Source organism: Corynebacterium sp. HMSC056F09 (assembly GCF_001815785.1).
In the GTDB taxonomy this organism is placed as follows: Bacteria; Actinomycetota; Actinomycetes; order Mycobacteriales; family Mycobacteriaceae; genus Corynebacterium; species Corynebacterium hiratae.
Genome location: NZ_KV821899.1, coordinates 1 through 45576 on the forward strand (window position 1 = coordinate 1; position 45576 = coordinate 45576).

Here is a 45576-nt window from a genome sequence, read left to right on the forward strand (position 1 = left end):
AATCAACGCACTCTAAAACCGGAAGGGCCCTATTACCTCGTGATGCGAAGGTGTCTGCTATCTGAACCTAAAGTGTTCGCTAGACGGATTCTCCCAAACGAATAAGGGTCGGATTGTCGGTAGCGCCTGAAACTGAAGGATCTGCGTAGACAAAGTACCCCAATTCGTGGTTGTCAGGCACTTCATAGACGTAAGATGCTTTCCCCGAGAAACCAGGAGCGATTGAATCGGAACAGTCAGGGTTTCCTTCGAGATGGTACAGATTTTTAACAGTGGTATATTCTTGTCCTTGGCTATTCATGAGCACCGTAAAGCCGTCAAAGCCGCATGACAAATGAAGGGCTTTGATGCTCTCATTAGTAATAGAAGCGTTTACTCGGACAAACTTAGCTCCGTCGTTATCTGGGGTTAAAGCTTCTGAATCAGTGAGGTACTCGAGAGCTTCTTTTTTAATCCCTAGCTCACTGACTATCTCAACTGATTCTACTGTTAGATGGATCCCGTGGTTGGTAGATAATTCTCCCACCGAAAAAATGTTTTGACCTTCGTCTGTCGAAGACGGGGAATCATCCTGTCCGGTTGAAGTCGAACTTGGTGCAGTTGAGTGTAAGTTGGCTGGAACCGCCGAGGAATTCTCGTCGGTGTTTACCCGAGCGTCAGTCGTTCCATCATCCGCGAGTGTGATGGCGCCGAAGGTTAGCAGTGGACCTGCGATTAGCGCGGCGCCCAATGACCAAAGGGGCACTGGTTTCTTGAAGAAGCTCTGCTTCCTAACTTCGGGAACGTTGAACGGGTTTGAGTTGTCAATTACCATATTTTATCGAACTTTTCATTGGTCGTTTGTCGAAGGAGAGAGGGCTACCGATGCAAGCCTTAATAAGGTGGTCGGTGGGGAAACAATCCGAAGCTATGGTGCCATTCGTGTAGATAGTCAGGCTGCGCTTGTTGGCTCCTGTTGTAGACGAGAGAACGTCGTGATATAAATATCGCTTATTCGTCTTTCAAGTCAAAATCAATAACGTTAATTCCTTGGATGCTTGCACCCCCAACATGCCTCTACCAGGGCTTGAACTGGTGGGTTGCATCTGACTCTGGAACTGCAAAGCGACTATGTGTGGTGATGCTCAGGGAGAAAGTCCTGTGGGATCGATGCTGGGGGCCGCACAACCTAGGAGACGGCAGTTCTTGCTGCAGCATTTTCTGCCTTCATTTTCTCGAACTCCTGAGCCACAATCAGCCCAATAAGGTCCATCCCCGCTGATACCTTGGACTCCATGAGTCTCTCCGATTTCTCCCAGCTCGCTCCCGGCGTGACCATCTCCTGCCGCGACGAGCACTGGCTGGTCAGTAACGTCGCGCGCACCACCGATGGCTTCCGTATTCGGGCTCGAGGCGTGAGCGACTACGTGCGCGATACCACCGCCACTTTCTTTACTGCGCTCGATGATATCGAGGTCTTCGATCCAGCCAACGTCACGGTCCGCCCGGATGAGTCACCGCAGTTTCGGCATACCCGCCTGTGGCTGGAGTCCACGCTTCGCCGCACGCCGGTGCCGCTGTACCAAAAGCAGCTGGAAGTAGCCACGCAGATGCTAGCGGACCCGCTAGATTATCAGCTCTCCGCTGTGAAGTCGGCGCTCTCCGATGAGCGTATCCGCCCGCGCGTGCTGCTCGCGGATGCTGTCGGCTTGGGCAAGACGTTGGAGATCGGCATGATTTTGGCGGAGCTTATCCGCCGCGGCAGGGGAGAGCGCATCCTCGTCGTCACGCCCAAGCACGTCATGGAGCAATTCCAGCAGGAGCTTTGGACGCGCTTTGCCATCCCGCTGGTTCGCCTGGACAGTCAGGGTATCCAGAAGGTCCGCCAGAAGCTGCCGGCATCGAAGAACCCCTTTACTTACTTCCCGCGCGTCATTGTGTCCATGGATACGCTTAAAGCACCGAAGTACCGCGCGCAGCTGGAGAAGGTTCGCTGGGATGCCGTCGTCATCGATGAGATTCATAACGCCACGAACGCCGGCTCCCAGAACAATGAATTGGCCCGTACGCTGGCACCGACCACCGAGTCCCTCATTCTGGCCTCGGCCACCCCACACAACGGCCGCGAGGAATCTTTCAAGGAAATCCTGCGCTTGCTCGACCCACTCTCTGTCCTCCCGGACGGCTCTATCGACATGGAAGCAGCAAAGAAGCTGATTATCCGCCGCCACCGCAATTCACCGGAGGTGGCCTCCGTGGTGGGGGAGAAGTGGGCTAAGCGCAGCGAGCCCCGCAACATCCTGGTGGATGCCTCCCCGGAGGAAAACGCTGTGGCGCGCGCTATCGTCGAGGATTGGATCAATACCCCAGCCACCACGGCGAATGACCGCCTCTTCCCCTGGACCTTGGTCAAGGCTTTCCTGTCTTCACCAGCGGCGTTAAAGGATTCCATTGATCGACGGAAATCGCGAAGTGTTGTTTTGGAAAGAGAGAAACTTGTTCGTCTGGCAGAGTTAAACGAACAAGTCAATGAGCAGAACTCAAATAAGTTCGCCGCACTGATCGATTACCTCATGGAGATCGGCGTCAAGAAGGGATCTGATCGCCGCGTGGTTATCTTTTCTGAGAGGGTTCAGACCCTTTACTGGCTGCAAGAGAATATCGCTAAACACCTCAAGCTCCCGAAGGGGGCAGTACGAGTTCTGCATGGCGAGCTTTCTGATTCAGAAGTGTTTTCAATTATCGACGAATTCAAGCGCTCCGACACCCCTCTTCGCGTGCTGATTACCGGCGACGTCGCCTCCGAGGGCGTCAACCTGCACGCCCAGTGCCACCACCTGGTGCACTATGACATCCCGTGGTCGCTCATCCGCATCCAGCAGCGCAACGGCCGCATCGACCGCTACGGCCAGGAGCACGAGCCAGAGATTACCTCCCTGCTGCTGGACCCGAAGGATGCGGATGTGGCCGAATCCATCGGTGAGCTGCGCGTGCTCACTCGCCTCATTGACCGCGAGTATTCCGCCAACCAGCTCCTCGGTGATGCCGCCCCACTCATGGGCAAGCACAACCCCAAGGCGGAGGAGGATGAGATCCGCGCGGTGCTCATGCACGAGCGCGACTTCGATGAGGTCGTGGCCTCCCCGGAGGAGATCCTCACCGGTGCGCACGCCAAGCCGGCGCCTAACGCTGAACCCGACGAGGCTGCTCCTGCCTCCGGCCTGGGCGATGACATCTGGGCGCTACTTGCCGCCGCTGCCACCAACGGCCCCGACGACGCCGAGAGCACAGATAACCCCGAGAGCACCAAAGACGACGAGAACAGAGAATTCTCAACGCTTGACGGCGCCACCCCCGCGCCGTCACGCCGCACAGCGCGCCACAGCCTCTACCGCGCGGAGAAGGACTACCTCGGTGATGCCCTGGCGGAGGCCTACCAAGACTCCGCGGATAAGCCCTTGAGCGCTGGTGGTGTGGACTATGTGCAGCACGATAATGACATCGTGGAGCTGACCCCTCCGCGTGATCTGTGCCGGCGTTTTGATTATCTGCCGCAGGACTACGTGTCCTACCGCAAGGTCACCGAGCGCCTCATGCTCGCCACCTCTGAGCGCCGCGGCAACCAGCACCTTAAAGCCGCGCGCGAAGGTGATTCGGAGAAGTCCTGGCCGCGCGCCCATTTCCTCGGACCACTGCACCCTGTCTCCGAATGGGCCGCCGATCGCGCCCTGACGAACATGGCACAGAGCGAGATCCCCGCCGTCCTCGGCGCGGTGGATACGCCGACGCTGCTGCTCATGGGAACCCTGACAAACTCCCGTGGACAGGTGCTCTCCCGCACCTTCCTCACCGCCACGGAAGGCCCCTTCGGCTTCGACGTTCCCGCTGGCATGCAGGCCGTGGACATTGAGGTTCACGAAGATGTCTATGCCTGGCTGGGCCGCATCGGCCTGACAGACAACGCCATCAACCCCGGCGAGTTTGCCGTCCCCGAAACCGCAGCACAGCTTATCGCCGCCGCCGTGGAGGCAGCGCAGAGCCATCTCACCGTGGTCAAGAACACCAACCTAGACCACGCGCAGGACCGCATCGCCGGCTGGCAGCAGCGCGCCGCTATCTGGCAGCAGGCCAACTCCGGCCAGCAGACCCTCAAGATCAAGGACACCAAGCGGCTTATCCACCAGGACGAGGAGCTGCTGAAATCCATGGCCCCGGAGCGCTCCCTCGTGCGCCCCCTGGCACTTATCCTCCCAGACAACACCGACGCTGCACGCACCAGCGCCGCACACACCCACACCAACGAAGCAGAGGCACGCTAATGGCAGACTTCGATTCCATCATCAACGTCGAGGAATGGATCTCGGATTACTACTTCACCACCGATGACAAAGGCAGCTCCTTTGGCAAGCGCGTGGAGGAGGCCGTCAAAGAGTGGAAAGCAACGGACAAAGATGCCAAAAGCGCCGGCCACGAGCACGCCCAATCCCCGCTGTTGCGCCTGACCTCCCGCAGGGAAGCACTGCACACCAAGCTCTCCGCACTCTCCATGGAGGCAGCCGACGATGCGCTGCATGAGGTCTACGACCTGATCGCCGAGGCATTCGGCTACCCGCAGCCACAGCGTCTCGAGTTTTCCCGCAACGGCCAGCCCCTCACGCTTACTGCCGCCGCGGACAAGAACCACTCCCTGGTCATCCTGCGCGCCGGGCAGATGGACTCCGTGGAGGATCTCACCACTGTCCCGCTTCTTGGCGTCGACCCGGAGCTGGGTAACCAGAACTCCAACGGTGATGCCAAGGCCCTCGACATCACCGCCTCCAAGCTCGTTGGCGAGCTGTTCCTCACCGAGCAAGCCCCCGACCTCATCCTGGTGCTTGCCGGCCGCTGGGCAATCCTGGCGGAGCGCGAAACCTGGCCGCTGGGCCGCTACCTCGCCGTGGACCTGGGCCTGGCCGTCGAGCGCAACGACCAGAAAGCCAAAGGCGAGCTTCCCCGAGTAGTCTCCATCCTTGCCGCCGAGCACACCATGCGTGGTGCTGATGGCACCACCTGGTGGCTCGACACCCTAGCCCAAGCCCGCGAGCACTCCGTCAAAGTCTCCGAGGAACTGCGCGGTGCCATCAAGGCTTCGATTGAGATCATCGGCAACGACGTCCTGCAGCGCCGAGCCCAAAACAATGCCACCACCGACATCGACGGCAACGAACTGGCCAACCAAGCCCTGCGCTACCTTTACCGCATCCTCTTCCTCCTCTTCGCCGAATCCTCCCCAGAGCTACAAATCCTGCCCACCGGGGACAACGACTATGACGAAGGCTATGGCCTTTCCCGCCTGCGCGACCTCATCCTCACCGAGCCCACCACGCACCGCACCCAGAACGGCACGCACCTCTACGACAGCCTGCAGCTGCTTTTTGAACGCGTCAACCACGGCCACGATCCGCACGATGAGAACGCTGAGCTCTTCGACGCCAACGCCACCGAGGACGGCCTGGAGTTCCGCAACCTCGATGCAGACCTGTTCAAATCTGAAGCCACCTCTTACATCGATGAGGTCAAGCTCTCCAACCTGGCGCTGCACCGCGTTCTGCAGAACCTCCTGCTCACCAAAGAAAAGCGGGGTAGTGACCGCGGCTTCATCTCCTACGCCACCCTCGGCGTGACCGAACTGGGCCAGGTCTACGAGGGCCTGATGTCCTATACCGGTTTCATCGCCCAAGAAGACCTCGTGGAAGTAGCCAAACACGGCGATACCTCCAAGGGCTCCTGGGTGGTACCCGAACCACAAGCGCGCACGCTTCCGCAGGATTCCATCGTCTACGAGGACCGCGAAAGCGAACACGGCGGCGTGGAGCGCGTCCAGCGCACCCACGCCCGCGGCAGCTTTGTCTACCGACAATCCTCCCGTGACCGCGAGCGCTCCGCATCCTTCTACTCACCACCCGTCATCACCGAGTTCACCGTGGGCCAGGCCATCGAGGAGCTCAAAGCAACCGGCCGCATCGACAACGCCGACGACATTCTCACCCTCACCATCTGTGAGCCCGCCATGGGATCCGGCGCCTTCGCCGTGGAAGCCGTCAACCAGCTCGCGGAGCTTTACCTGACCAAGAAGCAAGCCGAACTGGGCAAGGAAGTCCCCGGTGAGGACCGCACCCAGGAGCTGCAAAAGGTCAAGGCCTCCATCGCTCTTCACCAGGTCTACGGCGTGGACCTCAACAAGACCGCGGTGGAGCTTGCCGAAATATCCCTGTGGCTCAACACCATGACCAAGGAGCTCAAGGCTCCCTGGTTCGGCCTGCACCTGCGCCACGGCAACTCCCTGGTGGGTGCCACCCGCTCCACCTTCAGCACCAAAGAGGTGTCCACCACCGCGGTGAAAAAGAAGGGAGTTCAGAACTACCTCACGCTGACCCCGCAGCACCACCCGCTCAAACAACTAGCGGAGGCTATCGACGCCAACGAGACGGATCAGCACCCAGCTGGCCGCATCCATCACTTCCTCGTTCCTAGCCGTGGGTGGGGGAGTGCCGTGGACGCCGAGGACCTCGAGAACCTTGTTGCTGAAGAAATCGAGGCCATGGAGGCCTGGCAGAAGTCCATCTGCAAGCCACTGAACAAAACGCAGACCAAGCTCGCTACCGCACTGTCCAACCAAGTTGAGCGCCTCTGGGAGCTGTCCCTTATCCGCCTGCGCATCGCCGAAGACCAAGTTCGCCGTGACCTGGACCTGTGGGGTCAGGAACCCAACACTGACAAGCGCGCGGATGTGGTCACCCGCGCCCAGGTGGAGGAAGAACTCCTCGACAACAATGAAGGTGCGTACCTTCGCCTGCGCACCGCCATGAACGCCTGGAACGCACTCTGGTACTGGCCGGTTACCGCCACTGATGAGCTTCCGGATATCACAGAGTACCTCGCCACCATGCAGGACCTCCTCGGCATCCCCAACGAAGGCCAGAAGCGCTACCGCAAGGACAACCAGTATGCCTTCGGCTTCGACATGACCTGGGACGAGCTGGACTACGTCGAATCACTCGACCGTTCCACCTCCGGCCGCCTGCGCTACGAGGACGTCCTCGAAGCACACCCCTGGCTGAAGACCGCCAACACCATCGCCCAGGAGCAAGCCTTCTTCCACTGGGACCTGGACTTCGCCACCGTCATGGCCAAGGGTGGCTTCGACTTCCAGGTGGGCAACCCGCCGTGGGTGCGCCCGCGCACCGACATGGATGCGCTGCTGTCTGAACACGACCCGTGGTTCAGCCTTGCCAACAAGCCCACCCAGGCAGAGAAGAAACAGCGCCGCGAACTCCTCGCCGGCAACGACGCCGTACTGGAGACGCTTTCTAAGGGCCTTGCGGAAGCAGTAGTCACCTCCGCAGTGCTTGGCGACGCCACCCGCTACCCCCACCTACAAAACCAACAGCCCGATCTCTACCGCGGCTTCATGGAACGCACGTGGGCAAATGCTGCCGAGAATGGCATCATCTCACTCATTCACCCCGAGTCCCACTTCACGGAGAAGAAAGCAGCGGCACTAAGAGCTGGTGCTTATCGACGCCTGCGTAGGCATTGGCAATTCATTAATGAGCTGTCGCTTTTTGATGTTCACCATCTTGTGAGCTACGGAATCCATGTTTATGGGCAGCGCCGAGAAGAACCAAGTTTCCTTTCTGCAGCGTCGCTCTATCACCCGCGAACGGTGGTCGATTCCTTCAGCCATGATGGCTCCGGAAACCTTCCGGGCTTCAAAGACGACGACGGCAAATGGGACCTGCGTCCACACCGCGACCGCATCATCACGGTCGATGAAGAAACGCTCAAGGTTTGGAATTCAATTGTTGAGGAGCCAGGTACGCCTTTACTTGAAACTTGCATGGTCTACAGCGTCAATAAGGCCGCTGACATAGTGCTTGCGAAAATGGCTACGCTGCCAAGGATCTCCACAGAGAAGCTCTGGTATTCCCGAGGATGGCACGAGTCCAATGCCAGGCGTGACGGTTTCATTGAATCAAAGTGGACTGTGCCGGCTAGTTGGGATGAAACTGTCCTAAAGGGCCCCCATGTTGACGTGAATGTACCATTCTCGAAAGTTCCACGATCTACGATGAGACACAATCAGGATTGGGATTTAGTCGATTTGGAATCCATAGATTCAAATTATGTCCCACCTTGCGAATTTGAGAGGCTAGAGTATAGCGATAAATTCGCGAGTGCCTATGGTTTGTGGAATGACGACGACCGAATCGTTGAAGTTGCTTCAACTTATCGGGTGGCCTGGAGAGAGTACGTCGGTAATACGACCGGAAAGCGTACTTTGAAGTCAGCAGTAGTGCCGCCCGGTGCGACTCACGTCAATGCCGTCAACTCTTTTTGGTCGAGTAACTTCAGCTACTTGAATCTCGGGATGCTTTGTTCGAGTTTGTTGGCTGACTTCCTAGTTCGTTCGCTAGGCGCAGGACATATTTATGTCTCCTCGATTGGTCTCGTTCCTTCGGTGGTTAGCGACTCTCTGAAAGACGAGGCATTGGAAATCTTCTTGCGTCTCAATTGCTTGACAAGCGCCTACAGTCCTTTGTTGGAGAAGCTAGGGTACGGGGTATGGTCGAATGAATTTCCTTATCGCAACGCACTTGAAAGGTGGAAAGCGCAAAACGCGCTTGACGTTATAGCTGCAATATCGTGGGGAGTTACCAGCGAGGAGCTTCGAGAAATCTATCAAACTCAATTCCCAGTTCTGCGATCCGCAGATAGAGAAGACTTCTATGACGCTAACGGACGTCTAGTGCCGAAGGAAGTCCTCAAGCTGGAGAAGAAGCTCAAGGATGGGCAGCAGCTTTCGGAGTCGGACCGTACGTGGACGCATCCGCAGTCCGGTGTGGAGTACGTCTTTGAATATCCGTTTGCGCCATTGGACCGTGAAGCGGACTTGGCGGCAGCGTATGAAAAGTATGCTGCGATGATGGACCAGCAGTAGTTCGGAAAGTCAGAAGCGAAGCAGAAGACCGAAAGTATTGAAGTAACACCTAATGTCGAGTCTCATCCCTACCTACGCCTCAAACCACATCGTTGATGGGTTGTCAGAGTACCTCACCACCACGTTTTCGCTGGCAGAGGATCTGACCTCCCAGCAACTGCGCGAGTTCCTCAACGATCCGCAGGGTGGCATGTTCTACGGGCCATATGTGCGCACGCGTTTGCCGTATGCGCCGGCAAGGTCGTGGGATGGGATTTTGGGTTGGTTGCCGTCAGGCTTTAAACCTTATCGCCACCAGGCAGAGGCGTTTTCGCGGTTATCGTCTTTTGATTACGACACGGGCAAGTCACGTCGGCCGTCGCCCACGTTGGTGGTAACCGGCACCGGTTCCGGTAAGACAGAGTCCTTCCTTTATCCGATTCTGGATCATTGTCGCCGTTCTAACGGCAGCGGAATCAAGGCGTTGATTCTGTACCCGATGAACGCGCTGGCGTCCGATCAGGAACGCCGTTTGGCCAAGTTGCTACATGCGGAGGCTGAGCTCGCCGGGGTGACGGCGGGTATCTACACCGGCGAGGTGGTGTCGGGTGGCCGTAGGAAGGCATCGAAGGATGGTTTGATTTCTGACCGTTCGGTGCTGCGCGATACCCCGCCGGACATCCTGTTGACCAACTACAAGATGCTGGACCAGTTGCTGCTGCGTGATCAGGACCGTGAGCTGTGGGAGAAGTCCGCGCGGTCTTTGCAGTACTTGGTGCTCGATGAGTTCCACACCTATGACGCGGCCCAGGGCACTGACGTGGCGATGTTGCTGCGCCGCCTCGGGTTGATGCTCAAGAAGTATCAGCCCGAAGGTTTCCTTTCGCCTGAGGATGAACAGCGTCCTTTGGGCAAGGTAACGCCGGTGGCGACCTCCGCAACGTTGGGGGGCAAGAGTGCCGAAGACACCCGAAGCGAAGGCGCGACCGAGAGTGGTTCCTCCGGTGCTGAGCCTGAAGCACCACAGGGCGATATGTTGTCGTTTGCTTACACGGTCTTCGGCGAGCAGATGCCTCCGGACGCTGTGGTCGGGGAGACGCTCATGACCGTGGAGGAGTGGCAGGCCACGGTCAGGCCATTGGTGGCGAAGCTGCGGGCCGTCGTTTCACACGACGAAGACTCGTCGGGCTCCGATTCTGCTGAAGTTATTCCGCCATCGACGCCGACACCTTCGGTGGAGGTGATGCAGAAAGTCGTTGATGAGGTTACGACTGCGGTTGCTGCTTCCAGCTCTGCTTCCGGTTCTCCTTCTGCTGATAGTGAAGACGCTGACGGGTCATCGTCATTTGATGTGGCGGTGTTTGAAGCGATGAGCCGGCACGTCTTCGGTTCTTCTTCGGACTTGGCTGATTCAGTTCTGGCGATGGCGGGCAATGAGTTGGTGTGCGCGATACTGCGTGAGGCAGCTACACCGGTGCCGTTGGAGCACGGTGAAGCCGGTGTGCCGGGTACCGATATTGCTGCGGTGGAACCGTTGGTATCCCGAGTATTCCCTGCCAGTGTGCTGCGCAGCCACCGTGAGTTGGCCGTGGAATTCTTATCCCTGATGTTGTCCTTCATCGCGTATGTGCGCGCGGAGCTCGGTGCAACGCTGGGCTGGGATGGAAAGAAGTTCCCCGGCGTGGAGCTGCACCTGTGGGTGCGCGAGATCTCCCGCATCGACAGGGCAGTGGCGTCATCATCACGCACCTCGGTGTTTAGGTGGTCTGATGATGGAGGCATGGGCGCGCACACGGTGCAGACTGCTGGCGATGCACCCAAGGCATGGTTGCCGGCGATCTACTGCCGTCATTGCGGGCGTTCCGGGTGGATGTTGGCGGAGCAGCCCGGTGGGGATACGTATGTCACCGCACCGCAGGAGATTCGCCGCATTGCCATCAGCGCACCGGAGCGTCAGCGCCCGCTCATTGATGCCATGAGTGAGGTAGCGCAAGGGGTTACGCGCGCAGACGGCGAGAGCTCCCGCGTGGCGTGGTTGAACCTGGATTTGCCGGGCCTGACGCCTCAGGCGCCGGATGCGGAAACCATGGAGGAGTCCCCCGTGGTGCCGGTGCTGGTCTATTCCGGCGAGGATACAGAGGAGCGCGCGAAAGCGCAGCAGTGTCCGTCTTGTGGTGAAGACGATGCGATGCGCTTCTTAGGCTCCTCAGTGGCCACGTTGCTCTCAGTGGCATTGAGCAATCTCTTCGGTATGGATGATTTGGATTCCTCAGAGAAGAAGACTTTGGTCTTCGCTGACTCTGTGCAAGATGCCGCGCACCGTGCGGGTTTCGTGCAAAGCCGTGCGCGGGCCTTCGCGCTGCGTGCGCGTATTTGGCGAGCTGTTCGTTCTTTTGCTGACCCTGTCGCGTCTGCTGAATCAGATTCAACAGACGCGGATTCGTCGTCAAGCGCGGCGCTGTCCTCGCAGTGCTCACAGTCCTCACAATCTCCACAGGCCACCCTGTCCGCAGGCGTCCCGTTGTCTTCGGTGGCTTCGCGCATGGTGGAGCATGCGCGCGCGGAATCAGACCCGGCAGTAAGGTCGCGCGCACTCTATGAGTTGTTGCCACCGCAGCTGAAGGAGTCACCGCGCTACCGGGCGGTATGGGAAAAAGGCGCGGGTGCTGCGGAGCAGCGGCGAGCGTTGTCGGCGTTGCAGTCGCGCTTGGACTTGGACTTGGCGTTGCAGTTCGGTGACCGGGTGGATCTGCCGCGCTCGTTGGTGACGACGGGGACGTTGTCGGTGTCTGTGGACGTGGATGATGCGGTGCTGCTGTCGGCGGCTCGTGCGGTGGCGGGGACTCTCGCCACGGATGCGGAGCTCTTGGCCTGGGCGCGCGGCGTGGTGGAGTACATGCGCATTGCCGGTGGCATCGCGCACCCGTGGCTCAAGGAGTACCTGCGCCAGGACTGCAACCCGTGGTTGCTTAACCGCCGTCAGGCGCGTGCCAAGGGAATACCTGCGTTCGTGCGCGGTGGTGCGCCGAAATTCCCGCGTGCGGGGGCGGCGCTCAAGGGGGCGTTGGGCAAGCGCGATAACAACGCCACGATGCCGTTGGACTCCCAGAAGGGCTGGTACGCACGGTGGACGAAGGCGGCGCTGGGGGCTTCGACAAGCAGTGTCTTCGATGCCGCCAACCAAGTAGCGGAGTTGTTCAAGCAGCTCGAATTTGAAGAAGTGGTCTCCTCCGTCCCCACCGCAACGGGCGGGCGCGTGTATATGCTATCTCCGGAGAACATCGTCGTGCGCGAAGAAGCTGAGCCCGGGCTGCTGGAGTGCCCGGTGTGCCACCTACGCGTGGGTGTGGATGCCGCGGCGCGTGAGGCAATGTCCTCGGTGGCGTGCTTTACGTTGTCCTGTACCGGGCACTTCGTGCCCGTGGGTGTGGAGGATAACTACTACCAGCAGCTCTACCGCACCACGAATACCCGCACAGTGGTGGCGGAAGAACACACAGGCCTGGTGCCCACGCCTAGGCGCAAGGAGCTGGAAGATGAGTTCAAGCGGCCCTTTGCTGAGCAGTCAGCCTCCGCGCCGAACGTGCTGGTGGCCACGCCGACGCTGGAGATGGGTATCGACATCGGTGACCTGTCCACGGTGATGCTCTCCTCCATGCCGCACACGGTGGCCAGTTACGTGCAGCGCGTGGGCCGCGCCGGGCGTTTGACGGGTAACTCGCTCATCGTGGCGCTGGTGCGCGGGCGCGGGCGCGCACTGACCACGCTGGAGCACCCGCTGGAGACCATCGCTGGTTCGGTGACAGCACCTGCGGCGTATCTGTCCGCGCGCGATATCATGCATCGCCAGTTCGTGGCCTACCTGCTGGATAGCACTGATGTGGCGAGCTCAGTAGAGCAGCTGCGTAGCGCGCGCGATGTGTTCACGCATGCCAGCTACTCCGTGGTGGATGCGCTGGTTGAGCTCTCACCCGCGGTGGTGTTGGCGGCCTATGAGCGTTTTGCTTCCACGGTGGCGCAGCATGCTTCGGCGGAAGTGTTAGAAGAGCTGCGCGGCTGGTGCCTGCCGGGTGAGGACGGTGCTTCGTCCGGCATGGTGGTGGACCTGCAATCCGCGCGTGAGCGCTGGGGTGCAACACAGAAGCTGCTGTTGTCCCGCCGAGAAGTGCTGAGCAAGCGCGTGACGGAGTTGAAGGCACGCGTGGAGGCCTCCGCGGTGGAGGATGAGGAGATGAAGAACCAGTATGACGCCACGGTGGCTTCCCAGAGGTTTGTGCGCAAGCAGCTGGAGGACCACGCTGATGAGTACTGGATCAGCGCTTTGGAGCGCTTTGGGCTGCTGCCGAACTTTACGTTGTTGGATGATGCCGTGGAGTTCAACCTGGCTGTCTCCTCCTTCAATGAGGAGGTGCAGAAGTTTGAGACGGAGACCTATAGCTATAGCCGTGGAGTCTCTTCCGCGCTGACGGAGCTAGCCCCCGGCAATACCTTCTACGTGCAGGGCGTGGGCGCGAAGGTGGACTCGGTGGAGCTGGGCGAGCACCACTCGGCGCTGACGCAATGGCGCCTGTGCCCGGAGTGCTCATATTCGGAGGCCACGGGTGCGGTGCTCTCGAGCGATGAGGATGTGGCCGTGGCCGCTCCGCGCGTCGGTGCCTGCCCGGAGTGTGGGTCCAAGGGCTTTGCGGATAGGAACCAGCTCATTGATGTAGTGGAGATGACCAAGGTCTATGCCACCGTGGACGCGGCGCGCTCCGCCATCAATGACATCACCGATGACCGCACCTCGCTGCGCTTCCAAACGCAGCTGAGTTTTGATGTGCCCGAGGGCGGGCGCGGTAAAGCCTGGTATCTGTCTGACTCCGGCTTCGGCATGGAGTACCTGGCGCACGTGGAGATGCGTTGGCTGAACCTGGGCCGTATGGGAGGTGGCAGCCCGCGCACCTTTGCGGCAGTAGAACGCGAGGCGCCGCTGTTCCGCGTGTGCGAGCGCTGCGGGCACCTGGATTCTGATGTGGGGGCTAACCGCTGGCAGGACCACGCGCCATGGTGCGAGTACCGCAACGCCGCTGAAGAGCACTCCATTAGCTTTGCTCTGGGGCGCAGCCTAGGCACGCAGGCGGTCCTGGTGCACCTGCCGGCGTTGTTGGGCATGGTGGAGTCCACCACGCTGCCTTCGTTGGTGGCCGCGTTGAAGCTCGGCTTCAAGGAGTACCTGGGCGGCAACCCGGATCACTTGGACGTCGAGCCCGTGCGCGTGGATTCCGATGGCAGTCCGGTAGACATGTTGCTTATTCATGACACCGTGCCGGGTGGTACTGGTTACCTGGCGCAGTTCACGGAACCGGCGCATGTGCGCCAGATGCTGCTCGTGGCCTATCGCCGCTTGGCCTCCTGCCATTGCGCTGAGGAAGTGCGGCAGTGCTGCCCGTCGTGTTTGCTGCCCTTTGCACGCAGTAGTCAGATCCCGCAGACCTCCCGTGAGGCTGCGGTGGTGGCGCTTCGTAAGATTCTGGCCGATGACCTCCATGTCTCCATTGATGCTGATCCGGCGTCCTTTAGCTGGGAAGGCCACCTGACGGAGGAGCGACCGGAGCGGAGCGAGCAGTCCAAGCTGGAGCAGCGCTTTGTGGAGCAGCTTCGCGCGGACTTGAAGGAATGCGGTGCCACGGTGGTGGAATCCATGAAGGGAAACCACGCGCAGTGGGACATCAGCTTTGAAGGCTCGCGCCATGATTGGGTCATGGAGGAGCAGAAGCAGATTGGCGGCACCATCCCGGACTTCGTCTTCTCCACTCGCGATAACGCCATCCGTGACATCGCCGTTTACCTGGACGGTGCTGCCTTCCACGCCAGTGCGGTGCACAACCGCGTGAAGGACGATTTTGATAAGCGCAATGGTTTGTACGAGTTGGGATACTTGCCGTGGTCGCTGACGTGGCAGGATATCGATGCCCGTCAGGCAACTGTGCGCAACGAGCCGGTGGATCCGCCGGTGTGGGTGAAGCCAGACCTACGACCACCCATGGCAAAGAAGTACAACGCATCCCAAGACCTGTTGAATCGCGTGGACATGGATCCGACGGGGCTGCTGCTTGCTCTATTAATGGAGCCAGTCAACGATTGGACCACGCTGAGCAAGACTGCGCTGCTCGAGGCATCCTTTGGCGGCAGGCAGGTCCCGGATGGATTTGAGAAGAACTACCTGGGAACTGTTACCGCGGGTGTGGGGGATGCCCACCGTCGCGTGCGGTTCGATGCCAGCAACGTCTCCGAGGACTTGGAAGCCTGGCGGCTGTTCTTGGGCTTGAGCAACATGGCCTACCTGGACCCTGACCTCGCACAGGTCGAGGTGAAGGAGTCCGTGGTGGAGGAAGTGGTGGCGCGTGGCGTGCCGTCGGTTGTCCCGCCGTCTGCTGAAGAAACAAACGAGCGTGTGCTGCGGGCTGTGGATGAGCCTGCGGATTCTGGAGCGGACGCCGTGATGACGCCTGGCTGGGCCGAGGCACTGGATGCCTTTGCGGACGAGCCGGAGGTGCATGCAGCATTGCGGGCGATGGCGAAGGCAGGCTTGCCCGAGCCGGATGTTGATTCCGTCGGTGGTGAGGTCTCCGGTATCCCGGTGGTGGCGCAGTGGCCGCAGCAAAAGGTGCTGTTGCTCTTTGCTGAGGATGTTGAAGACCTGAGCGAAGACTTCGAGGCTGAGGGTTATGCAGTCTTCGGCGCTGACTTCGAATCCGTTCCGAATTCCCTGACCGCGGCGCTAAGCGCCTCCTGATCCGCTGACTTTTAAAGAGAGGAAAGCAATGGCAACGAGCCTGTCCTTCTACCGCCGCATTGAGGACCGCTACAACCTGGGCAACCAGATCTTTGAGTTCTGCAATAAGTTGGTGGAGGATCCCACGAACCCTTCGCTGCACGTGGAGCCCATTAAGGATGCGGCGGATAAGCGCGTGCGGACCGCGCGGGTTAACCGCAAGTACCGTGCGGTGCTCTTCGAGCTGCACGATGGCAACGACACCATGTTCGTGCTCATTGACATCCTCAACCACGATGATGCTTATGCGCTCGCCACGTCGAAGACGCTGGTGGTCAATGAGGTCTCCGGTGTGCCGGCACTGGTGGATGCCACCGCGCCGGAAGCTTCGGTGGCGATGTCGCAGGCGGAGATTGAATCACGTGCCAAGCGCTTGGCAGCCGAGCAACTCGCCGCCGAGGCAGCAGCTGCAGAGGCAGATTCTGCAGCTGGCTCTGCAGCAGAGTCTTCGGCTGCGGCGGCGGGGGATGCTTCGGCTTCTTCGGAAGCGGAGTCATTGGGAGAGCCTTCGGCGGATACCACTGATGACGGTGATGGTCTGCGGCCGTGGGATGTGGTGGGCGTCGCCAAGCATGAGCTCACCGATGACCTGGGCTTGTCACCGCAGACGGTAGCGGTGCTGGAACAGGCCGCCACAGTCGATGAGGCCCTCGAGAAGTCGGAGAGCGCGCCGGATTGGGAACATCATGCGGTGGTTGGCCTGCTGTCAGGGATGAGCATTGCTGAGGTGCGCGAGGAACTGGGCTTGGACCTGGTGGAGCCCGCGACGGTGGCTGATGCGAGTTCCGACAAGGCGCTGGTGGAAGGCATCAAGTCCCCGGCTGCCCGGATGGACTTTGCCATCGACCCAGGCGAAGAAGAGCTGGCAGCGATCCTTAAGGGCTCTTTTGCCGAATGGCGCGTCTTCCTTCACCCGAGCCAGCGCCGCGCGGTGGAAGCGGAGCACACTGGCTCCGCGCGCATCACTGGTGGTGCTGGTACCGGCAAGACCGTCGTGGTCGTGCACCGCACGAAGTACCTGCTGCAGAAGAACCCGAAGGCGCGCGTCTTTTTGACCACCTACACGCGTGAGCTGGCCAATGCACTGAAGACACAGATGAACGAGCTGTACCCGGCCTTCCCGGAGGCCTCCGTGCATGGCGCGCCGGGGCTGTGGATTAGTGGCGTTGATGCGCTCGTCTTCGACGTGCTGGCGAACGCACAGGCAACGGAGCGCGCTGCCGCGATGGCTGCGGTACTTAATATCGATGCGGACTTTGTACCCCGCGGCTTGGACGGGGTGGAGGAAAAGCGGCAATGGCAGGAGGCCGCGGAGCTAAAAGGCAGCTCCCTGCCGCGGGAGAAATCCCACCCGACGTTCTTGGCGCAGGAGTACTCGGCGGTGATCCTCACGCAGGGGATTACCGATGAGAAGACCTATCTCCGCGCGCGGCGTACCGGGCGCGGCACGCCGCTGACTCGTGCTGAGCGCAAGGCGGTGTGGGCGATTGTGGAGTACTTCCACGCGGCGTGCGCGTCCATTGGGAAGCTGACCTACGCGGCCGCGGCGGCGGTGGCCGCGCACATCGTGGAGCACCGCACCGGTACGGAGGGCATGTTTGACCACGTGCTCATTGATGAGGCCCAAGACTTCCACGCCGGCCACTGGAAGTTCCTGCGGGCGGTGGCCAAGCGCGGGCCGAATGACATCTTCATTGCGGAGGATTCGCACCAACGCATTTATGGTCAGCGTTTGGTGCTGCGTGATTACGGGATTGAAACGCGTGGACGTGCCACCACGAAGCTGCGCGTGAATTACCGCACGACCCGGCAGAACCTGGGCTATGCCACGGCGATTTTGGAGGGCACCGAGTGGATTGACTCGGAAGAGGATATCGATGATCTGCACGGCTATCGTTCGGTGCGCCAGGGCCCGGCACCGGTGGTGCTGAGTTCTGCCAGCAAGGCGGAGGAAGCCGAGGCTTTGGCCGCGCATATCCGGGACTGGACCTCCGGGGAGGAAGACGTCTCCATTGGTGTGCTGACCCGCACCAATCCCCGTAAGGATGAGATTGCCACGCAGCTCGGTGAGTTGGGCGTGGCCGTGAGTACTGGGCGGCGCACCTCCCGGGAGCGCCCGGTGGCGGTGATGACGATGCACAACGCCAAGGGCCTGGAGTTCACACACGTCATCTTGCTGGATGTAAGCCGCGAGGCGCTGCCGCAGCGCTACCTCATGAAGGGCCTAGCGCCGGCCGAGGCTGATGAGGCTCTGCAGCGGGAACGCGCGTTGCTTTACGTGGCGGCCTCCCGTGCCCGCGATGTGCTCGTGGTGAGCGTGGTGGGGGAGGCCTCGGAGTTGTTGCCGGGGTAGGTTAGTCGGCGTTTTGCTCCGCTTCTTTTCGCTAGAAGGAACTGCATCACAATCCTAGGGGACGTATGATGTCTTATGACTCCAATACAAAGGCGAATGGAAGGTTCCTGAACATGACTGCAAATACACAGCTTTTGCGCGGCGTGGTGCCACCGCTGCTGACCCCGTTTAATGAGGACTACTCCGTCGACACCGATACCCTCAAGCGCCAGGCTGAGCGGCTTATCAAAGCTGGCGTTCATGGACTGTTCGTTCTCGGCTCCTCAGGTGAGGTTGCTTTCCTCACTCGAGAGCAGCGCAAGGAAGTCATCGCAACGGTGGTGGAACAGGCTCAAGGGCGCGTTCCGGTCATCGCCGGCGTGATTGATATGACGGCTCCGCGAGTAATCGAGCACATTGAAGATGCTGTCGCGCTCGGGGTGCAAGGGCTAGTTGCCACTGCGCCTTTTTATGTTCGTACTCACGATGTAGAAATCGCAGAGCACTTCCGGCTTCTTCATGAAGCCGCGCCAGAGACTCCTATCTACGCGTACAACATTCCGGTCAGCGTTCACTCCGTGCTGGATATCGCTACTCTTATTTCTCTGGCCAAGGAAGGCGTGATTGCCGGTGTCAAGGATTCTGGCGGCAATGATGGATACACGCGTGCTCTGGTTAGTGCCCGCAACAAGGCTGGGGTGAAAGACTTTGTGGTGTTGACTGGCTCGGAAACTACGGTCGACTTTGCTTACCTGGCAGGTGCCGATGGCGTCGTACCTGGTCTGGGCAACGTGGATCCGGTTTCCTACGTGAAGTTGCATGAGCTCCTGGTTGACGGCGCGTATGCAGAGGCTGCGGAATTGCAGTCTAAGATTTGTGACCTTTTCACCATCGTTGGTGTTGGTGATGGCACGCGCATGGGCGGAAGCTCGCAAGGCCTCGGCAGCTTCAAGGCAGCGCTTCACCATCTGGGCGTATTCCCGTCGGGGCTGATGTCCCGTCCGCATGTCGCTCTGAATGATGAGGAGCTGGCTAAGATTCATGAGATCGTCGATGCCGCTCAGGTGATCGAGCCCTAATTTCGCTGAACTACGACGAAACGAGTGAAGAGTGACTAGTACCCTTGCGCTTGATGTCGGTGCAACAAAGATTGGTTGGGGCTTCGTGTCTGATGAAGACCCAACGCAGGCAGTTGCGTTGGGAAAGATTCCTACCCAGCCGGCCGGGGCTTCGCCACAGGAGCAGATTAAGAAAGCCGTTCAGCTGGCGTTGGAGGAATTGGGCATTGCCCCGGCGCGAATCGGCATTGGCTCGCCAGGAGTGATTCAGGCACCTGAGGGACTCGTCACCTACAACGGGGACACCATTAAGAACTGGGCTGGTACCAACCTTCGTGAAGTCGCGAAAGAGGTTGTTGACCTCCCGTGTGCCGTTCATAACGATGTGCGAGTCTGGGCGTACGGAGAGCTGATGCTCGGAGCCGCGAGGGAGTTCCAGTCCGGCAGAGTCCTGTACCTTTCGTTGGGAACTGGTGTCGGTGGTGCGGTAAGCGATAACGGGAGTCTGCTCAGCGGACCTACTGGATCAGCCGGAGAGTTTTCGGAGCTCTTGTGCGCTGATTTCCGGGGCTTTGCGGACCGCGCCGAAAACACTATGAGTGGCAATAGCTTGGCTGCGTATTATGAAGAATTTTCTACGAACCCGGCGAGCGAGCGAGTGCAGTGGAAGGAACGGGCCCAGTTAGCGCTTCCCCTCGAAAAGGTCGTAGAAAGAATGAACCAGGGAGATGAACTCGCTTCCCGGATTATTCGAGGGAATTCTTATGGCCTTGGCCGTGCGGTGGCGGGTCTTGTTTCAGGGCTCGATCTCGATGCCGTTGTCTTGGGCGGCGGTGTGTGCCAGATTGGGGCCGCTGTGGAAGAACCATTCCGTCAGGCCATTGAGGATTTCGCGTTGAAGCCGAATCGCTCCGTTGCAATTCGGGTTACTGAATCCCCGGCGACAGCACCGTTAGTAGGCGCAGCGGCTTTTGCTCGAGACAACGCTTTTTAGCACCAAGTATCTGCGATATTTCTAGAAGAAGGCTCAGGTAAATGTTTAGGTTTAAGAGCAGTGAACTGGCGGACCGCCGAGAAGAAGTACAAGGGTTAATTCGAAACTCGGTGATTGTCTCGGTGCAAGCGCCAGATGGTCACCCGATGCGCGATACCCATACCTTGACGCATGTCGCTCGTGCGTGTGTTGAGGGCGGAAGCCGCGCAATCCGGTGTGGCGGGTATGGCGGCATCGAGGATGTCGAGGCAATCGCAGCCGCAGTAGATGTACCAGTTTTCGGCCTAACAAAGGAGGGGAGTGAGGGGGTTTATATCACCCCTACTGTTGAGTCCGTGCGCCGATTGGCTGAGGCAGGGGCCGCTGTTATCTGTGCGGATGCTACGGATCGCCCTCGGTCCGATGGATCGAGCTTCTCCGATCTTGTCGCCGAGTGCCACCGGCTGAATGTTTTGTCGATGGCTGACTGTTCTACCCCGGAAGAAATGCAGCGGGCGCACCAAGCAGGTGCAGATATCATTTCAACGACGCTGGCTGGCTATACAGAGTTCCGGAGCAAGACCGAAGGCCCAGATCTTGAATGCTTGGCAGAGGGGCGACGGCTCTGCGGTGAGGATGCCTTTGTAATCGGCGAAGGAAGGTTTGCCTCGCGCGATGATGTGGCTGCAGGAAAGCGCGCCGGCGCCGACGCAATCATCATTGGCACTGCCATTACAGACCCTGCGTGGATTACGCGGAGCTTTAATAGCTGACACGGACTGTCACAGCGAAGTCAGCAGGGGTTCGTAATGCCTGAGCACAGACTCTTGATACTTCTTCAGGTCATTATTCTGTAGAGCATCGACGATGTCTTGGTGCGCGCGAACCGTTCTGCTGAAGTCCTGTGGTTCTTCTATTTTGCGAAGTGGAATGACGTTCATGTGCACTTGCCAGAAAGCATCATTGAGCTCACGGATAATCGGGTTATCTATTTCGGAAAGCAGAACCTGATGGAATTCCCGATCCTCCTCGGCAAAGTTGAGACCTTGCTCCCGCTTGGCCGACATCTTCTCAACGATGGCGCTCAACTGATCTAGCTTGGAGGGATCGGGTTTGGTAGTGATTTCTTGCCCGATAGCAAGATCAATTGCCTGCCGAATCTCCACCACATTGCGAAGCGTTTCAAGGTTGTCATCGGCGTCGAGAGTCGCGCGAAAAATGAGGCCTTGAACTAGGGCTTTGAGTGACGTGCCGGAGACAAACGTTCCGGTTCCGTGCCTGACTTCGACGATATCTAACGTCGCTAGGATTCTGATGGCTTCTCGGACGGAGGAGCGAGAGAAGCCGAGTTCCGCACAGAGCTCTGATTCGGTTGGCAAAGTGTCCCCAGGCTTAAGCGCATTGTCCTGAATGAATTTCTTGATGCCTTCTACAGCCTGCTGTGTGGTTGAGGCAGGGCGATGTGCGGCTTCGCTGAATCCCCATGTTCCGGTGTGCACTGGTTAATCCCTCTTTTCTTTCCGATCCATCTTAAGCCTCCCACGTTGGCGGGGTTCTCAAAGGATGAGCGCTGCTGGGGGAGGAGCACTTCGCTCTGATGAGTAGGGGTAGACGGCTTTATCTTAAATCCCCTCACACATCAGACGTCTGATGTATTGTATCTTTCAACATGCTTTGTTGCACAGACGAATCGGAGAGTGATTTAGCTCTCTGCACTGAAAGCCCTGAAGGGAAGGTCAAATGCAATCGTTCGGAACACTCAACTGGATAGTTCTGATCCTCTATCTCCTGGGAATGCTTCTTGTCGGCGCTTATTTTGCGCGTAGGGCCGGCAGTGATCAGGACGAATTCTTCAAAGCGGGTGGCAGGATTCCTGGCTGGGCGGCAGGATTCTCAATCTATGCCACGACGCTGTCTGCCATCACGTTTATGTCCACTCCGGAAAAGGCGTATCTGACTGACTGGGCCTACTCGGCTGGTAACCTCGCTATTTTTGCCATTGTTCCAATTTTGATTGGTTATTATGTTCCGTTCTTTAGGAAGCTGGATGTCACGACGGCCTACGAGTACCTTGAGGAGAGATTCTCCGTAGCCCTCCGAGTTCTAGGCTCGCTCCTCTTCGTTCTGTATCACGTTGGGCGCATCGCCATCGTTATCTATTTGCCTACGTTGGCAATCACGTCGGTGGCAGATATCAACCCGCTGGTCGTCGCCGCGTTTGTAGGCGCTCTTTGTATTGTGTACACCTTCCTGGGAGGCATGGAAGGCGTGATTTGGTCTGATGTGATTCAGGGAATCCTGCTGCTGGCTGGCGCTGCAGCGGTAGTGCTGACGGCCATGGCCATGACTCCCGATGGATTTAGCGGTGCGGTGGTTAACGCCGCTGAAGAAGGAAAGTTCTACTCAGCGGACAACTTCACCACGAATGCAGTCTTCTCCTCAATACCATTCATCTTTATCGGAAATGTACTGAACAGCTTGCACCAGTACACCTCTTCTCAGGACGTCGTTCAGCGCTACCAAACGACTCCTACAATTCAAGCAACGAAGAAGTCCCTCATCGTCAACGGAATACTGGCGCTGATAACAATTCCGCTGTTCTACGGGATGGGAACGGCTTTGTATAACTTCTACGAAGCGAAGGGTGGTCTGCCTGAAGGAGTCAACACTTCTGCTGTAGTGCCGTATTTCATTCTTTCGGAGCTGCCTGCAGGCATTGCTGGACTCTTGATTGCTGCCATCTTGGCGGCTGCGCAATCGACAATTTCTTCTTCGCTCAACTCGATTTCCGCGTGCGTTGCCGTGGATATCTATAACCGCTTCTCCCCGAAGGAAGCGTCGGTTACTTTCTCTCGCCTGGTCATCATCGTTGCCGGAACCTTCGGATTGGCCGTTGCACTGTATCTCATCATTACCAACCAGTCGGACCTGTGGGACCTGTTCCTCGCGATTACTGGTCTTTTTGGAGTTCCGCTCACTGCGGTATTTGTCTTGGGTATCTTTACGAAGTCCGCAAATTCCAATGGTGTTCTCATCGGGCTCCTGTGCGGTGCGATTGCTGCGTATTTCGCTGGAAAGCTGGACCAAGGCCCATTCTTGGTCTCGATTGTCGCCTTCGTAGGAACTCTCGTTATCGGCTACCTGGCATCCTTCATCTTCCGGAAATCTGACCATCACGACATCACGGGCTTGACTATTTACGGAAAGGACCTTGAATACACGCGGCGCAGTGTCAATCAAATACCCGTTGCGCAACGTGAGTAAGCAATACGAATAGGCTGCCGCTAGGCTTGGTTCGTGTGTACACCGAAAGCAACTGAAGGAAACACAATGACCACACCCGATATCGAGGTTGACTACGACTCCGTCGATTCGATTCTGGATGTAATCGGCCGATGCCTACGCGTGGACCGCAAACTCAATCAGCGTACACCGTGGGATGGCTTTGTGGTCGTGTCCGGTTACGAGCAGGGGCACGCGGCGCGCCAGGCATGGCGGTTTGTCGGTGATAAGACTCTGATCACCACGGTGTCCTCACTCAACCCAGCGTTCAACCGTACGCTGATCGCACGGTTGCGAGAGCTCACCGCCGATCCGGAACGTGGTGAGTGGCAAACCTGGATCGCGCGGTACGATCTTGCCTCCGATAGCTTCGACCACACATTCCTGTGGCCCGGAGAGGACGAAGGCTTTAACGTTCTCGCCTATGACACTCCGATGTCCACGATCGAAACCCTGAACCCAGCCCATCACGCTGAATAAACCCATGGCGCAACTGGAGGGAACGCAATGACTATATCTGATTTCACCGTCGACATGGACTCCGCCGATTCGGTCCTTGAAGCAATGAGCGAGTGTCTGCGTTTAGATAAGGAGCTCAATGAGGAGAAACCGTGGGACGGCTTTGTGGTCGTGACCGGCCTCAACGAGGTGCAAGGTGCATCACAAGCATGGCGCTTTGTCGGCAAGGAGACCCTGCCCACGCCGGTGGGCATACGCAATCCGGCACTCGACCCCGACCTGCTGGACTGGTTGCGACAGCTCACCGCCGATCCGGAACGCGGTAAGTGGCAGACCTGGATCGCGCGCTATGATCTCGCCTCCGATAGCTTCGACCACACATTCTTGTGGCCCGGAGAGGACGCAGGCTTTAACGTCCTCGGCTATGACACCCCGATGGCCACGATCGAAACCCTGAACCCGGCCTTTCACGCCGAATAACCGCGACTACAGGACCCGTTTCAGCATTGGTATCGCCCCGGCAACGCCGACCCATCTCGTATGCTTGCCCGATTGGAAGTAACGCGTGAGCATCACTAAGGGGCCCGTATGAAGCGCTGCACCCTGCCGCTTCTTGGTTTCGTGCCCGTGGGTGTCTTGGTCGGTTGGGGCCGAAACCAAACAAGCGGGAGCCGCGGTAGAGGGTTTAAGATCCAAATAGAAATAGGCTTATCCGTGGACTTGTGTTGCCCGTGAAGAAGCCAGTGGATTGATTTGGTGCTTTCGACCTTTCAAGACCCGAATGCTCCGTGGAGGAGGACGAAGGCGGAAGACTAATTGGAGATTGGTGCCCTTGTTTCGATCTGCGTAGATGTGGAAATGCCGGAATCATGTAAATCCACCGAGAACGATAGTGTCCCTTAATATGTGATTCCCCGCGAGCGGAGGAAGTCTAAGTAGGTGGAGCACTGAACTCCTAATGCAGCAGCGGCGTCGGGGAGCTTGACTCTGTTGATTCTGCGCGGTTGGGATTTCTCATCGGTGATGATTGACATGTTCCGTGCATGAGCTGAGGCGACTAGCCATGAGTCGGCAGCATCATCGAGAAACTCTCGTACCGCCGCTTCATCAAAGCGAGGCACACGATCGAAGGCTACCCATGTGGAAAGGCGACGGTATGACTCAATTTCGTCGTTGTCCACGTGCAGAATTTGGTCTTGAGGTACGAAGCTCCGGAACCACGCTGAGACGGAGTCCTTTCTGCGCTCTAGTTCCTCTTGAACAGAATAATGGAAGAAAAACGTTTTGGCGGTCACGAAGTTCTCCAGAGAGGTCCAATAGCTTGGGAACACGTCACGAGGATAGAGCCGAACCGCATTGATGATGATGTTGGAATCGAGCAGATACCGAGTCATGGTAGTCCCTGATACTGGTCAACCAAAGCTTCAATAGCGCTGATCTTCTTGACACCGAGCTGACGGGATGCCTCGCGCTCGTCAATTCTTCCTTCGACGAGTGCTCCGGTCACGGCCTCTAGGAAAAGCCCACCCAAACGGGAACGCAGTCCGACTGTGAAGTCGCCACCTCGATTGCGCTGTGCCGTCGGAGGGGAAGGGGCCTCTTGGAGGAAGCGCTGACCAGCTTCTCGGGGGAGTACACCGTTATCTACGAGGAGCCATACAGTGACGTCGCGGCTTACGCCGAAAGTTTTGAATGACCATTGGCAAACTGACTCTAGATCTCTAGTTTCGGACCAACGGTTGAGGATGTCCTTGGTGGAAACAAGTAGCGCAGTAGCGAACTGATTGCACCAGCGTTCAACGGTGCGCTGGTTGAGCGGGCCACCGGAAATCCCTTGCTCGCCGATGAGAATGTGTCCGAACTCGTGGGCCAAGCTGAATAGCTTTCCCACTCCAGAATCAGCACTGTTTATGAAGATAAGACCGAAAGAATGCCGAATCAACGTAAAACCTCGGAATTCATCAGGGTCAAGCTTGTTTTGAGTGTTATTGCCCACGACGGAGCTACGCATGACCAGAATTCCTGTGTGCTCAATGGCATCGGCGAGGGTTGCCACGCGGTCTCGGCTACGTTCTCGCTTACCAGGAACCCAGTCCAATAAGGCGCATGCCCAGTCAGTAGCTTTTCCCACGGACGTATCCGTAGAGAACCGGCCGATAAAACTAGGCCCTGCAATACCGCTAGCTAGTGCATCTTCGGCATACCACTCTAAGCGCCGTTCACAGGCATAAATCGTCTGCTCGAGCGCAGGGCTGTAGTCGGATAACGGGGTGCTTCCCGGAGTCCTGAAATCAGGAAGGTGAGGGGTTCGTTGTACGGGCTCTTCGAGGAGCAGGTATCCAAAAGGTATTCCAGCCAGCTTGGCCAGCTTCTGAGCTTGTCGGAACGTTGGCGTGCTTTCGCCGCCTAACCAAGAGCGCAAACAATGGAAGTCAGACTTCTTCTCCAATTCGTCGACAGGCAGCCGGGTCCTCTTAACCGCCCATTCGAGGACAGGAGGGGACATCGGGACACGTACGGTCATAGCCTTTCCTATCGTTGCGCTCCATGTTGGTTATCGAATGCTAAAGGCAATTTTAGAGGACCAGATACGAGTACGTACAGCATGGTTTTGATCTGCTCAACGATGAGTGGTTCCTAAAGGTTTGGTCGCTCCTTTGATTGGTTCTTGGGCTAAGCGGACATGCAAAGAATGCCCTTGGGACTCACAACGGTAGATGCGCCCGTGAGAAGGAGTAGCAACCTCACAGACGCATCTTAATGGCAGAAAGCGCGACGCTTAGCGTCCAAAATTCTGGACGGCATATAGCTTGCCGTTTGCGCCGATGGCCATGCCAATACCCACGGACTTGGCGCGCGGGTCAAGCAGGTTCTTGCGGTGCCCGGGGGAGTCCATCCATAGCTGCACGATGCGAGCATCGGAGTAGTCGCTCCATGCCTGGAGGACGTTCTCGCCACCCGCTGGCAGGCCGGCGGGGTAGTGCGTCCAGTAGTTCGGGCGGTGACGGGTGTTGCCATCGCGGCTCAAGGTGTTGGCCCAGTCCTGCGCCAGGTTGGTCAGGTTCGGGTCAACGCGCAGCGGTGCGAGGCCATTAGCCACGCGCTGGGCATTGGTTTGATTAATGATCCCCTGGACGCTGGCGGAGGTCTGCGGTGCCGGGGTAACCGGACCTGCGGCTGCGGGGACGGTGAAGCCGAACGCGGCTGGGTTGAACGTGCCGAAGGAACTTACAGCCTGAGCAGGGGCGTTGACGGAGCCAGCGAAGAGCGCTGCGGCGGCAGCAATCGGGGCGACAATCTTAGTGGCGGTATGTCCAAACTGGAGGCGGAACATGGCGGGCACCTCTTTCTGCTTCAGGGGTTAAGTGGCGGCTTTCCTGCCGCGTACCGAGCGGTACTTTCACTTAAAATTAAAGCTCTCTTCGGTATGGAAAGGCCAGCTGACCAGCAGTTTTAAGCTTTGCCCTTATGTTTGTCGCCTTTTACGGCTCGTCCCTTAGGCTTCTTTAGATTTCCCCTACTTTTGGCTCGACTTTGTAAAGGTTGAGCTGATAGTTTCGGACAGTGGGGGTAACGCGTGGGGGTGGTCGTTCAGGATTGCATTCCTATATCCAGGGCTTTTAGGGGAAAGGGGGGCTAAACATAGCTGAAACCTTGGCTATTTCTTGGCAAAAGCATGGGTAGCTTCTGTGAATGTATAGCTTGTGCTAATGGGCGCTGTTGTGGCGCGGTGCATGGAAATGGTGATGACGAGCGTGAATAGATCCCGGGGAGAACGATCGGACCGCCTAAAGATTAAGAAAACTAATACGGCTATTGGGGTGGCTTATCGTGATGGTGCGGGGTGACTGCGGAAGCCATTGCTAAGCTCATGCGCATGGTCCTTCATGCCGCGCCGCTGCTTCTCGATGGCGGCCTGGGAACCTACCTCGAAGCCCAAGGACACGATATCTCCGGCCCGTTGTGGTCGGCGCGAGTACTGCGTGAGAACCCAGCGCTCATCGAATCTGCCCACGCTGACTTCTTCGCCGCTGGTGCCCAAGTGGCCACCACGGCGTCCTACCAAGTCACCTTCGACGTCCTTGGCGAGGAGGCGGAAACACTTCTGCGCCGCAGCGTTGCGGTGGCACGTGATGCGGCGGGCGGGGCCGTCGACAAGCACGGCGCCCTGGAGGAATACTTGGTTGCCGCATCCATCGGCCCTTATGGCGCAGGCCCAGGTGAGGGCACCGACTACGACGGGGCCTACGGCCTTAGCCGCGAGGAGCTGTACCGCTGGCATGCCCGCAGGGTAGCGGTGCTCGCGGATACGGACGCTGACTTTTTGCTTGCTGAGACCATCCCCAACGTCGACGAGGCTGCGGTACTGCTGGAACTCCTGTCGGCTCAGCCCAAGCCCTTTGCGCTGAGCATTACCGGGGCCATTGCCGCTGACCCGGTCAAGCTCATGCGTGTTATCGACCTGGTCAACCAGGCACCACGGCTGGGTGCCGTGGGCGTGAACTGCGTGAGCGCGCCCCACGCGCTTGGTGTGGTGAAGACGCTGCGCGCAGCCACCGATAAGCGGCTGCTGGCTTGCCCCAACAGCGGCGAACTCTGGGACCACGGCGCCCATGAGTGGCGGCCGGCCCCCGCTGGCGCGGTGAGTTTGGCTGAGGCCGCAACGGATCTCGTGGCCGCCGGCGCGAGCCTGCTGGGCGGGTGCTGCCGCGTGGGGCCTACTGAGATACGCCAGCTGCGCGCTTCCATCCTTCGCGCAACAAGCGACTCATCTGGGCAATAACGAAGGAATACCAGGACAACCCCACGGCACGGGGGATACAGTATTGCTATGAAAAAATCTTCTTTCCTCGCAGCATGCGCTGCGCTCCTCGTCGCATCACTGTCCGTCCCCGCCGCCAACGCCGAACTGACCCAAACTGAGCGGGATCAATTCCGTACCGACCCCGTTGGCGCGATTGCCTGGCAGGCCATCAAAGGCTCTTCGGAATATGTTCGCGCTGATGGCAACACCATGATGGCCGCGTCCTTCTTCTCTATGACTATGCCGGGGCAGAGCATCGGCATGCCCGCACTGGAGAACTGCGCAGAGCGCGTCGGCTCCTCCGCGCCGGAGGGCGGCGTTCGCTACGTGGCGGCCGCCCTGTGCGCCACCTTCGATCCGAATGCCCGCGGCGAGGTGCAGCGCGGGGACTTTGGCTACGGGCCGTTGCGCTAAGCCTCACTGTGGTCAGTCGCGCTACGCCACGTAGTGCGTAGCGCGTAGGATCGGGTGCTGTCTTAAGGAGGATTGATGCGCAAGCACGTGGTGATCATGGGAGTCTCGAGCTGCGGTAAGTCCACGGTGGGGGAGTTGCTGGCGCAGCGCACCGGCCTGCCTTTTCGGGATGGGGACGATATGCATCCGAAGACGAACATCGAGAAGATGTCCTCGGGGCAGGCGCTTGACGACGACGACCGCAAGCCCTGGCTCGAGTCCATCGGCCGCTTTCTCGCGGACCAGGACGCCGGGGCCATCGTGGGCTGCTCCGCGCTCAAGCGCTCCTACCGCGACATCATCCGCGCCGCGGCACCGGATACGGTCTTCGTGCACCTGCACGGCTCCTACGATTTGCTCAAGGAGCGCATGAGCCAGCGCTCTGGGCACTTCATGCCGATCTCCCTGCTGGATTCACAGTTCGAGACGCTCGAGGAACTGCAGCCGGGGGAAGCAGGCATCGTGCTGGATGTCAGCGCCGCCCCGGAGGAACTTGCCGCCGCGGCGGCCGAGTACCTGCAGGTCTAGAGCAGCGCGGCGGCGCCGTAGAAGATAAGGACGACGCCGAAGCCGATCGCGGAAATCAGTGCCTGGTTGACGGTCCACGTCCGAAGCGTGGTGGCTACGTCCATGCCCATGAGCCGGCCGACCAACCAGAAGCCGGAGTCATTGACGTGGCTGCCAAAGACGGAACCTGCCGCGGTGGCAAGCGTGATGAGGACCAGCTGGATTTCCGTGAAGCCGCCTGCCTCCACGGCGGGCACCATGAGGGCTGCGGCAGTGGTGAGGGCAACGGTGGCTGAGCCCTGTGCCAGGCGCAGAGCTACCGCGATGAGGTAGCAGGCCAGGATAACGGGGATGCCGAGTCCGGACATGGAATCCGCCAGCGCGTCACCGATGCCGCTGGTGCGCAGCACCCCGCCAAACATGCCGCCGGCACCGGTGATGAGGATGACGGAACAAATCGGACCAAGCGAAGACTCCACGGTCTTTTCGATGGCGCTCTTGCTTTCCCCGCGGCGCAGGCCCAGCACGGCCATCGCCGCAAGAGTGGTGATCAGCAGGGCGATCGGGGTCTGGCCTAAGAAAATGAAGAAGCGCACCCATGAGGCAGCGGGGTCGACGAGGCCAGCGGTGCCCAGCGTGGTCAGCCCGGTATTGCCAAAGATAAGCACCATGGGGATGAACAGGATGCTGAGAACCGCGAACGGGGAGGCTGGGCGCGCCGGCAGTTCCGCTTCGCTCACCAGCGCGCCGGTGACCGCTTCCTCGAGGCGGTAGGGGTACTTCTTTCCTAGGTGGAGCCCGAAGCGGTAGCCGGAGAGATACCACGTGGGCAGCGCGACGAGGAGACCGAAGATAAGGATGAGGCCGATGTTCGCGCCGAAGAACTCACCAGCTGCGACAGGTCCCGGGTGCGGTGGGACAAAGACGTGCATGACGGAAAAGGCGCCGGCGGCGGGGATGCCGTAGGCCAACACTGGGCCATCGAGGCGCCGGGCGACGGCGAAGATGACCGGCAGCATCACCATGAGACCCGCGTCGAAGAAGATGGGAAAACCCATGATGAGGGAGGCCACGCCCAGAGCCAGGGGCGCTTTGTCCTCGCCGAAGAGTTTCACGAGGGCGTCGGCAAGCGTCTTGGCACCGCCGGAGGTCTCCGCCAACCGCCCGATCATGGCGCCCAGGCCCACCAGCAAGGCCACGGAACCCAACGTCGATCCGAAGCCGCTCGTCATGGTGGGCACCACGCCATCCAGTGGGATGCCGGCGGCCAACGCAGTCAGCGCGGAGACCGTGACGAGGGTGACGAAGGCGTGCACCTTGAAGTAGATGACAAGGACCAAGATGACCGCAATTGCAGCCGCGGCGATGCCGAGAAGTGGTCCTGTCGTAAGTGTGGGTTCCCACGTATCCATGACATTCATGGATGCTGATTTTACTAATGCAACGTGCGGTGATCTAGGGACTACACCCCGAGGGCCGGGCCCACCGTGGCCCAACTGATGGCCAGCTCACGTCGGAACAGCCCCCACGTGTGGCGTCCTTCCGGAAGCTCGTAGTAATCGAGATCCACGCCAGCTGCGGTGGCTTGCTTGGCGTAGTAGGAACTGCACCAATAATCCAAGCGCTCATTGAGGCCTAGTGCCGGCAGCGGTGAGTCCTCAATGTCGACATCAAAGTCCGCCGGGCCACCGCGTGAGACGATGACAAACGTCTTCCTGCCGTGCTGCTTATCGAGGTTGAGAACCGGCGAATGCCGAGCCCACGCCGGATCCCACGGCGCACCAAAGGAGCGCGCCGGGTCCGTGCCGTAGAACGCCGCGCTGACCCACGCGAAGCCTTGCGCGACAACTCCCGTGGTCGAGGGGCAACCGGAGATGGAACCGGCTACCTTGAACCGCGGATCATAGGTGGCAAGTTCGAGTGCTGGGCCGCCAGAGTTGCTCACGCCCGCGATGCCGTCGGTACCGTTGCCGTGAAACTCGGCGTCGATAAGCTGCGGGAGCTCCTTGGTCAGGTAGGTGGCCCACTTGTACTTTCCGTGCATGTCGTGCGGCTGGGCCCAATCGGACATCATTGAGCCATAAGCACCGCGCGGCGAGACAACATTGACCTGCTTGTCCTGGAAAAACTCGGAGGCTCCTCCGCCGTCCCACCACAGTGCGTCCTCGCCTCCTCCGGCGCCACCGAGCAAGTAATAGGTCGGGCGGGGCTGAGTATTCTCCAATCCACCCGGCGGGAGAATGATGTCGTTGGTGATGACGCGGTCCATGGATGGTGAGTAGGCCTTGAACTGCCACACGTTGTCCTGGATGTGCTGCAGCTCGCGCAGCTGTGCCGGCGCGGCGGTGGCCGGTGGGCGCGTGGCTTCCGGCGCCACGACGGGAATCTTTAACAGCTGGAGTAGCGGTCCCCATACGGCAAAGATATTCTCCGCGAAGAGCACAGGCGCCAACGGGCCCAGCGCAATGGGATCGAGAGCAGAAGAGTGCTGATCAATGTCTGCGACCTCGCTGCTCAGCGAGTCTGCTGAGTGTGCGGATTCAACTGAAGACTGCGCATGTGCGAGATGAGTGTGGGGAGGAGAAAGAATCAGCCCCACCGAAAGAATGCCCGCGAGCGCGGTGCGAGAGGAAAGCATTATCTCAGAATATCCAACGAGCATCGCATCGCCTGCATTAGTGCATTAGTACATAACAGCGCTAGTGGGGCTGGGCGGGAAAACCGGAGAAACGTAAACCCCCGACCGCATGGGGGCGGTCGGGGGTTTACGCACTCTCTCGCAGCCGGACTAAGCGCCGGCGGGCTGCACACTCGTTATGTAGAGGAGGGGGCTGTTACTTAGAACAGACCATCAGCCTTCTTGCCGGTGTCCTTGACGGTGATCTCGCGGGAATCAACGTTCTGGTCGTTGTGGGTGGACTTGTCACCGTCGAGGCGGGAAATCTGGGTGACCTCGATGTAGTTCTTCAGGCGGCCTTCCTTGGTGTTGCCGTCGCCGAAGTCCAGGTTGGCAACGCGAGCGGACTCGCCAGCGTTAATCGGGTTGGCCAGGGTGACCTCGAAGGAGCGGGTGGAGGTCTTCTCGTCGAAGCCCAGGTCGCGGATGTGCGCACCGTTGGAGGAACGCGGGGTGATCAGGCGGTCAACACCCTTCGGGCCCTCAGCGGTCTTGACGTCAACGCGGTACTGAACCGCCGGGTAGTTGCCGTAGTAGCGCTCGGTGCCGACGTTCTCCAGGCGGAGAGCAACGGTGCCTGCGAAACCTGCGTGCTTAGCGCCAGAGGTGGACAGAACCGGCTTCAGGTCCAGCTTCTGCTTAGCCTCATCGGTCTTGCCGTTCTCGACGTCCTCCTGGACCTTCTTGTCGGCTTCCTCTTCCTTCTTGCCTTCGGCCTCGGAGACAACCTTCTCCTCCGGAGCAACCTCGTTGTCCTTGATGACCTCAGCGTCAGCCTCCGGGGACTTCTTCTCCTCAACAACCTTCGGGTCGTTGACGTCGGTGGTGTTCTGAGCGTCCTTGTTCGGAGCGTAGGAATCCGCGATGTCGTCGTACAGCTTGACGCGAACCTCGTTCTTCATCGGCTGCATTGCGGACCAGAAGGTCGGGGTGGACCAGGTGCCGTTCGGCTTGCAGTACTGCTGGGTACCGGTCATGTTCAGAACGCGGAAGCCGTAGGTGGCCTCACCGGTGTGGTTCGGCGGAACATCGTACGGGCCGATGGACTGGCCAGCCTCCCAGGACAGGGAGTAGGACGCGGAAGCGCCGAGCTTGGTGGCGATCTGGTGGGAGATGCCGAAGGAGCCCTCAGAGTTCTTGCCGGAGCCCTTGCCGCCCGCGTTCATGGAGGTGGTCTCAGTGCGGTCACCGTTGACGGACAGGGTGATGGACTGGGACTTGGACAGGTCCTGCTGCAGCGGGATGTCCTTCTTGGTCTGGTTGGTGGTGGAAATGGTGCCGGCCGGCATGAAGTTATCGGTCACCTTGTAGACCACGGTGCGGTGGTCCTCCCACGGGTTGCAGACCGGACGCGGGTTGAGCACGTTGGCCTTCATGTGGTCGGAGCCGTGGCTGGTGTGGACGATGGGGAGCTTGGCGTTGACGGCCGGGGTCTCCGGGTAGGACTCGGTGTGGGTTGCTGCGGATGCAGCCGGTGCGATGAGGGCGGTGCCTGCAATCGCGAGGCCGGCGATGAGGCCGGCGGTACGACGACGCTTGGTCATGGTTGTTCTCCTGGATGAAAAAGTTTGGGGCAATGTGGTGACGCACTGTGGTGGCGCTGCGTATGCGCTGTAGTGCTCAGTGCGTGACGTGAAGCAACGATAAGGTGACTTTCAGGATCGTGCACCCTAAGGATTGTTTATATTTTTGGATAGCGAAGTATATTTCGCTAGGGTGACGTGAAGGTGAACAATTGGCTAAGAAATTTGCGCCGACCTTGGTTTTGTTCAACTAGACCGTATTCTGGGAAAACGTCTCTTTGACCGTTCGGTCACAAACTAAAGAATGACCCCATACGGGGTAGAAAAAGGTTGCGCGCAGCGCTTTTTGCCAGGCCATTTTCAGCCCCAGGGGTGCGCGCGGGATTGCGCGCAGGCCCGCGGGTTACTTAAAAAATTCTTAAGGATGGCGCGTTAATCTTCTTCAATTTCCGGATCTTCGGCGCGCGCTTGCTCGAACACCTCAGCCGCTGCGCGCAGGTTAATGGTGCCGATGATGAGGCCTACCACGATGTCCGGCCACGGGCTTGCCCACACCAGCATGAGTAGGCCGGCGCCGAGAATGAGGATACTGGCGGCGACATCATTGCGTGCCGCCAGCCATGCGCCGCGCGTGAGCGCGCTGCCGTGGCGAAGTTGTATGAGCAGTACCGCGCAGAGCAGGTTGATGAGCATCGCTGCCACGGCCGTGCCTGACAACGTAAGTGGCTCAGGTACGGCGCCGGTGATGATCTTCCATATTGCCATGCCATAGGACGCCAACGCCGGAATCAGGATCAGCCCGGCTAGGCCATAGCTTGCTTTGCGACGCCCCTCCGCCGACCAGCGCAGCGCGAGCAGGACGAGCGCATTGATGAGAAAATCCTCGAGGAAGTCGGCGGCGTCAGCAAACAGTGCGGCCGAGCCGATGAAGGCGGCGATGATGAACTCGCCGAAGAATCCGAGGAGGTTCAGTGCGGCAACCCAGGCGACGATGCGCCGGGCGCGCGCGTTCAGGGTGGAGGAGGAGAGTTCTTGAGACACGGCACCTGAGCCTAGTGGGTCGAGGTGCCGCGTCCCAACCTATTTTTCTTATGAGCGGTTGTGCATTAGTCGACGATGGTGACGTCGTCCTCGCGGCGGTGCTTCTCGCCAGCGAAGCCGCCGAAAGCGGTGATAAGGGCGGTGGCAGCCAGGATGATGATTCCTGGTGTGGAACTGGGGTGCTCGTTAGAGGCGTTCAACGCGGTAGCGAGGAAGGGGAGCAGGCCTGCCACTGCAGACGCGATGTTCGCGGAAATTGCTACACCGGAATAGCGGACGTTGGCCGGGAAGACTTCCGAAAGGAGAACGCCGGAGACGGAGTAGGTGATGGTGACCAGGGAAAGCCCGATGCAGACGGCGAGCGTGAGTAGTACGGCATTGCCGGTATCGATCATTGCCCACAGTGGCCACGACATGATGGCAGTGGCAAGACCGCCGTATCCGATGAGGCGGCCGGGGCCAATCTTTTCGCCGATGCGGCCGAAGATGATGTTGATGAAGATTTGGCACACAGCGCCGAGGAGGGTGGCGTTCACGACGGTCTGGCGTTCGAAGTCCAGCGTGGTTGTGGCGTAGGAGAGGACATAGGTGCTCATGACGAAGAAGCCGCCGATGCCGAGGAAGGCGGCCGCGGAAGCAAGGCACAGTTGTGGGAAGTGCTGCGTGAAAAGTTCCTTCAGTGAGCCTTGGTGCGCAGCCTCGTCGGCCTCAGCTTCCTCTTCGAGGGCTTTGTAGACAGGAGATTCTTCAGCCTTTGTGCGAATCCACAGTGCTACTCCAAGGAAGGGGAAAGCGATGAGGAAGGGAACACGCCAGCCCCAGGAGCTCACCGCGTCATCATCAAGCATGAGCACAAGCGCGAAGGCGCCGGAGGAGAGCAGTGTGCCGGCGGGGGAGCCGATCTGCACGAAGGCCGCGTAGCGGCCGCGCTTTTCAGCCGGTGCGTGTTCGATAGCCATGGTCGTTGCACCGCCCCATTCGCCGCCGACGGCGATTCCTTGAAGCAGGCGCAAGATGACGAGAGCGATGGGTGCCCAGATGCCAATGCTGTTAAAGGTGGGCAGAAGGCCGATGATTCCGGTGGCCACACCGATGACAACGATGGAGATGATGAGTGCTGGTCGGCGGCCCATCTTATCGCCAATCTGGCCGAAAATGACTGCACCGAGAGGGCGGGCAAGGAAGCCCACGCCGAAGGTGGCGAAGGAGGCTAGGGTGGCGCCGGTGCCTGACATTCCCGAGAAGAAGAGATCGTTGAAGACGAGCGCGGCCGCGGTGCCGAAGAGGAAGAAATCATACCATTCGAGGGCTGTGCCAACGAACGCGGAACTGGCGATACGGAAGACATCTTTTGACTCGACCTTGATTTGCTCGGGGTCAGATTGGACCGGGGCAGCCGGGGGTGGATTGGTAGTCATATCCAGGTGCTCCTTGTGTGAAGTGCGTTACCTTTCCTGGAAACGATAGGTGTAGGTCACCTGAAGGGGGATGTTCTGGCAGCATTTATATGCATCACCCCATCGACTGGGCGGCAGAAGTGTGCGGTTGCACAGGACTTAAGGTGTCGCGCGGTGCAGTGCGAGCAGCACTCGGGCCGCGTCCTTGGGCCGGGTGATATCAAGGCCGGTGAGCTCAGTAACGTGTCGCAAGCGGTTGAGTACGGTGTTGCGGTGGCAGTTCAGCGCTTCGGCGGAGTCCTTGATGGAGCCGCAGTCCAGGTAGGTGGTGATGGTTCGGTACAGCGGCGCGTTCTCAAGGCGCATTTGGGCAATGGTCTGCGTCAGCTCCGTCATGCCGCTGGCTGTGAAGTCTGCGAGGGCATCTCCTGCGACAGCCCAGAGTGCATCCGCCGCTTCGGTGAGTTGGCTCAGCGGGCCGGTGGAGTCGAAGATGCGCGGCGCTTGCTGCGCCGCCGCGCGAACTCCGGCTAAGCCGATGACGTCGCGGAAAAGTATGCCCGAGATCGTCGTCAGCCCTGCGCCGGTGTCCTTTGCGGTCTGTTCGCTGGGCCTTTGGTCTCTAGGCCAGAAGGTAACGAACATCCCGCGCACAGGGTGGCCGAAGGCCTCGCCGGAGGAGATGGGGGCGTCGAGAAGCGCGCGCAATTCCACCGCCGCGGTGGGGTGCGCCACCACGACGTCGAAGTGGGTGTCAACATCGATGTTGAGTGCGCGGGCGATCTCCGCGATGCCGAGCGTGCCCAGGGACTCGGCAGCGAAGAGCCGTTCCAGGTGTCGGGCGTGAGCGCGGTGCACGTTGTGCTGCCCGCGCGCCTCCTCCAAGCGGTAAGCATCGCGGACCACGAGGTTGTACATCGTCACAACCGAATGCACCTGTGCCACATGGTCGATGAGCACGTCCTGGTCCGCGCCGGCTGTGCGGCGCAGGTGCTCCCAGAGGACCGTGAAGTCGAGCTGGATGGCGTCGATGAGCGTGGCCAGCTCCACCCCCTGATGTGCGCGCCGCCGGCCGAGGCTTTGTGCGTGGGCGCGCAGCTCCTCCTCATCCATCGCGCCGACCAGCACGTCAGTGATGCGCGCGAAGACTTCGAAGGCGGTCAGGCGCAGCTCGTCTTCGCTTACTAAGGAGTCGCCGTAGCGGCCGGAACGAGAAAAAGCAGCGAGGAAATCCTCCACCAAGCGGGGGATGGTGCCGTAGACCTCCGCGACGATGTCGTGCCAGCGTTGTTCGTGCATGTGCACAACGCTACACGTTCAGCGGTGGTGGATTGCCCTGTAGTCAGCGACGTGCTTCACTGTCCGGGCTAGCATGTGGTGACAAACACAGCACGGTCCCCGTGCAGCGTGTCAGAGAAGCAGGAGGACGCATGATCACGCGCATCGACAACGCCCACATCCTGACCCAAGACCCCACCCGGCCGGTCACGGATGCGGTGGCCTTTGCCAACGGGCGCATCCTGGCAGTAGGGGAGGACGCCCGCGCGCTGCCTGCTGACCAGGTATGGGATGCCGGTGGCCGCACGCTCACCCCGGGCTTTAATGACGCGCATTCCCACACCGTGTGGTTCGGCCAAACACTTCTGGAAGCCGATCTCTCCCGGGCCACAACGCCAGAGGATGTCTACTCTGCATTGCACGAGGCCGAGCCCAACCCCGACGGTTGGGTAGTGGCCGCAGGGTTTCGCCCCTCCGGGCTGGATGCGCCGGTGGAGATAGAGCAGCTCGACCGCGCGACCGGTGGTGCCCCGCTGTTGATCAAGCACAATTCCGGCCATGCCTACACGGTCAACACCGCGGCCCTGCGCGCGGCGGGCGTCGACCCAGCCAATCCACCGGAGGTGGAAGGCGGCGAGTTCGTTCGCGATGCCGATGGCCACTGCACCGGGCTGCTCGATGAAAACGCTATGCGCGCTATCCAAGAGGTGACACTGCCGGAATCCGGCGAGGAGATTGCCCGCGCCCTGGAACTGGCCACGCGCCGCTACCTCGAACGTGGACTGACCTCTGTCACGGATGCCGGTGTGGCTGGCGGCTGGATTGGGCACAGCCCGCGCGAGATTGCGGCCTATCAGAACGCCACCCTGCACACCCGCATGCAGGTGATGGTGACCATGGATGTGCTGCACGAGATTTCCGGACACGCCTCCGATGGGCCCGGCTGGAGCCTGGATGGTGGCCTGCGCACCGGTTTCGGCGATGAGTGGCTGCAGATCGGACCAGTGAAGATTTTCAGCGATGGCTCCCTGCTGGGAACCACTGCCGCGCTGAGTGAAAACTATGCCTGCTGCTCCCATCACGGTTACTTCCAGGGGGATCCAGAACAGATGCGCGCCCGTGCGTTGCAGGCGGCGAATTCCGGCTGGTCACTGGCCATCCACGCCATTGGGGATGCAGCGGTAGATTTTGCGATAGAGACGCTGGAGGAGGCCGTCGACAAGCATGGCGTGCCCGCCATGCCGCACCGCATCGAACACGGCGGTGTGGTGCGCCCGGACCAGATTGAGCGCCTGCGCGGCAAGCCCATCGTGGTGGTGCCGCAGCCGCTGTTCATCCGGGCCTTCGGTGACGCGATGGCGGATGCCCTCGGCCCGGAGCGCACCGCGTGGAGCTACCCGGGCAAGCGGCTTCTCGACGCCTCCCTCATCCTCCCCGGCAGTTCCGATCAGCCCGTGGCACCCGGCGTGCCCCTGGAGGTCATGCAGGCCTTCGTGGAGCGGCGCACAGCCTCGGGTCGGGACTATGGGCCGGAGGATCGTCTGACCCCCGCCGAGGCCCTCTACGCCTATACCGCAGGTTCGGCCGCGGCGACGGGCTGGGCCGGGCGCAAGGGGCAGGTGATGCCGGAGCAGCTGGCGGATTTCGTGCTGCTTTCCCAGGACCCGCTGCAGACTGAAGATTTATCCACCATCGACGTGGCCGCCACCATCGTGGGCGGCGAGCTGCGCTACGGAAGCTTTTAAGGAGTAGACATGCGAGCAACCACCAACGAACAATTCCTGGCCGATTTCCAAGCCATGTCCGCCAACGGTGCCACGCCAGGCGGTGGCGTGGAGCGACAGGCGGCCAGTGCTGGCGATAACCTCAACCGCGCCTGGTTCCACGAGGTTCTAGAGTCCCTCGGGGCGCGGGTCATTTATGACGAGATTGGCAACCAGTACGGTCTCTTTGAGCTTGCCCCCGGCGCCGAGTACGTGGGCCTGGGCTCACACCTGGATTCGCAGCCACTGGCAGGCCGTTTCGACGGTGCTTATGGCGTGCTGGCCGCAGCCCATGCGGCCGGGCGCGTGGCGCAGTCGGGCGCCAAGGCACGCTATAACCTGGCGGTGATCAACTGGTTCAACGAGGAGGGCTCGCGCTTTGCGCCTTCCATGATGGGCAGCTCCGTGTTTGTGGGAACGTTGGCGCTTGACGACGCCTACTCCGCCACCGATCTCAGCGGCGTCACCGTCGCGGAGGCTCAAGAAGAGGCCGGCTGGGCCCCGCGCGGTGAAGCTCCGAAGCTCGCGGCCTATGCGGAGATCCACGTCGAGCAAGGTAAGGAGCTTGAAGCTGCAGGCAACACGATTGGTTTGGTCACCGCCACGTGGGGCGCGAAGAAATTCCAGGCGGTGGTCTCCGGTGAACAGGGCCATACCGGCTCTACTCTGATGGCCGATAGGAAGGATGCGCTCTTCGGCGCCTCCCTCATTATTGCTTCAGTAGAGCGCCTCACCCACGAATTTGCCGAAGGCCAGCTGCAGGCTTCGGTCTCGCAGCTAACACTGGAGCCGAACTCGCCCGTGACCATCGCCCGCGAGGTGCGTTTCAACGTGGACGTGCGCTCGCCCTCCACGGAGGTGCTGGACAAAGCCCAAGCACGCCTGCAAGAGATTATTGCCGAAGCAGAGGAGGAATCGCGCACCTCAGTAGAGCTGTCGCCAACGCACGAGTGGGCTCTCAACCCTTACCCGGCGGCCGGCGTGGCGCTGGCCCGGGAGGTGGTGGAGGAGCTGGGCTACTCGCACCAGGAGATCTACACGGTGGCCGGCCATGACTCGACCAACCTTAAAGAGGTGGTGCCGACGGTCATGCTCTTCATCCCGTCCGTCGATGGCATCTCCCATAACGAAAAGGAGTTCACCACGGAGGAAGACTGCGTGGCTGGACTGGACGTGCTGACGCACGTGGCGCAACGCCTCGTGGAATCCGGGTGCGGGGAGGGCTAGGTGCCCTGCGCGCCGCCGCGCAAGACGCGCTAGTTGCTATCTGCCTTAGTCGTTATCGCTCCACGGCTCGTAGCCAAAGGCCTGTAGTGCGACCTCGAATCCGCGCTTCATCGCGGTGAGCTCTTCCTCGCTGAACTCGTAGGTGCGTAAGCGCACTGGGCCGGTAAGCGGGACATGGAGCAGGAAGCGACGGCCTTCTTCGGTGATGTCGCACAAACGGCGGCGCAGGTCCTCCGGATCGTCGTTGAGCGCAATGAGATCATCACGCACTAAGCGCTTGACAGCCTGCCCGATGGTGGCGGGTTGCCATCCTAGTTCCTTGCGCAGCTGAAGGATCGGGATGGGGCCCTTCTTATCGATGAGCCGCAGAAGCGAAAGATGGGAACCGGTGATTCCGTACTCGCGGCGCGCTTCTGTGTCGAACCTAGCCCGGGCGCGTTCGAAGCGGCGGTACTCCGCGATGGTCTCAGCGATTGGATCAATTTCTGTCACGCAATTAAGCGTAAGAGTTTTGGGTTGATGTCCGCAAATGTTTTCAGGGAATGGATTAACAGACTAAAACTTCAGCGCCCGGGCCGCATGTAATGGGGCCACAGGGCGCTGAAGTCTCTCTATCTCTCTCTGTGTGCGTTCTCTCCAACGCACGACATACAGTATGCAACTGATTGGGGGACAATGTGAAGCTTAGACCCACCTAAAGAGGAAGGGATGAGCTGTGAGATTGATGTGCGGGGCACATTCCGCTGGTTATCGCCATCAAAACGCAGCGGGCGGTGTGTGGGGAATTGCCCCCGGGGTTAATAATCGGGGTTATGGAGAGCCAAAATCGGACGGATTAATGGGGCGTTGTGAGCGGGGGAGCTTTTCCACCACAAGGCGGTAGGAGTCCGTCACAAGTTCGGTAAGAAGCTGCGGGGTGAGGCGGGGATCTGGGTGTACGGACACCCAGTGGCGCTTGTTCATGTGATAGCCGGGTGTGATGAAGGCGTGCTCGCTGCGCAGCGCTTCGGCGTCAAGGGGCTCGGCTTTGAGGATAGCCTGCGGGCGGCCAGTTGCCGCGGTGAGAAGGAGGAAGACCTTGCCGCGTACCTTGAACACGTCCCAGTCAGGGCCGAAAGGGTGCGTCAACGTCGCGCCGGGGAGTTCGGTGGCGCGGGCGCTAGCGCAGGTGTGGATGTCCATAGGAAATAGTTTCATAGAGATAGACGAAACCAGGTCTGGTCAGCGAGCAGCGTACTGAATTCTATTTTTGTTATCCCGGGGGCGTCGTGTTCAACCGTGCCTTTTCTCGTCTTCAACGGGGGCACCCATCTACAATTTTTAGATATTTTTCCGGATTCTACTTACATGTTGCATGCAACTGATCTATATTCTTGTAATCCAGGTCACGGAACGAGAGGAGGTGAACTCTAGTGGATATACCATTCCAGACTTTGGCGGATTCTCTTTTGAGAAGCCAGATCGAGAGATCCGGACTCTTGAGCAATGAGTATCTGTGCAGTGTTGCTGATATGTCGACCGACGGCAATGCCTACGCCTTCAATGTCCCGTATACGAAGAGCTTTCATGATGTCGTCATGGTCGTGGAAACAATCCAAAGCGGACCTGCTCTTGGGAACCGTTCCGATTCCCGTACTGAGCACGAAATCCCTTTGCTCCCGAAGGATCTGCAGTGCCTTTTGATTGGATGCGCCGGAAAGCAGAGCGGAGTGGAAATCTCGATCTGCTTTGAGGGTGCCCTCTGTGCTGCCTGCCTGTGCTTGCTCCCTAAAATGCTCAAAGCTTTCTTCAACCTGAGACAGTTCTTGTGTAGTTGCAAATTCCGCGGTCCGCCGGGAAAGCGGAACCTCAATCATCAATCGAATCTGAAAAACTTCAATAAGGGTATCGATTGAGGTGCTCAAGATGCGTGCCCCCTTGTTCTTCTCAATACGAACAAGCCCTCTGCGCTCAAGCTCAAGGAGAGCTTCCCTGATTGGAGTACGAGAAACTCCAAGGCTTTTGCCCAGTTCAACTGCTGAATACACCTGTCCGACTTCAAGACTGCCATCAAGAATTCCGGCTCGGATTTGCGCCGTAGCTTGTTCTGTAAGACTCGGATGTTTCTCAACTTGCTGCATTGCACAAGTATGCCACCAACACCTTTTAAAACTGAAGGAGAACTATGTCGACAAGTCGTTTTGGTGTTATAGGCGCCGGAATTATCGGCGCAGCTGTAGCCCGCGAGATCACGCTTCGATTTCCCGGAGCAGAAGTAACGGTCCTTGAAAAAGGGTATGAACCTGCTGAACACCAGACCGGTCATAATTCAGGCGTGGTCCATGCAGGTCTCTACTATGAGCCAGGCAGTCTTAAAGCCCGGCTTTGCCGCCGAGGGGTCGAGTTGATCAAGCAATATGCTCAGGCCAAGGGGGTTGCGTACGACGAGTGCGGCAAAATTCTTGTCGCAACTACTCCCGAGGAGGAGGAACGTCTCCGCGAAATTTTTAGGAAGGCAACTGACAACGGTGTTCCAGGTGTTCGTCTTCTTAACGGAAGTGAAATCACATCTGTAGAGCCTAATGCCAAGGGGACATTGGCCCTTCATTCTCCCGAAACCGCCATTATCGATTATCCCGGAATCACAAGAGCCCTGATTGCAGATATCCGCGAAGCGGGGGGAACAGTGAAATTCGGCGAGGAGGTTATAAGCATTGATTCAAGCTCAGATCGGGTCGCTGTAAAGACAAAGAATGAGTCATTTGAATTCGATTACCTGATCGCTTGTGCCGGCCTGCAGTCGGACCGAGTCGCAAAGATGGCCGGAGGAGACGAGTTCCCGAAGATCGTGCCGTTCTTTGGGCAGTACATGCAACTTGCTCCAAAGTATGAAGGTATCACAAACGGTCTTGTTTACCCCGTTCCCGATCCTGCTTACCCATTCCTTGGAGTACACCTGACCAAGCGAGTGGATGGAGCTATGCTCGTGGGGCCCAACGCCTTCCTCTCCTTCGGTCGCGAAAACTACAGCGGTGTGAACATAGGCATCAAGGACACATTAGACATCGCCTTCAACTTTGGTTTTTGGCAGTTTGCAGCGAAGAACATGCTCGCTGCAGTCCGAGAAATGAAGGGGCTCCTATCCCGCCAACAATTCGTCAATGGCGCCGCTGGACTTGTACCAGGCGTTATGGACGCCGAGGCAAAACCATTGCCACGAGGTGTTCGTGCACAGGCAATGGATAAGGACGGAACTCTCGTCGATGATTTCGTTATTGAATACCTCGGAAATTCAACGCTCATCCGTAATGCGCCATCTCCTGGTGCGACTTCCTCACTCGCAATTGCTGAATACATCGTCGAACAAGTCTCAGAAAAGCACGACCTCTAATTTTCAATTCTCGAAAGGAGCACACAAAGATGACTACAAATTCTGCCTCAACGCCGGCTCCACAGGTTGAGACTCCTGAGCAGGAGAAGTCGCGTCTTCGTAAAGTTTTGGCCGCTACGTTAATCGGTACGACCGTCGAGTGGTACGACTTCTATCTTTATGCCACTATGGCGTCCATCGTTTTCGGACAGCTCTTTTTCAGCGATGATAGTTCCGAAACAGCTACCCTCAAAGCCTTTGCTACTTTTGCCGTAGGCTTCATTGCCCGTCCAATTGGCGGTATTGTCTTTGGCCACATGGGGGATCGAATCGGGCGTAAAAAGACCCTTGTCATTACCTTCACGCTTATGGGGCTTTCGACGTTCTTAATCGGTATTCTTCCTACTTATGAGACAATTGGCCTTGCGGCTCCTGTACTTTTGGTAACTTGCCGGATTTTCCAGGGCATGGGTGCAGGTGCTGAGTATGCCGGCGCCGCCGTAAATTCGTACGAGCACGCTAAGGAAGGCCGTAGGGGGCGCCAAGGTGCCTGGCCGGCACTTGGCCTCAACCTTGGTCTTGTTCTCTCATCCGGAACCATCTTTTTATTGACCTTGAACGGAGATGAGTTCCTTATGAACGGTGGCTGGCGAATTCCTTTCGTTATTTCCATCGTTCTGGTCGGAGTTGGAATGTGGGTACGCCGTTCGCTGCCTGAGTCGCCCGAATTCAAGCAAGATGTTGTCGAGGAAAAGAAGACGGTCACCTTTTCTGAGGTCTTTAAATACAATTGGAAGGGCTTAATAGTTGTTCTCGGCATCGCGATTGGGTACAACGCGCTTAGCTACATCTTCAAGACGTTTTCTGTGGCGTACCTCAAAGAATTTCAGGAGGTCAGCGCTAACATTGCGTCCGGAGCGGTCATGGTCGCGGGCTGTGTTGCCATTTTTGCTGTCCCGATCTTCGGTGAAGCGTGTGACCGTTTCGGTTCCAAGATGGTCATCGCCACCGGAGGTGTTCTTTCAGCACTCTTTGCTTTCGGATTCCTCGCTCTACTTGAGACTGGTACTGCATGGGGCGCCTATGTCGCAATTGCGATTGGAACGGGCATCCTTGCCCCGATGATGTTCTCGGCACAAGGATCATTCCTAAGCCGCCAGTTTCCGACCGAAGTCCGCAGTACTGGTGTAGGTTTTGCGCGTGAACTCGGTACAGCCATTGCGGGCGGACTGGCCCCCTTGGGTGCGCTTTCTCTTGTTACGGCTTCTCCAACGAATTCGACAACTGGTGTTGGGATCGTGTTGGTTGTATCGGGTGTCATGGTCCTAATCTTCGCGCTTTTTGATCAGGGAAAACACCTTACAAACGAAAAGAATTAGCCCAGTCCAACCTATTTTCTCCGTCAGTATGAACGCAGATAGAACTCCTGCTTTAATCCATGCTTAGAGTGTCGATGACCGCTAAGATTGCGTGCATTGAACTGAGTAGATCCTGCTAGTTTGACGGTGCAATGAGTGGGGCTGAACAGCGGTTGTTGCTTCAGAACTTACCAGGTGAAAACACCGCTGGGCCCCTCCCACGATTCCTCGGGGAAGGGCCCAGCAGCGTCTCTATCAAGTTCCTCCGATTATCGGCCACTGGCCGCCCTCCGGAGGATGAGGGGTTCTCTCTCTCGCATGCGCTCTCTCAAACGCACAA

General features: G+C 59.0%; 31 protein-coding genes. 17 read left to right on the forward strand and 14 right to left on the reverse strand.

Going from position 1 to position 45576, the window contains the following annotated elements; genetic code table 11:
- Window positions 1-79: 79 nt before the first annotated feature.
- Window positions 80-814, reverse strand: a complete 735-nt coding sequence (locus tag HMPREF3056_RS12925; RefSeq protein ID WP_083317769.1) for a DUF4352 domain-containing protein — start codon at window positions 812-814, stop codon at window positions 80-82.
- 460 nt (window positions 815-1274) lie between these two features.
- Here HMPREF3056_RS12925 and HMPREF3056_RS02460 point away from each other — a divergent pair, with 460 nt between their 5' ends.
- The 7 genes from HMPREF3056_RS02460 to HMPREF3056_RS02490 all read left to right on the forward strand — a co-directional run bounded on the left by HMPREF3056_RS02460 (window position 1275) and on the right by HMPREF3056_RS02490 (window position 20891).
- The gene (locus tag HMPREF3056_RS02460; RefSeq protein ID WP_070754032.1) at window positions 1275-4298 is read left to right on the forward strand and encodes a DEAD/DEAH box helicase; all 3024 of its coding nucleotides are present in this window, start codon (window positions 1275-1277) and stop codon (window positions 4296-4298) included.
- Window positions 4298-8959, forward strand: a complete 4662-nt coding sequence (locus HMPREF3056_RS02465) for an Eco57I restriction-modification methylase domain-containing protein (RefSeq protein ID WP_070754033.1) — start codon at window positions 4298-4300, stop codon at window positions 8957-8959. The genes HMPREF3056_RS02460 and HMPREF3056_RS02465 overlap by 1 nt, the downstream gene beginning before the upstream one ends.
- 52 nt (window positions 8960-9011) lie before the next feature.
- Window positions 9012-15716, forward strand: a complete 6705-nt coding sequence (locus HMPREF3056_RS02470; RefSeq protein ID WP_070754034.1) for a DEAD/DEAH box helicase — start codon at window positions 9012-9014, stop codon at window positions 15714-15716.
- A gap of 28 nt (window positions 15717-15744) precedes the next feature.
- Window positions 15745-18108 carry a 3'-5' exonuclease gene (locus HMPREF3056_RS02475; RefSeq protein WP_070754035.1) on the forward strand — a complete coding sequence of 788 codons (2364 nt, stop codon included), beginning with the start codon at window positions 15745-15747 and terminating at the stop codon, window positions 18106-18108.
- Between the two features lie 113 nt (window positions 18109-18221).
- Window positions 18222-19166: a dihydrodipicolinate synthase family protein gene (locus HMPREF3056_RS02480; protein WP_070754081.1), complete on the forward strand. Its 945-nt coding sequence runs from the start codon at window positions 18222-18224 to the stop codon at window positions 19164-19166.
- Window positions 19167-19251: 85 nt separating this feature from the next.
- Window positions 19252-20139 carry an ROK family protein gene (locus HMPREF3056_RS02485; RefSeq protein WP_246822457.1) on the forward strand — a complete coding sequence of 296 codons (888 nt, stop codon included), beginning with the start codon at window positions 19252-19254 and terminating at the stop codon, window positions 20137-20139.
- Window positions 20140-20180: 41 nt separating this feature from the next.
- Window positions 20181-20891 carry an N-acetylmannosamine-6-phosphate 2-epimerase gene (locus HMPREF3056_RS02490; protein WP_070754037.1) on the forward strand — a complete coding sequence of 237 codons (711 nt, stop codon included), beginning with the start codon at window positions 20181-20183 and terminating at the stop codon, window positions 20889-20891.
- A gap of 9 nt (window positions 20892-20900) precedes the next feature.
- Here the strand turns inward: HMPREF3056_RS02490 and HMPREF3056_RS02495 are convergent, their stop codons facing one another.
- The gene (locus HMPREF3056_RS02495) at window positions 20901-21617 is read right to left on the reverse strand and encodes a FadR/GntR family transcriptional regulator (protein ID WP_070754038.1); all 717 of its coding nucleotides are present in this window, start codon (window positions 21615-21617) and stop codon (window positions 20901-20903) included.
- Window positions 21618-21858: 241 nt separating this feature from the next.
- Between HMPREF3056_RS02495 and HMPREF3056_RS02500 the strand changes: the two genes are divergently transcribed.
- The 3 genes from HMPREF3056_RS02500 to HMPREF3056_RS02510 all read left to right on the forward strand — a co-directional run bounded on the left by HMPREF3056_RS02500 (window position 21859) and on the right by HMPREF3056_RS02510 (window position 24339).
- Window positions 21859-23382, forward strand: a complete 1524-nt coding sequence (locus tag HMPREF3056_RS02500) for a sodium:solute symporter family protein (protein WP_070754039.1) — start codon at window positions 21859-21861, stop codon at window positions 23380-23382.
- Window positions 23383-23448: 66 nt separating this feature from the next.
- Complete coding sequence (locus HMPREF3056_RS02505) at window positions 23449-23880, forward strand: hypothetical protein (protein ID WP_049155942.1); 432 nt, start codon at window positions 23449-23451, stop codon at window positions 23878-23880.
- Between the two features lie 27 nt (window positions 23881-23907).
- Entirely contained in the window at window positions 23908-24339 is a 432-nt protein-coding gene (locus HMPREF3056_RS02510) for a hypothetical protein (protein WP_049155944.1), read from the forward strand.
- A gap of 419 nt (window positions 24340-24758) precedes the next feature.
- Here HMPREF3056_RS02510 and HMPREF3056_RS02515 read toward each other — a convergent pair whose 3' ends face one another.
- The 3 genes from HMPREF3056_RS02515 to HMPREF3056_RS02525 form a co-directional block, all read right to left on the reverse strand.
- A complete protein-coding gene (locus HMPREF3056_RS02515) occupies window positions 24759-25253 on the reverse strand; it encodes a DUF4411 family protein (protein ID WP_049155947.1) in 495 nt (164 codons plus the stop codon).
- Window positions 25250-25915, reverse strand: coding sequence for an ImmA/IrrE family metallo-endopeptidase (locus HMPREF3056_RS13690; protein WP_158010564.1), 666 nt, complete (start codon window positions 25913-25915; stop codon window positions 25250-25252). The genes HMPREF3056_RS02515 and HMPREF3056_RS13690 overlap by 4 nt, the downstream gene beginning before the upstream one ends.
- A 723-nt stretch (window positions 25916-26638) precedes the next feature.
- Window positions 26639-27193: a CAP domain-containing protein gene (locus HMPREF3056_RS02525; protein ID WP_070701145.1), complete on the reverse strand. Its 555-nt coding sequence runs from the start codon at window positions 27191-27193 to the stop codon at window positions 26639-26641.
- A 510-nt stretch (window positions 27194-27703) separates the two neighbouring features.
- Here HMPREF3056_RS02525 and mmuM point away from each other — a divergent pair.
- The 3 genes from mmuM (at window position 27704) to HMPREF3056_RS02540 (ending at window position 29644) form a co-directional block, all read left to right on the forward strand.
- On the forward strand, window positions 27704-28642 hold the full coding sequence (gene mmuM, locus HMPREF3056_RS02530) for a homocysteine S-methyltransferase (RefSeq protein ID WP_246822458.1): 939 nt from the start codon (window positions 27704-27706) through the stop codon (window positions 28640-28642).
- Between the two features lie 48 nt (window positions 28643-28690).
- Window positions 28691-29077, forward strand: a complete 387-nt coding sequence (locus HMPREF3056_RS02535) for a hypothetical protein (protein WP_046647691.1) — start codon at window positions 28691-28693, stop codon at window positions 29075-29077.
- A gap of 75 nt (window positions 29078-29152) precedes the next feature.
- Window positions 29153-29644 (forward strand): gluconokinase, encoded by a 492-nt coding sequence (locus HMPREF3056_RS02540; RefSeq protein ID WP_046647692.1) that lies wholly within the window; start codon window positions 29153-29155, stop codon window positions 29642-29644.
- Here HMPREF3056_RS02540 and HMPREF3056_RS02545 read toward each other — a convergent pair.
- The 6 genes from HMPREF3056_RS02545 to HMPREF3056_RS02570 all read right to left on the reverse strand — a co-directional run bounded on the left by HMPREF3056_RS02545 (window position 29641) and on the right by HMPREF3056_RS02570 (window position 37560).
- The gene (locus HMPREF3056_RS02545; protein ID WP_046647750.1) at window positions 29641-31035 is read right to left on the reverse strand and encodes a GntP family permease; all 1395 of its coding nucleotides are present in this window, start codon (window positions 31033-31035) and stop codon (window positions 29641-29643) included. The two genes, HMPREF3056_RS02540 and HMPREF3056_RS02545, sit on opposite strands and share 4 nt — an antisense overlap.
- A gap of 50 nt (window positions 31036-31085) precedes the next feature.
- Window positions 31086-32261: an alpha/beta hydrolase gene (locus tag HMPREF3056_RS02550; protein WP_070754040.1), complete on the reverse strand. Its 1176-nt coding sequence runs from the start codon at window positions 32259-32261 to the stop codon at window positions 31086-31088.
- Between the two features lie 200 nt (window positions 32262-32461).
- Window positions 32462-33844: a hypothetical protein gene (locus tag HMPREF3056_RS02555; protein WP_070754041.1), complete on the reverse strand. Its 1383-nt coding sequence runs from the start codon at window positions 33842-33844 to the stop codon at window positions 32462-32464.
- A 411-nt stretch (window positions 33845-34255) separates the two neighbouring features.
- Window positions 34256-34864, reverse strand: a complete 609-nt coding sequence (locus HMPREF3056_RS02560; RefSeq protein WP_070754042.1) for a cation efflux transmembrane domain-containing protein — start codon at window positions 34862-34864, stop codon at window positions 34256-34258.
- A 65-nt stretch (window positions 34865-34929) separates the two neighbouring features.
- The gene (locus HMPREF3056_RS02565) at window positions 34930-36282 is read right to left on the reverse strand and encodes an MFS transporter (protein ID WP_070701132.1); all 1353 of its coding nucleotides are present in this window, start codon (window positions 36280-36282) and stop codon (window positions 34930-34932) included.
- A 138-nt stretch (window positions 36283-36420) separates the two neighbouring features.
- A complete protein-coding gene (locus HMPREF3056_RS02570; RefSeq protein ID WP_070701130.1) occupies window positions 36421-37560 on the reverse strand; it encodes a PucR family transcriptional regulator in 1140 nt (379 codons plus the stop codon).
- A 131-nt stretch (window positions 37561-37691) separates the two neighbouring features.
- On the opposite strand from HMPREF3056_RS02570, the gene HMPREF3056_RS02575 reads away from it, so the two are divergent.
- Both HMPREF3056_RS02575 and HMPREF3056_RS02580 read left to right on the forward strand, forming a co-directional pair.
- Entirely contained in the window at window positions 37692-39284 is a 1593-nt protein-coding gene (locus HMPREF3056_RS02575) for an amidohydrolase (protein WP_070754043.1), read from the forward strand.
- 9 nt (window positions 39285-39293) lie between these two features.
- Entirely contained in the window at window positions 39294-40529 is a 1236-nt protein-coding gene (locus tag HMPREF3056_RS02580) for a M20 family metallo-hydrolase (RefSeq protein ID WP_070701127.1), read from the forward strand.
- A 45-nt stretch (window positions 40530-40574) separates the two neighbouring features.
- Here HMPREF3056_RS02580 and HMPREF3056_RS02585 read toward each other — a convergent pair whose 3' ends face one another.
- From HMPREF3056_RS02585 to HMPREF3056_RS02595, 3 genes are all read right to left on the reverse strand, one after another.
- A complete protein-coding gene (locus HMPREF3056_RS02585; RefSeq protein WP_070701125.1) occupies window positions 40575-41021 on the reverse strand; it encodes a MarR family winged helix-turn-helix transcriptional regulator in 447 nt (148 codons plus the stop codon).
- A gap of 318 nt (window positions 41022-41339) precedes the next feature.
- A complete protein-coding gene (locus HMPREF3056_RS02590) occupies window positions 41340-41726 on the reverse strand; it encodes an MmcQ/YjbR family DNA-binding protein (RefSeq protein ID WP_070701123.1) in 387 nt (128 codons plus the stop codon).
- Window positions 41727-41938: 212 nt separating this feature from the next.
- Window positions 41939-42649, reverse strand: a complete 711-nt coding sequence (locus HMPREF3056_RS02595; RefSeq protein ID WP_070701121.1) for a GntR family transcriptional regulator — start codon at window positions 42647-42649, stop codon at window positions 41939-41941.
- Window positions 42650-42693: 44 nt separating this feature from the next.
- Between HMPREF3056_RS02595 and lhgO the strand changes: the two genes are divergently transcribed.
- The gene (lhgO, locus tag HMPREF3056_RS02600; RefSeq protein ID WP_070701119.1) at window positions 42694-43899 is read left to right on the forward strand and encodes an L-2-hydroxyglutarate oxidase; all 1206 of its coding nucleotides are present in this window, start codon (window positions 42694-42696) and stop codon (window positions 43897-43899) included.
- Window positions 43900-43928: 29 nt separating this feature from the next.
- The gene (locus HMPREF3056_RS02605; protein WP_070701117.1) at window positions 43929-45257 is read left to right on the forward strand and encodes an MFS transporter; all 1329 of its coding nucleotides are present in this window, start codon (window positions 43929-43931) and stop codon (window positions 45255-45257) included.
- Window positions 45258-45576: the final 319 nt, after the last annotated feature.

Coding starts and splice junctions, on each gene's coding strand:
- HMPREF3056_RS12925 (WP_083317769.1), bottom strand. CDS start 814: ATGGTAATTGACAACTCAAACCCGTTCAACGTTCCCGAAGTTAGGAAG.
- HMPREF3056_RS02460 (WP_070754032.1), top strand. CDS start 1,275: ATGAGTCTCTCCGATTTCTCCCAGCTCGCTCCCGGCGTGACCATCTCC.
- HMPREF3056_RS02465 (WP_070754033.1), top strand. CDS start 4,298: ATGGCAGACTTCGATTCCATCATCAACGTCGAGGAATGGATCTCGGAT.
- HMPREF3056_RS02470 (WP_070754034.1), top strand. CDS start 9,012: ATGTCGAGTCTCATCCCTACCTACGCCTCAAACCACATCGTTGATGGG.
- HMPREF3056_RS02475 (WP_070754035.1), top strand. CDS start 15,745: ATGGCAACGAGCCTGTCCTTCTACCGCCGCATTGAGGACCGCTACAAC.
- HMPREF3056_RS02480 (WP_070754081.1), top strand. CDS start 18,222: ATGACTGCAAATACACAGCTTTTGCGCGGCGTGGTGCCACCGCTGCTG.
- HMPREF3056_RS02490 (WP_070754037.1), top strand. CDS start 20,181: ATGTTTAGGTTTAAGAGCAGTGAACTGGCGGACCGCCGAGAAGAAGTA.
- HMPREF3056_RS02500 (WP_070754039.1), top strand. CDS start 21,859: ATGCAATCGTTCGGAACACTCAACTGGATAGTTCTGATCCTCTATCTC.
- HMPREF3056_RS02505 (WP_049155942.1), top strand. CDS start 23,449: ATGACCACACCCGATATCGAGGTTGACTACGACTCCGTCGATTCGATT.
- HMPREF3056_RS02510 (WP_049155944.1), top strand. CDS start 23,908: ATGACTATATCTGATTTCACCGTCGACATGGACTCCGCCGATTCGGTC.
- HMPREF3056_RS02515 (WP_049155947.1), bottom strand. CDS start 25,253: ATGACTCGGTATCTGCTCGATTCCAACATCATCATCAATGCGGTTCGG.
- HMPREF3056_RS02525 (WP_070701145.1), bottom strand. CDS start 27,193: ATGTTCCGCCTCCAGTTTGGACATACCGCCACTAAGATTGTCGCCCCG.
- HMPREF3056_RS02535 (WP_046647691.1), top strand. CDS start 28,691: ATGAAAAAATCTTCTTTCCTCGCAGCATGCGCTGCGCTCCTCGTCGCA.
- HMPREF3056_RS02540 (WP_046647692.1), top strand. CDS start 29,153: ATGCGCAAGCACGTGGTGATCATGGGAGTCTCGAGCTGCGGTAAGTCC.
- HMPREF3056_RS02545 (WP_046647750.1), bottom strand. CDS start 31,035: ATGGATACGTGGGAACCCACACTTACGACAGGACCACTTCTCGGCATC.
- HMPREF3056_RS02550 (WP_070754040.1), bottom strand. CDS start 32,261: ATGCTTTCCTCTCGCACCGCGCTCGCGGGCATTCTTTCGGTGGGGCTG.
- HMPREF3056_RS02555 (WP_070754041.1), bottom strand. CDS start 33,844: ATGACCAAGCGTCGTCGTACCGCCGGCCTCATCGCCGGCCTCGCGATT.
- HMPREF3056_RS02565 (WP_070701132.1), bottom strand. CDS start 36,282: ATGACTACCAATCCACCCCCGGCTGCCCCGGTCCAATCTGACCCCGAG.
- HMPREF3056_RS02570 (WP_070701130.1), bottom strand. CDS start 37,560: ATGCACGAACAACGCTGGCACGACATCGTCGCGGAGGTCTACGGCACC.
- HMPREF3056_RS02575 (WP_070754043.1), top strand. CDS start 37,692: ATGATCACGCGCATCGACAACGCCCACATCCTGACCCAAGACCCCACC.
- HMPREF3056_RS02580 (WP_070701127.1), top strand. CDS start 39,294: ATGCGAGCAACCACCAACGAACAATTCCTGGCCGATTTCCAAGCCATG.
- HMPREF3056_RS02590 (WP_070701123.1), bottom strand. CDS start 41,726: ATGAAACTATTTCCTATGGACATCCACACCTGCGCTAGCGCCCGCGCC.
- HMPREF3056_RS02595 (WP_070701121.1), bottom strand. CDS start 42,649: ATGCAGCAAGTTGAGAAACATCCGAGTCTTACAGAACAAGCTACGGCG.
- lhgO (WP_070701119.1), top strand. CDS start 42,694: ATGTCGACAAGTCGTTTTGGTGTTATAGGCGCCGGAATTATCGGCGCA.
- HMPREF3056_RS02605 (WP_070701117.1), top strand. CDS start 43,929: ATGACTACAAATTCTGCCTCAACGCCGGCTCCACAGGTTGAGACTCCT.